This is a genomic window from Duganella sp. Root1480D1 (genome assembly GCF_001427305.1).
GTDB lineage: Bacteria > Pseudomonadota > Gammaproteobacteria > Burkholderiales > Burkholderiaceae_D > Rugamonas.
Genome location: NZ_LMFZ01000001.1, coordinates 613355 through 669815 on the forward strand (window position 1 = coordinate 613355; position 56461 = coordinate 669815).

Sequence of the window (56461 nt, forward strand, 5' to 3'; positions counted from 1 at the left end):
CGTACTTGAGTACATCAGCGCCCACGGCGGCTCGCTGCAATTGCTGCCGGCCGGCACCGGCGCCCACTTCCGGATCGAACTTCCCTATGAATATTAAAGCCCTGCCTTTGCTGCCGATCGTGCTGCTACCGCTGCTGTTGGCCGCCTGCGCGCAACGAGAGCCCATCACGCCAGCGCTGCCGCCCCTGCCGCCGCCGCCCGCACCCGCACCCCTGACCCTGCTGTTCGCGCCGCAGGACGAGGTGGCGCCGCTGCTGGCCTACCACCAGTCGCTGCGCCGCATGACGCAAGGCGAGTTGCTGAAAGAACTGAGCGGCCTGACGCAGCAGCAGAAAACCCCGAAGGTGCTGGTGCAGTCGGCCATGGTGCTGTCGCTCACGCGCGGCAGCGGCGACCTGGCCAAGGCGCAGGCGCAATTCGACGTTGTCGCCACCGCGCCGGAGCCGGAAGCGCAAGGCTTGCGGCAACTGGCGCAACTGCTGTCCGCCCAATGCGCCGACACGCGCCGCCTGGTCGACGACGGCGACCGCCTGCGCGCGCAGTTAAAAGACAATCAGCGCAAAAACGAGCAATTGAATGAAACCCTGGAAGCGCTGAAAGAAATCGAGCGCGGCCTGCCTGCGAGAGCCAGTAAATGAATGCACCTATTTCCCCACGCCTGCTGCTGGTCGACGACGACGCCGACCTGCTGCGCCTGCTTTCGATGCGCCTGAGCGCCAACGGCTACCAGGTCACCGCAGTCGGCAGCGCCGAAGCCGCGCTGGCCAACCTGTCGATCGCCCTGCCCTCGCTGGTGATCAGCGACGTGCGCCTGCCCGAGCGCGACGGCATGTCCCTGTTCCAGCAGATCCGCAGCCAGCACCCCGCCCTGCCGGTCATCCTGCTCACCGCACACGGCACCATTCCCGACGCGGTGGAAGCCACCTCCCTCGGCGCCTACGCCTACCTGACCAAGCCCTTCGACGCCAAGGTGCTGCTGGACCGCATTGGCCAGGCCTTGAGCGTGGCCGCGCCGGACGCCGCGCCCGACGCCGGCAGCGGCACCTGGCGCGCCGACATCATCAGCCGCAGCCGCGCCATGGAAGAAGTGCTGCATGAAGCGCAATTGGTCGCCGCTTCGGACGCCAGTGTGTTGATACGCGGCGAAAGCGGCACCGGCAAGGAATTACTGGCGCGCGCCATCCACCGCGCCAGCCGCCGTGCTGCCGCGCCCTTCATCGCAGTCAATTGCGGCGCCATTCCCGAGCAATTGCTGGAGTCCGAACTGTTCGGCCATGTGAAAGGCGCCTTCACCGGCGCCATCGCCAGCCGCGAAGGCCTGCTGCAGGCGGCCGATGGCGGCACCCTGTTCCTCGACGAGATCGGCGACATGCCGCTGCTGTTGCAAGTAAAGCTGCTGCGCGTGCTGCAGGAGCGCGTGGTGCGCCAGGTCGGCTCCGACATCGGCCGCCCGGTCAATGTGCGCGTGCTGTCCGCCACCCACCGCGACCTGGAGGCGGCCATGCTGGAAGGCCAGTTCCGGGAAGACCTGTACTACCGCCTGAACGTCATCACCCTCACCCTGCCCTCGCTGGCGGAGCGGCGCGAAGACATCGGCCTGCTGGCCACCCGCTTCCTGCAGATGCTGGCCGACAAATACGGCAAGACCGTCAACGGCTTTGCTCCCGAAGCGTTGGAAGCGCTGTCGCGCGCATCGTGGCCCGGCAATGTGCGCCAGCTTTACAACGTGGTGGAACACGCCTGCGCCCTGGCCACCGCGCCGCTGGTGCCGCTATCGCTGGTGCAGCGCGCGCTGCGCGTGCCCTCGCTGGAAGTGCTCAGCTACACGGAAGCCAAGCAGCGCTTCGAGCGCAACTACCTGGTGCAGCTGCTCAAGCTCACCGACGGCAACGTGGCCGATGCGGCGCGCCTGGCTGAACGCAACCGCACCGAGTTCTATCGCCTGCTGCAAAAGCACGAATTGAACGCCGCCCAGTTCCGCAACGACCCTGTCGCCGAGGGGCGACAGGCATAAAGCCCGTCAAATCAAGGCCTTGCGCATCAGCGCCCGAACCCTGTCGCCGTGCGGCGACAAACTTGATGTTGCCGCACAGCTAAGTCATTGATTTCTCTACATGGCACGCGCCTTGCAATAGCCAAGACAACGCATCTGCGTTGACTGCCAACTTGAAAATGGAGAGATAGACCATGAAGGATTCCAAACTGATCGCAGGCCTGTTCGCCGCCGCAGCATTCGCCCTCGCCTCGCTGTCCGCCCATGCGCAGCAAGAAGGCGCCATGGCCGGTGCCGCTGTCGCCACCGCCGATTCCTCGCTGCTGGCAAAGGTCAAGGCCGCCCTCGCGGACCAGAAAGAGATCACGGTATCGGCCAACCAGGGCGTCGTGGTCCTGAGCGGCACCGTGCCGAACTCCGACGCCGGCACTAAAGCGATCCAGACGGCATCCGCCGTGGCGGGAGTGAAGGAAGTGAAGAGTGAGCTGACTGTCGCCGGCAAATAATGCCTTTGCTGCAGTAGTACCTCCCTTATCGGGCGACCCAGTGTCGCCCGCTTTTTTTCTGGGCTTCTGCCATCCGCAACAGCAGGCGGTGCCCAATCCTGTCGGTCCAGTTGAAGTTATTTTGCAGCACCACCACGGCGCTGCCGGTTTCGGCATCGATGCCGATGTAGGCGGTATACCCGGCCACCAGCCCGATCTGGTGGGCGATCCTGTGGCCATCGATTTCGTCGACGAACCAGGCGCTTGCCGCGGCTTCGGTCTTGCGTTCGTACTGGACTTTCAGCGTTTCGCGCAGGCCGGCGTCCAGTACGCCGTCACCGGTCGAAGCCAGGTGCGCATTCGCGTAAGCCAGCAGGTCGCGCGCGCTGGAATAAACCGCCGCCGAGCCGCTCATGATGTCGGTGAACTGCCAGTCGGGGACCAGGGTCCCGCGCCGGATGAATTTGGGCTGATCGCCCGCGTGACCCAGGGCGCGTTGTTCATAGCCGGGCAGTTTCTGCGGCACGTAGCCCGTGCTTTGCAGCCGCAGCGGATCAAGCACTTTCTCGTGCACCAGCGCGTCGACCTTCTTCCCGGTTTTCAGCTCCAGCACATAACCGAGCACGCCGTAGCCGATATTCGAATACTGCGGCACGCCGCCATTGTGCTTGGTGAAGGTCGACAGGTATTCCAGCAAATACGGCCGGTCGAAGTGACGGTAGAAGCTCTTGCCGGTGAACAGGTATTCGAGGAAATAGAGCAAGGTACGCTCGGTCATCGGCTGGCGCGGCAGGCCCGCGGTATGCGTTACCAGCTGGCGCAGCGTGATGCGCTTCGCGTCCGCGCTGAGCTGCACATCCGCAGGCAACAGGGTTTCAAGCGTATCGTCCCAATGCAGCGCGCCCTCTTGCACCAGCACCGACGTTGTCGCTGCCAGGAAGCCTTTGCTGAGCGAGCCAACGGCGAACAGGGTATCGCCATCGGGACGATGCCCGCCTTCCGGGTGCGTGGTCCCGAAGCCGAAGAACTGCTGTTGTCCATCGGGCGTGAGAACGCCCACCACCATGCCGGTGGTTTCTCCGGAGTCGATCATCGGCTGCGCCAGGCCAGCCACCTCGGCACCGATATCGCCGCTCAGCGCGAGATGCCGGGCGGCGCTGGAATCGGGGTCCAGCTGGGAGTCGGACAAGGTGCCGCATCCGGCCAGAAAGAATGCGATGCCGGCCAAACAAAGAATGCGAAACCAGTTCAATTTAAGCAATGATGTGTTCTAATTAGAAACAATTATATCAAAACTCGATGACGGCCCTGTTTTGACGGGGTAAAGAAAATGGCCCCAGCGGGGCCACTTGAGTTCCGATATCCGCGGATATCAGGCGAGATTTTCCAGGCGGATCTTGGTGACGTTGCCCACCACGCTGGTCAGCTTCTCGATTTTCTCGATGGCGGCGACCACGTATTTCTCCTGCGTCTGGTGCGTCAGCAGGATGATGTCGGTGTGGGTTTCGCCCTCTGCCGGCTCCTTCTGCATCATCGCGTCGATCGAGATGGTGGCGTCGGCCAGGATGCGGGTCAGTTCCGCCAGCACGCCCGGACGGTCGGCCACCGTCATGCGCAGGTAGTAGCTGGTGGTGATCTCGGACATCGGCAGGATCTTGATGTCGGTCATCGCGTTCGGCTGGAAGGCCAGGTGCGGCACGCGGTGCTCGGGATCGGCCGTCGCCAGGCGGGTGATGTCGACCAGGTCCGCAATCACGGCCGAAGCGGTCGGCTCGGGGCCGGCGCCTTTGCCGTAATACATGGTGGCGCCAATCGCGTCGCCCTGCACCAGCACCGCATTCATCGCCCCTTCCACATTGGCGATCAGGCGCTTGGCCGGGATCAGGGTCGGGTGCACGCGCAGTTCGATGCCTTCGCCGCCATTGACCTTGGCGCGGCGCGCGATGCCCAGCAGCTTGATGCGGTAGCCCAGTTGCTCGGCATACTTGATATCGATCGCCTGCAGCTTGGTGATGCCCTCGATGTGGGCCTTGTCGAACTGCACCGGAATGCCGAAGGCGATCGCGGACAGGATAGTGGCCTTGTGCGCTGCATCCACGCCTTCGATATCGAAGGTCGGATCGGCTTCGGCATATCCCAGGCGCTGCGCTTCCTTCAGCACGGTGGCGAAGTCCAGGCCCTTGTCGCGCATCTCGGACAGGATGAAGTTGGTGGTGCCGTTGATGATGCCGGCGATCCACTCGATACGGTTGGCGGTCAGGCCTTCACGCAGCGCCTTGATGATCGGGATGCCGCCCGCAACAGCCGCCTCGAAGGCCACCATCACGCCCTTGGCCTGGGCTGCGGCAAAAATCTCGGTGCCATGCATGGCCAGCAGCGCCTTGTTGGCGGTGACCACGTGCTTGCCATTGGCGATGGCCTGCATCACCAGTTCCTTGGCGGTGTCATAACCGCCAATCAGCTCCACGACGATATCGATTTCCGGATCGTTGACGATCGCAAACGGGTCTGCCACTACTTTGCACTGGCCCTCGGTGCGCTCTTTTGCGCGCTCCAGGTTGCGGGCCGATACGGCCACGATCTCGATGCCGCGTCCGGCGCGGCGGCGGATCTCTTCCTGGTTGCGTCGCAATACGCTGAACGTGCCGGCGCCTACATTGCCGACGCCCAGCAAACCTACTTTAATCGATTTCATCTTTCAAATCCCCTGGTTTTTGTTAGCTGTGCCCGTGCCGCTTTCGATAGCCTTCCATGAAGCGCGCGATACGGCCGAATGCATCTTCCATGTCATCCGAATTCGGCAGGAACACCACACGGAAGTGGTCCGGGCTATGCCAGTTGAAGCCCGTGCCCTGCACGATAAGAACTTTGGTTTCTTCCAGCAGTTCGTAGGCGAATTGCTGGTCGTCCGCGATCGGGTAGATCTTCGGATCGAGGCGGGGGAACATATACAGTGCAGCTTTTGGCTTGACCACGCTGACGCCCGGAATCTCGGACAGCAGCTTGTATGCCAGGTCGCGTTGCTTGAGCAGGCGCCCGCCGGGCGCCACCAGGTCGTTGATGCTCTGGTAGCCGCCGAGCGCAGTCTGGATCGCAAACTGCCCCGGCGCGTTGGCGCAAAGGCGCATCGAAGCCAGCATGTTCAGGCCCCAGATGTAATCCTTCGCATATTTCTTGTTTTCGCCCGACAGCACCATCCAGCCGGCGCGGTAGCCGCAGGAGCGGTAGCTCTTGGACAGGCCGTTGAAGGTCACGCAGAACACGTCGTCGCACAGCGCGGCAATCGAGGTGTGGGTAACGCCGTCGTACAGCACCTTGTCGTAGATTTCGTCGGCGTAGATGATCAGCTGGTGCTGGCGCGCCAGTTCGATAATCTGCAGCAGCACTTGGTCAGGGTATAGCGCGCCGGTCGGGTTGTTCGGGTTGATGACCACGATCGCCTTGGTGTTGGGCGTGATCTTCCTGCGCATGTCGTCGATGTCCGGGAACCAGTCCTGCTGCTCGTCGCAGACATAATGCACCGGCTTGCCGCCGGACAGGCTGACCGCGGCGGTCCACAGCGGATAATCCGGCGCCGGCACCAGTACTTCGTCGCCGTTGTTCAGCAGCGCGTTCATGGACATCACGATCAGTTCCGAAGCGCCATTGCCCAGGTAGATGTCGTCCATGGTGACGTTGGCAACCTTCTTCTGCTGGGTATAGTGCATCACCGCCTTGCGCGGCGCGAACAGGCCCTTGGAATCGGTATAACCGGCCGCATTCGGCAGGTTGACGATCATGTCGTGGACAATTTCGTCAGGCGGATCGAAGCCGAACGGCTGCATATTGCCGATGTTCAGCTTGATGATCTTGTGGCCCTCTTCTTCCATCAGTCGGGCCTTCTCCGGCACAGGGCCGCGGATCTCGTAACAAATCTCGTTAAGCTTGTTGGATTTCTGAACCGGACGCAAAATCAATCCCTTAGGTATAAATGCTGCATTGCGAAAAGACCCATTCTGCCGAATTAAATTGGTTTAATCAACCATCGATATGCGCAAAACGTTACAATAAGATCTCTATTGTATTTAAATATAGCGCTTAGTACGTTTTCCTTATGAAGCTCCATTCCTCTACCACTGGCCAATACCAGACCGTTTCCGGCTACTTCGAAGGTGGCGTCGAGATCAATGGCAAACCTTTCGACTACAGCCTGCTGGTGCTGCCGGAAAGCGCCCCGCGCCCCTGGCCAGTGGCAAAGTTCGAAGAACTGACAGTCGAACATTTCGAACAACTGCTGGCCGAACAGCCGGATGTGGTCATCCTCGGCACCGGCGAGCGCCAACGTTTCGTCCATCCGCGCCTGGCCGCGCCGCTGACGGGCAAGCAGATCGGCGTTGAATGCATGGACACCAATGCCGCCTGCCGCACCTACAACATCCTGATGGGCGAAGGCCGCAAAGCCCTGCTGGCATTGATCATTGAAAAATAGCACTTTGCCCCCAACTAAACGCGCATGAGCCAAACCATCCCCGACTTCAGCGCCGCCATGACCAGCGGCCAGACCTTCCAGCTTGCGGGCCGCCCCGCCAAATCGACGGTGCTGTTCTTCTACCCCAAGGACAACACTCCGGGCTGCACCACCGAGAACATGGCCTTCCGCGACCTGCACGAGCAGTTCACCGCCGCTGGTGCTGAAATTTATGGCATCAGCCGCGACTCGCTGCGCTCGCACGAGAACTTCAAGGCGAAACTGGGCCTGCCGTTCGAACTGATCTCCGATCCGGACGAAGCGGTGTGCCTGGCCTTCAATGTCATGAAGATGAAAAAAATGTACGGTAAAGATGTACGCGGCGTTGAACGCAGCACGTTTGTGATTGACGCAAAAGGCCGATTGGTGAAAGAATGGAGAGGCGTGAAAGTACCAGGTCACGTCGATGAAGTGCTGGAATTCGTGGCAAACCTGGGCTGATGGCAAGGCCCTCGCTGCGAATGTGTTAGCTCAACGGGAGCTTTACATTTGAACGTGTCAGCCAGATTTTGAGTCGAGTAAGTCCTTCCACCCACTGTCCCCGGTGGCTTGCCCACCGGCTTTCGGGCGACGCAGACGCCCGCCAGGCATCCTTTAGTTTTTCCGATTCACCCCACAGTACGTCCATGCCGGGCTTTCGCCCTCGCGTGGGCGCATCTTTTTTAGATTGAGATCCTGATGCCACTGCCAAAACTGCCTAGCAAGCCAGCGACCCTGCTGCTGGCTAAAGACTACCCGAAGGCTAGCGGAGCAAATCCGGTTCCCTTCCCTACTGAAGAAAAGGCAGCACCCGCGCCGAAGAAAGCGGCGCCCAAGACTGCTGCCAAAGCAGTGAAAGAACCAGTTGCCAAAAAGACCGCAGCCAAGAAGACGCCTGCACTGAAGGCCGTCAAGCTGCCGGACGACGTGCCGGCGCCACCGCGCACCAAGGCCGCGCCGCAAGCCCGCGCCAAGGTCACACCGATCAAGGCCGACGCACCGCACCCGGCCAAGCACAAGGCCCACGAAGTGGTGCTCAAGTCCGCCATCAGCCGCAAGGCCGACGTCTTGGGCAACGCCAAGCTGTTCGTGCTCGACACCAATGTGCTGATGCACGACCCGTCGTCGTTGTTCCGCTTTGAGGAACACGATGTCTTCCTGCCGATGATGACGCTGGAAGAATTGGACAACCACAAGAAGGGCATGACCGAAGTCGCCCGCAATGCGCGCCAGGTATCGCGTACCCTCGATGCCCTGATCAGCAACACCGACGACGACGATATGGAAACCGGCATCCCGCTGAACAAGCTGGGTAACAAGGATGCCAAGGGCCACCTGTACTTCCAGACCAAGGTGCAGGTAGCCGACCTGCCGGAAGGCCTGCCGCAAGGCAAGGCCGACAACCAGATCCTGGCCGTGGTGCGTTCGCTGGAAGCGGAGCAGCCTGGCCGCGCCGTGGTACTGGTGTCGAAAGACATCAATATGCGCATCAAGGCGCGCGCCCTGGGCCTGCCGGCGGAAGACTACTTCAACGACCATGTGCTGGAAGACACCGACCTGCTGTACTCGGGCATCGTCCAGCTGCCGGACGACTTCTGGAACAAGCATGGCAAGGACATGGAGTCCTGGCAGGAGAACAAGCACGGCCAGTCAAGTACCTTCTACCGCGTGACCGGCCCCTTAATCCCTTCCCTGCTGGTGAACCAGTTCGTGTTCCTGGAGCCGAACAACGGCGAGTCGCCGTTCTACGCGCAAGTGAAGCAGATCAACGGCAAGACCGCCGTGCTGCAAACCCTGCGCGACTACTCGCACAACAAGAACAGCGTGTGGGGCGTGACTGCCCGCAACCGCGAGCAGAACTTCGCGCTGAACCTGTTGATGAACCCTGAGTGCGACTTTATCACCCTGCTGGGCCAGGCCGGTACCGGCAAGACCCTGCTTGCGCTGGCCGCCGGCCTGGCGCAGGTGCTGGAGACCAAGCTGTATAACGAGATCATCGTCACCCGCGTCACGGTGCCGGTGGGCGAAGATATCGGCTTCCTGCCGGGTACCGAGGAAGAGAAGATGGGGCCTTGGATGGGCGCCTTCGACGACAACCTGGAAGTGCTGAACAAGTCCGACGGCGAAGGCGGCGAATGGGGCCGTGCGGCGACGCAGGACCTGATCCGCTCGCGCATCAAGATCAAGTCGCTGAACTTCATGCGCGGCCGCACCTTCGTCAACAAGTTCCTCATCATCGACGAAGCGCAGAACCTGACGCCGAAACAGATGAAGACCCTGGTGACGCGCGCCGGCCCTGGCACCAAGATCCTGTGCCTGGGTAATATCGCGCAGATCGACACGCCTTACCTGACCGAAGGCTCGTCCGGCCTGACCTACGTGGTCGACCGCTTCAAGGGCTGGGCGCACAGCGGCCACGTAACACTGGCACGCGGCGAACGTTCCCGCCTGGCGGACCACGCCAGCGACGTGTTGTGATTACATACCGATCAGCAGCCTCAAGCCCCGCCTCGTGCGGGGCTTTTTTTTGTTGGCGGCCGCCAGCTGCCGATCATGCCCGGCGTGCTATCGGGTGGTCGGGATTCAGTTGCAGCAAGTCCCACAGGTTGCCATACAGGTCAGCGAACACGGCAACCATGCCGTAGTCCTGCTGCTTGGGTTCGCGCACGATCCGCACGCCTTTCGCTTTCAGGCGCTCGAAGTCGCGCCAGAAATCATCCGTGTTCAGGAACAGGAACACCCTGCCGCCGGCCTGGTTGCCGACAAAGGCGTCCTGCTCCGGCCTGGAGGCGCGCGCCAGCAGGATTGTGGTGCCGCTGCCGCCTGGCGGCGCCACCACCACCCAGCGCTTGTCCTGCTCCGGCTGGTAGCTGTCATCCAGCAGTTCAAAGCCAAGCGTGTCGACGTAGAAATCGATCGCCTCGTCATAGTCGCGCACGACCAGGGCAATATGGACGATGGTTTGTTTCATGTCAGGCTCGCCTTTCTACGAAATCCTGCACCGCGTGAAAAATCCTGCCAACATCTGCCGCGTACAGGCGCGATGCGTTCCAGCAGTTGTATTCGATGATGCGGATCCCGTCCGGGGTCTCCGCCAGGTCCATCGTGAACACGGCGTGGGGATGGTACATCTGTGCGAATTCGTTTGCAGCAGCGAGAATCGCGCCGGGAATATTCGCATTGAAGTTCGCCTTTCCCGCAAAGCGGTACATCGAACCCGTCACGACCTCGCCCTGCACCACGAAAAAGCGATACTCCGCGATGATCGCCTTGCACGAAGCGACGACAGCCGTTTCATCGTGCCAGTTGCGGGCCTGCGGCTGCCTGGCGATGAACGCTTCAATCGTCTCGCCGGCGGCCAGAATCCCCGCATCAAAAGCTTTTTCGTCCTTGCTTGGCTTGATGAACTTGTCGCGCTCGAATGCCAGCGTCAAATTGCCCGCGATCGGATACATCGTTGCATCGCTGTTCAACAACGGCAGGCCTAGCCCGGCGTAGTAAGCCTGGTCGAATTTCTGCTCATCGTAAAAGACCCCTTTCCGGAGTTGCTCCAGGTATCGCGCTCCGTGCCTCGCCTGGTCGGCGGAAACCTGCCCTGCCAACTCGGCAAGGTCCGTGGCAGCTTTCAACAGGGTGTGCAGCCGGGTGCCGCCGCGCACGATGAACTTTTCATCCGGATCCGCCAGGATATGTTCAAGATTCAGGACCTTGGCCGACGACGGCAGGATGCCGAAACCTGCATAGGCAAATCCGAACCGTTCCAGGGCCGCGATCGCATCCTCCCGGTTTGCCATCGAAAAGCCCTCTTTCTGCACCAGCCATTTGATCTTGCCGATCATTGCTTGCGGACCCTTCGCCAAACCTTGCGCAGCACCAGGCCAAGTAGGAACAGGATCAGTGCCCATGGCAGGAGGTAGGCTGTGCCGGTGATTGCAGTGGCGATGCCTTCCGACAGGTTGCTGCCGAAGTCGCCCAGCGAGCGTTTGACCGGCGACCAGAAGCCGCGTTGGGTGCGGGGCTGGATCGAGATGTTCAGCAGGTCCATATTGACCCGCTCCATCAGGCGCGCTTCGACGCCGGTTGCGGATTCCAGTTCGCTTTGCACCGTCGCCAGTTCCTGCGACAGCTTGATCAGGGCTTCAGCGTTATTGCCAGCCTTGCTCTCCAGCGCCAGCAGCTTCTCACGATAGGAGCGCAGCATGTCGAGGCGCTTGGCATTGTCGCGGATCGGGCCTTCGAGATCTTCCGCGGACGTGTTACGGGACGCCAGCTCACCACCCGTTGCGGCCAGCGAGATCAGCGCTTCGATGCCTGGGCGCTTGACCCGGACGCGGATATGGGCACTCGATTCACGGCCGCCTTCCACTCCCGATGCCAACAAGGTGCACTGGTTCGCCACGTCGGCCTGGCACGCTGCGACCAGCTTGTCGAGAAGCGGCTTGACGCCGCCTTCCGGCGAATCGACGGTGACCGAATGTTCATAGGCCAGATATTTGCCGCGTTGCGCGTTGGCTTCCTGCGCTCCCGGTTCTGCCATGCGCGCCTCAGCCACCGCCGCTGCCGATCCTGGCTGCGGGGCATACTTGGCGGAACAGCCCTGCAGCAAAAGCAGCGCCAGCACGCTTGACTTTACAATGGTGGGAAGGATTAAAGTACGTTTACCCATATGACGAAAGGAACTCCAAATGTATGAACTGACTGTAGAAAACATGACTTGCGGCCATTGCGTCTCTGCGGTAACCCAAGCCGTGCACGCCGTTGACCCGGCAGCCTTTGTCGAGGTAGACCTGAAGGGCCGGCACGTCAAGGTCAACTCGACTGCTGCGCTGGAGCCGATCAAGGCTGCCATCGTGGACGCCGGCTACCCGGTCACTCGCGCGTCGGCCTGAGCCGCACGCCCTGCTCCAGTTCCGGGTAATGCCGGAACACGTCGTCCTCGTTATTGGCGAGGCGGCGCTTTGAAGCCAGGTAGGCGGCGATCCTTGGACGTGCCGCCACGCGGCCTGCCATCCGCTGCAGGCCGGGCCAGCGGCCTTCGTAGGCGGCCATTGCTTTCGGGAAGCCATAGCGCAAGCCATCCAGCAGCTGGAACAGCGAGAGGTCGACATAGGTGAGCCGCGAACCGACGGTCCAGCCGCCGCGCGACTGGTTGGCCCGCAGCACGCTCTCGAAATAGTCCAGGTATTTCGGAATGCGTTCGGTCGCGAAGTCGCGCGCCCGCGCCTTCGATTCACGCGCCTGCTCCTCGTAGTACATATTGACCGAAATCGGATGGTGCGTGTCATGTGCTTCGCCGACGATGTCGGCAATGGTCAATTGCAGCTGGTTGCACCACAACCGCCCCGCTTCAGAACGCGGCGCCAGCTTATGCCTGGCGCCAAGGAACATCAGGATATTGGCGGTCTGCCCGATCATCAGTTCGCCGGCCTGCAGAATTGGCGGGGCGAACGACGCGCGCGGGTCGCTGCCGCCGGCGATCAGCTCGGTCATCGCTTTCAAGCCGCCCTTGCCGCGCGCCACATCAACGTAAGGCACATCTGCCTCCTCGAGCGCCAGCCGCACGAATTCTCCCCGGCCCTGAATCGTCGGCCAGTAGTAAAGCTTGTAAGGCTCCATCATTGCACCTCCTGTGCCAGCAGCCAGTCCTCGACAGCGCGCACTTCTTCGCGCGGATTGTCGCCCTCCGGCCGTACAACATAAAAATCGAATCCGCCGAGCACCGGGCCAACCGGCGCTTCCAGCAGTCCCATGCCGATCTCTTCGCGCACCAGCGGCAAGGCGGTCAGCACCACGCCCTGCCCTGCAATTGCCGCCTGCACCGCATGCGACTCTTCCGAAAAACGAGCGCCGGTGGTGACATCGAGCGCCACGCCTGCCGCCTTCGCCCATTTTTCCCAGGTCAACGCACCCTTGAAGCCGCGCTGCCAGTCAAAATGGATCAGCGGATGCCGCGCCACGTCGCTCGCCTTGCGCAGCTTCAGGCGCGGACTTGCGACCGGCGCAAAGCCAGCCTGCATCAGCCGTTGTGCGTGCAGGCCTGCGAAGTTGCCGCCACCGCCACGCACTGCCAGGTCCGCCGCACCACCGGCCAGGTCGACCGGCTGGTTGCTGGCCTGGAGATTGAGGGCAATGCCGGGATGGGCGGCGTTGAAGGACGCCAGCCGCGGCACCAGCCAGCGCGCGGCGAAGGACGGTGTGGTGGACAAGGTGACTGTGCGGCGCTGCTCGCGCCGCAGCCGTTCGACGCCGGCAGCGATGGCATCGAGGCCGTTGCCGGTTGCCTGCAGCAGGATGCGGCCTTCCGGGGTCAGCTCGACGGCGCGGGTCTTGCGCAGGAATAGCGGCACTTCCAGCGCCTCCTCCAGCGCACGCACCTGATGGCTGATCGAGGTGGCGCTGACCGACAGCTCCTCGGCTGCGCGCTTGAAGCTTTGCAACCGCGCGGCTGCTTCGAAGCTGCGCAGGGCGGACAGGGATGGGAGGCGGCGTTTCATGTTGTTGACTATACATGAATTCAGTTCATCCATCCGCTGAGAATTGATCGTTTGTCAGAGCCTGCCGGTGCGCGCACAGTATGGCCATTGCAACCAGACGGAGAAACCCATGACCACCACTATCCTGCAGATTGATTCGAGCGCCCGGCCGGGGCGCTCCGGCGCGCAGCCGCATGGCTCGCATACGCGCCGCCTGACTGCACGCTTCATCGAGCGCTACCGGCAGCTCGATAGCGCAACAGAAGTCATCTATCGCGATGTTGGCGCGGAGCCGCCGTCGCCGGTGTCCGGCGCCTGGGTGCATGCCGCGTTTACCCCGCCTGCCGCGCGCGAGCCGTGGATGAAGGAAGCGTTGGCACAAAGCGATGCGCTGATCGATGAACTGCTGGCGGCCGATATCATCGTTGCCGGCGTGCCGATGTATAACTTTGGCCCGCCAGCGCAGTTCAAGGCCTGGCTGGATAACATCGTGCGTGTCGGGCGCACATTCGGCTTCGACCGTTCGCGCACCGGCGAGCCGTACTGGCCATTGCTGGCCGGCGCCGGCAAGCAGCTCGTGATCCTGTCCTCGCGCGGGGACTTCGGCTACGGCCCGGGCCAGCGCCTGGAAGGCATCAACCATGTCGAAGGCTCGGTGCGCAGCGTCTTCCGCTACCTCGGCGTGACCGAGGCCAGCGGCGCTGCCATCGAGTATGACGAATTCGGCGACGAGCGGCTGCTGCGCTCCATCGACGATGCCGAAAGCGCCACCGACCGCCTCGCGGAGGCCATCTCCGTCGCGCGCACCACGGCCGGCCGCCGCGCCGCCTGAGCGCCGGCAAGACTCGGGCAGCTTGGCTATAATGGCCTGATGCCCGAACTCCACACCATCTTACTGCTCGCCGCAGCAGGACTTTTCGCCGGCACGCAGAATGCGTTGGCCGGCGGCGGTTCCTTCATTACCTTCCCTGCCCTGCTGCTGGCCGGGCTCAATCCCGTTGCTGCGAACATGACTTCCACGGTCGCCATGTTCCCCAGCCAGGCCACTTCTGCGGTCGCCGGACGCAAGTTCGCTGAGGGCGTCAGCGGCCTGACTTTCCCGCAGCTTTTCACGATCAGCATTATTGGCGGCATTTTCGGCGCCATCCTGCTGTGGATTACGCCCCCGACTTTCTTCGCCAGGCTGGTGCCCTGGCTGGTGCTGTTCGCCACCACCATGTTCGCCTGGGGCGCCTTCCGCCGCCAGCCGATGCAGGCCGCTTCCAGCATGCCGAAGTGGATGCTGGCCGTGGTCCAGTCCTGCATTTCGATCTACGGCGGCTACTTCGGCGGCGGCATCGGCTTCCTGATGCTGGCCGCGCTGACCATCGCCGGCCAGCAAATCCGCGCCGCAACGGCCACCAAGAACATGCTGGCCATGGCGATGAACGCCTCCGCCACCCTGATCTTCGCTTTCTCCGGCATGATCAGCTGGGCCGCCGCCCTGGCCTTATGCGCGGGGGGGATTGCGGGTGGTCTTCTGGGTTCGTGGCTGATCTATCGCCTGCCCCCGCAACTGATGCGCATCTTTGTGGTGCTCGTGGGCGCAGTGCTCACCGTGTACATGTTCCTGCGCTGAGCCCAGCGATTGCAGGATCGGACAATCCGGACGGTCGTCGCCGTGGCAGGTTTTCGCCAGGCTGGCCAGCGTGTCGCGCATCTCGGTCAATTCCACGATGCGCTGGTTCAGCTCATCGACATGGCTCATCGCGATCGTCTTCACATCCGAACTGGCGCGGCCGGTATCCTGCCATAGCGACAACAGGTCGCCGATCTGCTCCAGCGAGAAGCCCAGGTTGCGGGCACGCTTGATGAAGCGCAGCGTGTGCAGGTCGTTCTCGCCGTAGATGCGATAGCCGCTGTCGGTGCGCGCGGTTTCGCGCACCAGGCCAATGCTTTCGTAGTAGCGGATCATTTTGGCGCTGACGCCGGATGCGGCAGCGGCTTGTCCGATATTCATTGCTTTACTCCTTCGAAGGCTGCCAGCGGCGCAGCAGCAAGGCGTTGCTGATCACGCTGACCGAACTGAACGCCATCGCAGCGCCTGCCAGCAGAGGATTCAGCATGCCCAGCGCCGCCAGCGGAATCCCTGCCACATTGTAGATGAAGGCCCAGAACAGGTTCTGGCGGATCTTGCTGAAGGTGCGGTGCGAGATGTCGATCGCATCGGCCACCAGCAGCGGCTCGCCGCGCATCAGCGTGATGCCCGCTGCATTCATCGCCACGTCGGTGCCGGTGGCCATGGCAATGCCCACATGCGCCGCCGCCAGCGCCGGCGCATCGTTGATGCCATCGCCGACCATGGCGACGCGCTTGCCCTCGGCCTTCAGCCTGGCGATGACGGTGGTCTTATCCGCCGGCAGCAGGTTGGCCTCCACGCTGCCGATACCCAGTGCCTGCGCCACCGCTTGCGCGCTGCCCTGGTTGTCGCCGGTCAGCATGACGGTGGCGATGCCGCGGGCGTGCAGGCGTTCGACCGCAGCGCGGGCATGCTGCTTGGGCTGGTCGGCGAAGGCCAGCAAGCCAAGCGACTGCATGCTGCCGGCGTCGGCCAGCCAGGAAATCGTGTGGCCGGAGGCTTCCAGTTCAGAGGCGCATTGCTGCAGGGGCGCCAGGGCCACGCCACGCTCCGCCATCAGGCGCCCGCTGCCCAGCAACAGTTGCAGGCCATCGACCGTCGCCGCCAGGCCACGGCCTGCCAGCGTCGTCACGGCACTCGCGGCCAGCGGCACCGATGCGCCAGCCGCCGCGACGCCGGCGGCGGCTTCCGCATCCAGCACCGCCCGGGCCAGCGAGTGCTCGCTGCCGCGCTGGATGGCTGCCGCAAGTTGCAGCGCGCGCGCGGCCGGCACACCGTGCGGCAGCAATTGCGCCAGCACCGGCTTGCCTTGCGTGAGCGTGCCCGTTTTGTCGAACACCACCGTATCGACCTGGCGCGCCATTTCCAGCGCTTCGGCATCCTTGATCAAGATCCCGTGCCGCGCCGCGACACCGGTGCCAGCCATGATCGCAGCGGGCGTGGCAAGGCCCAGCGCACATGGGCAGGCAATTACCATCACGACCACTGCATTGATCACTGCCTGTTCCACGTCGCCGCTCGCCAGCCACCAGCCGGCAAGCGTCAGCGCCGCAATCACCAGCACCACCGGCACAAACACGGCCGCCACGTTATCGACCAGCTTCTGCACCGGCGCCTTGGCCGACTGCGCGTCTTCCACCAGGCGGATGATGCGCGACAGCATGGTCTCGGCCCCGGTGGCGCTGGTGCGCACCAGCAGCAAGCCTTCGCCATTGATCGCACCACCGGTCACGCGATCGCCCACATGCTTGGCAACCGGCAGGCTCTCGCCGGTGATCAGCGACTCGTCGACGTGGCTGGCGCCATCCACCACTTCGCCATCCACGGCCACCCGTTCGCCGGCGCGGACCACCACGATGTCGCCCACCTGCACCTGGTCGATCGGCAGGTCGGCATCCGGCTCGCCCTCGCGCCGTACACGTGCAGTCACTGGCCGCAAATCCTGCAGCGCGCGGATGGCGGAAGCAGTCTGCCGCTTGGCGCGCGCCTCCAGCCATTTGCCCAGCAAGACCAAGGTCAGCACCACCGCCGATGCCTCGAAATACAGGTGCGCCATGCCTTGCGACGGCGCCAGCGCCAGGTAGACGCTCAAGCCATACGCTGCCGAAGTGCCCAGCGCCACCAGCAAATCCATATTGCCGGCGCGCGCTTTCAGCGCCTTCCAGCCGGCACGATAGAAACGCGCCCCGAACACGAACTGCACCGGCGTCGCCAGCAGCCATTGCAGCCACGCCGGCATCATCAGGTGCACGCCGAACCACTCGGCCACCATCGGCACCACCAGCGGCAGCGACAACGCGGCGGACAGGATTACGGCCAGCCCTTCGGGAATGCGCGGCGCGGAGTCGGCTGCCGGCGCTGCCAGCTCGCTGGCGGCATAGCCCGCCTTGCCGATCGCCTGCTGCAGGGCGGCAAAGGCCACCGGCGCATCGGAATCGACCCTTGCAGTCTCGGTGGCCAGGTTGACGGCGGCATGTGCCACACCCGGCACGGTCGCCAACGCCTTTTCGACGCGGCGCACGCAGGATGCGCAACTCATGCCTTCAATACGGACGGTTTGCTGGAACTGACTCATGGGATACTCCTCGCCTATGCTCTGGCGGCCAGTATCAAGTATCCCATGATGGGAAGGTCAAGCGCTTTTTTACCTGACTTCGCAGTCGACCGCCTTTGGTGAGCGGGCATCGGCCGTTGGCTTGCCGCCTTGCGCCGGGGTGTTGAAGACAGGCGGCGGGGCAAATTGCATGCCTGGGTTCTGCGGCAATACGATAGGTGGCATTGTCGTTCCCGGCGTAAAACCGAACTGGCCGGCATTGAAGGAAAGGCTGCCGCCTCCATTGCTGAGATGGATCATGCCGTCCAGGACCTGCACGTAGAGGCCCGGCGCGCGCACGGCTCCGGCCGCCGGCAACTTGCTGGCAGGCCCCACGATTTCAGCCACAAACAGGGTCCCGCGGATGCCAATGGTGGCCGCCGGCGTCTTCAGCTCGAACTTTTCCCTGCTGCGCTTGCCCAGCAGGCCCGACACCGCGCGCAAGCCGCCCTTGACCAGGTTGAACTGGGCCCGGTCCGCCTCCTGCTTGCCGCTGTCAAAGCTGAAATTCTCAATGGTCAGCGTGCTGCCGGGCCGCAGGGTGATTTCGCTATTATCGATAAAGCGCACCAGGGCATAGGTAGTTTTCTCGGTCACCAGCGTATCGCCATTCTCGACCTCGGACTTGACGGACAGGACTTTCGCCGTGCCGTCGGCCTTGCGCGCCATCAGCGGCCCGCTCAACTGGACCACCGTGCCCGCCACCGGGGCCGCCAGCGCCAGCGCGGCAGTCAGCCACAGCAGCGCCAGCACCAGGCCACGGCCGGCCAGCTTAGTTGCAGTACATTTTTGCAGGGGCTTCATGCTGTTTCGCTCCGCTGGATTTTTCCTGGGATAGTTTGTCGCTCTTGTCGTCTTTCTTCGCCTTGTCTTTGCCTTCGTCCGGTGAGCTGGCCACGGACGCCTGGCCAGCCGTGTCGCCGCTGCTGGTGTTGTTGATCAGCTGGATGGTCTGGTTGACGGCGGCCTGCACCGGATTGCTGGGCTGCGCTTCCGTTGGCGGCAGCACCAGTTGGCAGCCTGGCAAGGTCGGATCCAGCTGGCACTGGTCGATCGAAGTTGGCGGCGTGGTCGGCGGATTCACGATTTCACCATTGACGCCAATACTGCCGCCGGGCGCCTGCACGCTGCCCGCAGCGTAGCTGACCTGGGATCCCGCCAGCAGGCTGACATTGCCCTGGCTGCTTTTCACCAGCGCGCCGCTGGCGATCAGCAAATTGTCGCCGCCGCTGCCGCTGTTGCCCGCTTCCAGCGAGATGTTACCCGAGGTGGACAACACACTGCCGTAAATGCTGAGCGGGCTGTGCGCGCTCAGGCGGATATCGCCGCTATCGCTGTTCACCAGAGCGCCGGGAGCCAGCGTGGTGGCGCCGTAATTATCGAGCGCGATCGCACCGCCATTGCCCGGGGCCAGCTTCAGCTGCAGCACCGTGAGCGGCGCCGGCACCCCGGCATTGTTGCTGATGACGATAGGCGCGCTGCCGCTGGTCGCCGTGCTTTCGGCATCCAGCTCGGACACGAAGGTCTGCAGCGCCGCCGCAGCGCTGCCGATATTCGCGCCCGCGCGCGCCACCAGCTTGTTGGCCTTGATGGCCGCGCCGTCGGTCGCCAGCGCGCCATCCGAGCGCAGCGTGACGGTGCCCGCAACCTGGATGCCGTTGAGATCGTAGCCGCTGCCCGTGGCGGAATTTCCCCCTTGCAGCCGCACCACGGAAAGCGCCTGGCCGCTGCGAAAATCGAGGTTGCCGGAGCCGACCGCGGCCGCGATATGCGCCACCTGGTTGCCGCTGTGGTCCAGCTGCACATTGCCGCCGGCATCAATGCCCAGCTCCTGCACCTTCAGCGCCGCGGCCGCATTGGCGGCATCTTGCGTGATGCCAGCGGTAGTGAGCAGGCCCAGCCGCGTGGTCAGCGGGTTCAGGTTGGCCGCGCCGCCGATGTGGATGGCTCCCGCGCCAAAGCTGGTACTGGTGCCAGTATCGGTACTGCCCGCATTCGTGCCGGGTTTGGTGCCGGGCGTGGGTTCGCCGCTGCCGTCATCGCGGTTGCCGATGCCGACCGTTGCGGCGGCAATCCTGTTCAACTGGGTCAACGACAGGCAAGCCGTGCCGCAGGCGGCGCCGATCGTGATGCTATGCCCGGCCGTGGCCGGTGTCAGCGAGGCCAGCTTGGCCGTCACGTCGGCTGTGAAGTCCATGGCGTCCGCATTCAGGTGCACGATATCGGCTTGCAGCGGCGCCGCCACCTGCAGCAGGCCCGCGCGCGCTTCCAGTTCCAGCTCCCGGCCCGGCATGTTGAGCGCGCCTGCCACCTTCATGCCGTTGGCGGCCGTGATGAACAGGCGCGGCGTGGCCAGCGTCGCCAGGCCGCTGCCGCCCAGGTAGGTGGTGGGCGTGCCGGTCGGGCCACTGCCGCCAAGCTCGATGGAGCCCGCGCTGTCGATTCCGATCATGTCCGCCACCATGCCGGTGCCGGCCGCTCCGCTCAGGACCACGGAGCCGCCGCGCAACTTGATGCTTTGCGCGCTGACCAGGGCATTGTTGCTCAGCGTGCCGCCCGCCTCGGCCCCCAGGCCGGCAGCAGCGGGCAGCTTCAGCGTTCCGAGCAGGTCCACCTTGCCGCCCGTCTGCAACACCAGCGAAGCGAGCGCGGCAGAACCGCTGAGGTCCAACTGGTCCGCCGTGATATTGCCGGCACTGGACACGGGATTGCCGCTGGGGTCGAACACGAAGCCGCCAATCACCAGGTTCGGCGCTGCCAGGCGGCCCAGGTCGGCATTACCCAGCACCAGTCCGCCGCTCTCGCTGGTCGGCGTACCGCCTACCCGGATGGCGGCCCCGCCTATGCTGGATACGCGAATGCTGTGCTCGGCACTTGCCTGGCCCGCCAGGCTCATCGCATTGGCCTCCAGGCCGATATCGACGCCGCTGAGTTGGGAACCGATTTCACTGACCAGGCTGCCGCTTGTGGCACGTAGCAGCATGGGACCGCCGCTGACCGAGGCGGTCGGTGCCAGCCGCAGCGAAGTGCCTTCCAGCTGGAGCGGTTTGCCATTGCCGTTGACCGGGCCGTTGACCACCAGCTCGTTAGCCCGCACATGCAGGTTGCCGAAACCGGCGCTATTGGGGGCATCGGACTGGCTCAGCGCCAGCACCTCGAGCGTGCCGCTATCGACATAGTTCAGCTCGCCCACGCCTTGGGCCCGCAGGCTACCCACCAGATTGCCGCCGCTGGCCAGGTTGACCTGGCCGCTGCCATCCAGCGTCAGGCTGGCCGCGCGCAACGGCATGTCGGGGGCCTGGTTCAGGCTGCTCGCCTTCAAGGTCACGTTGCCGGGCGTTTGCACGCCACCCAAGCCGTTGCCAAAAGTCAGGTTCAGGTTGCCGATATTGCTGAAACTGATATCGCCGGAAGCCGAGGCTGCCAGCCCCATCACCTGGTTGGGGCCGTTCAGCGCCACCGAGCCGGCATTAATCAGCAACACCGGCGCGGTGATCGAACCGCTGCCACTGACGGCGCCGCCGGTCTGCAGGTAAAGTCCGGACCTCGGCTTCAGCGCCCCGTTCAACGCGATAGCGCTGCTGGCGAGGGTCAACATCGCGTTGCCGGCATTGCTGGCTGACAGGTCCAGCATGCCTTCCACGCTGAGCACTCCGCCATGCTGGGAGAAGCCGATGTTCAGGTTTTGCGTGGCGATGGAGGCAAGCTCCGTGCCATCCAGGCTCAGCACCCCGGGCGTGCCGTCGCCCACCTGGCCCAGCTTGATGGCGGTGCTGGCGCTATACGGGTTGAGCGATACGCTGTTGGCGGCCTGCAGCTGGGCGCCACTGCCGATTCGCATGCTGTCGGCCTTCCAGCGCATTTCCTGTCCCGCCAGCAGGACGCCCGCGCCCACCTCGATTTCTGCTCCGCTCAGCTCGATGATGCCGATGCCGGTCTCGATGCCGGCCGTCAGTTTCACCGCCCCGCTGCCGGTCGCGGCACCGGATGCCGGATCATTGGCTTGCAGCCGCAGCATGCCGCCATTGGTGGCCAGCTTGCCCTTGACCATGATGTGGTTGCCGGCCTGGGCCAGCAAGCCCACGCCCGGCGCGGCGATGGCGACCGGGTCGGCAAAGGTGATGTCGTGCCGCGCCTGCAAGGTGACATCGGCGCTTGCACCGTTGAGCAGCGCGGTGGCGATTTCCGTGACGCCGGTGCTAGGCCCGGAGAAGAAGGTGGCGACATCGTACAGGGTGGCCGGCACGGTCGGCGCCAGCTTCACTTCGATATCGAAGGGGTCGAGCAGCCACTGGCCGCGCCTGCCCCGCGGCGCGTCCGCATCGACGCGCAAGCCGCCCAGTTCCAACCGCTGCGCCGACGTTTCCACCTGGCCGCCGTCGCCACCCAGCGCCCCGCCGCGCGCCGAAATACTGCCCTGCACGCTGGCCATCTCGTCGGCCCAGACGATCACCTTGCCGCCCTTGCCGCTGCTGCCGGCATCGGCCGCCAGCACCACGTCCTTGCCGACATATACCTGGCGCGCATTGGGCAGCTGCGGGTTGGCGCCGCGGTAGTCGCCGCCCACCAGCACGCTGCCGCCGCCCTCTTCGCCGCTGGCGTCGACCCGCGCATCGCCAATCAGGCCGACCTGCGGCCCCAGCACGGCGACCTCGCCGCCACCGCGCGCCGTGGTGCGGCTGCCGCCTTCCAGCATGCTGCGGCCGCTGGCGCGCAACAGCACCTGGCCTTGCGCACCGCGCACCGCGCTGTCGGCACTGGCAGTGCCGCGCTGCTTGACCAGCGCGCCGAAGATGCCGATGCGCCCGCCCTGCGCCACCACCTGCCCCAGGTTCAGGGCCTGGTCGTCTGGCGCCGACACGACGACGTGCAGGGCTGGGTTGGCGCCATCCACCAATTGCACGCTATGGCCGGCCGCCAGCATCACGGCGCCGCCGGGCGCATGGATGATGCCGCTGTTCTCCACCTGCGGTGCGACCAGGTAGACCAGGCCGCCTTGCCCAGTGTTGAGCTGTCCCTGGTGCGCCACCTTGCCGGCGCCGCTTGCGCCGCTGAAATGCAGGCGCCCAGCCAGGAAGTCGGCGTCGGACAACGCCAGGCTGGACGCCACCAGGCCCTGTACGTCGATGCGCGCGCCCTGCCCGAACAGCACGCCGTTCGGGTTAAGCAGGTAGACCTGGCCATTCGACTGCAAGCTGCCCAGGATGCGGCTGGGATCCTGCCCGGTGATCCGGTTCAGCACCTTGCTGCTGGCGCCCTGTTGGACGAAACGCGTGACTTCGTCGGCGCCGACCGAAAAGCTGCGCCAATTGATGATGGTGTTGGGCGTATTGGCCACGGTGAAGACATTACCCTGCTGGCTGAAACTGGCCTGGCCGGCCGCCACCTGGGGCGCCACGGGATTGGCCTGCGCGCCGCCGAAGCAGGCCGCGATCGCCAGGCCAAGCAGCTTGCGCTGCAATTTGCTGTGCTTGCTGTAGTCCATGTCGGTGTCCTTAATAGGCAAGGCCGAGCCGCAGGTGCACTCTGCCGCTGCCGTCGCGCCCGGTCGGGCCGCCTTGTACCACGTGCCCGTAATCGAGTTGCAGGTTGGCCTGGCTGCCCAGCAATAGCCGTACACCCAGGCCGATACTCGCTACGCTGGCAGTCCGCAGTTCACCCGGCAGCGCATCGTTGCGCCGCACATGGGCCCGGTCATGGAAGGCCAGCAGGCGGCATTGCCAGCGTTCGCCGCATAGCGATGGCGTGTACAGCTCCAGGTTGAGGCCCGCCCCTTTATCGTTGGCAAGTTCACGCTCGGGCAAGCCACGCACCGAGGCGCCGCCGCCAACGCCGAACTGCTCGCCCGGCACCAGCGCGTCCGGGGTGTACTGGAGGTTGGCGATGGCGCGCCATTGCCAGTCGCCGGGCAGAAGCCGGCTGATGCTGGCGCCTGCGCGCAGGATGGTGTAATCGTCGGGCGCCCCGGCGCGCGCGCGGCTGAAGTCGTCCTGGCCGCCGCGCTTGCCACCTGGCAGGTTGCGCAGCAGCGTCAGTGACAGTCCGCTGTCGCCGCGCGGCGAGCTCCAGCTCCCCAGGTAGCCCAAGCTCAGCGGGCGCACGGTGACATCGTTGCCCAGCTCCTGTCCCAGCAGCTGCACGCTGTTGCGGAACGCCTTCGATTCGGCGCCGAACAGCAGCTTCCCTTCATAGCCGGGATGTCGCTCCAGATAATGGCTGTAGCGCGCCCCGAATACCGTGCCCTGGCCACTGACCGCCACGCTGAAGGCGCCCACCGCCACTGTGCCGGAATCGATGTTCGAGTAACTGGCGTAAAAGTCGAGCGTGTCGCCCAGCGTGTAGAGCGGTATGTGGTAGCCCAGGCCGTACACTTTGACCCGCCCCGGCTCTTCGGCCGAAGTGGTGTACTGCAGGCTGGCCAGATGATCCAGGCCAAACAGGTTGGCGTGCTGCAGCCCGAAGCCGATATGGGTGCGCCCGGTCTGCCCGGTGCCGCTGTTATCGGCATTGAGCATGGCTTTCCACTGCCGTTCATCGGCCACCTCCAGTAGCGCGTCGACCTCGTCCTCGCGGCCCCCGCTTTGCAGCTTCATGGTGACCTGGCGTGCGGGATGCTCATTGGCCAGCTTCAGCGCTGCCGAAATGTCTTCCAGGTTGGGCACCTCGCCAGCGCGCAGCTGCGGCAAGGCACGCCGTACATTGGCTTCGTCCACATGGCGTTGGCCACGCACCTGGACCAGCCCGATGCGGGTCTGCACCACCTCCAGCCGCACCGCACCGCTCGCCAGTTCCTGTTCCGGCAGCGTGACGGCCACCAGGCGGTAGCCGGCCGCCTGGTAGGCCGCCGTCAGCGCTTCCAGCGCCTGCTGCACGTCACCGAAGTCGCGTCCACGGCCCGTATAGGGTGCCAGCACCCGCGCCACCTGCTCCGGCGGCAGCAAGGTATTGCCCCGCACCTCGTAGCGCTCGACGTCGAAGCGCACGATGCCGGGATCGGGCACGGAGTCGGTGGCCGCCTGGGCCGCAGCGACCAGTGTGGCAGCAGAAAGAAACGCAAGGCTTCGTTGGATTTTTTTCATATCAGGAGCAGGAAATGGACAGCAGCCGCGGCCGAGCGCACAGGCGCATCGTTCGAGACTTGCAATTGCCAAGTGTGTTCGGGAGACGCGGGAGGGTGACGCTTCGTGGCCGGGGGATCGATTGTGGCCAGTTCACCATGCATAGCCATAACGCAGCGTCAGCCGACTGCGCGCGTCATCCGGCATGATGTCCGAACGTACCACGCGGCCAAGGTCAAGCTGCATGCTGGAGTTCTTGTCGATCTTCATGCGCACCCCGATGCCGGCGCTGCCCACATTGCGGGTACGCAGCTGGCCATTTGAGGCACGGTTGTAGCGCAGGGCATTGCGGTCGTAAAACAGCAGCGCACGGCAATGGCGGCCGGCGCCTAGGCAGATATCTGGGGAATACAGTTCGACGTTGCTGCCCAGGCCGCCGTCGCGCAGCGCATCGCGGTTGGCCATCAGGCGCAAGGCGGTCGACGCGGCCGGTGCCAGGCTGTCCTGCAGCGAAATCTCGCCGGCGGTGTATTGGGTATTGACGCTGGCGCGTACCATCCAGTCACGCGGCAGGGTCTGCGTCAGCGTCGCCGCCAGGCGCGTGGTCGGCGTGGTACCGGGCAGGCCGGGCAGGCCCGACTGCGGATAGGCGGTGGCGGAAAAATCGAAGGAAGGCGAGCTTCGGTCGCGATCACGGTCGCGTTCGTGGCTGGGCGGCGCTGCAAGCGCACCGGTGCAGGCTGCAAGGGCCAGGATCGGCACAAGGCTAGGCTTCATGATCGTTCTCCCGGCATGCAATTGCCTGGCAAAGAAGCAACTCTTATTACCCTCAGTTTAGGACATAAATGCCCCAACCACAGCTTCATTCTACGCCTGCGCAGGAGCGCGCACCGTTGAGTGTTGCTTATTTGCTGTCGAAATTTGTGACCCCGTCCCAGTCCGGTCCGGGCGGCTGTTCGCGATAGCGGGCGATGCGTTCCAGGTAAAGCGCATACAGCGTATTTTGCGGCGTTGCAGCAGCCAACGGCGCCAGCAATGCCTGCGCTGCCTGCCACTGCTGCGCACGCACCAGGGCCAGCGCCTGCTGCCATTGCTGCAGCTCGGCCAGTCGGCCCGCGTCCAGTTCCCCTTGCCGCCCCAGCGGTTCGAAAATGGCTACCGGCTCCAGCTTGCCCTTGACCCGCACCAGGTCCAGCTCGCGCCAGGCAAATGCGGGCGCCGCCGCCCGCGTCGCGGCCCCCGCCACGATGCCCGCTCCGTACACCTTGGTGATGCCCTCCAGCCTGGAAGCCAGGTTCACCGCGTCGCCCATCACCGTATAGGCGCGACGGATGCGCGAGCCCATGTCGCCCACGTGCATCGGGCCGCTATTGATGCCGATGCCGATGCGCAGCGCAGGCCAGCCACGCTGTTCAAATTCCCGGCTCAGGCGCGCTGCCGTGGCTTGCATCGCCAGCGCCGTCGCCACTGCCCGCTCGGCATGGTCGCTGCAGGACACCGGCGCCCCCCAGAACGCCATCACGGCGTCGCCGATGTATTTGTCCAGGGTGCCGCGGTGGCGGTCGCGGATTTCCTCCGACATGGCAGTCAGGTAGCGGTTGATGAATTCGCGCAGCTCCTGCGGCGACAGGCCCTCGGCAATGGTGGTGAAGCCGCGCACGTCGACAAACATCACGCTCAGCTCGCGGCTCGCGCCTTCCATGCTGTATTGGGCCGGATTTTCCGCCATCTCCGCCACCAGTTCCGGCGCCACGTATTCGCCGAAGCGCGACACCAGGGCGCGCCCGCGCCGCACCTCGAAGAAATAGCCCCAAGCCAGGTTCAGCACGAACAGCGCAATCCCCAGCAGCAGCAAGGTGGCCAGGTTCAGCACCGCGTCATAGCGGCGGTACAACAGGAAGTTCAAGGCCACCGTGCCGGCCAGCGCCGCCAGCGACAGCAGGATGCCCCAGGCCGGCGCCAGTACCGGCAGCGCCAGCGCCAGCATGCCGCCCAGCACCAGCGCCTGCAGCACCTCGATCTGCGTCGCCACGTCGGGCCGCTGCTTGAAGCTGTCGTCCAGGATCGATTTGATCAGGTTGGCGTGGATTTCCACCCCGGGATATTCGGCGTTGACCGGGGTGGCGCGCAAGTCGTTCAGGCCCGGGGCGCTGGTGCCGACCAGCACGATGGTGCCGGCCAGCAGCTCGGCTTTGGCGCGCCCTGCCAGCACGTCCGCCGCCGGCACGTAGCGGAAGGCGCCGCCGGCCGGACCGCCGCGTCCGCGGAACTGCACGGTATTGGTCAAGCCTTCACCGACCGGGATACGCAGCTTTCCCGCGTTGTGGAACAGCGCAATGGCATCCAGCCCGCCGGCCTGGCGCTCTGCCGCGCTCAGGGTATCGACACTGCCCTGCCACAGCGGCGCGATGGCTCGCCCGCCCAGCGCCGCCGATACCGTGGCCAGCGCCAAAGTCGGGTAATAGCCGTCGCCGATGCGCTGCAGCAGGGCCGAAGAACGCACCAGGCCATCGCTGTCGACCAGTGCAGTGAAGATGCCGGCGCCGGCCGCCGCCGCCTGCAAGGGCGCGATATTGGCTTCATAGCCTTGCGCCGTATAGGCATCCAGCGTGCGCCCGTTCAGGCTCTCGACCGTGAAAGCGGGTGCCGGCAGCACGCCCTTGCGCTGGCTGCCCGACAGGCTGTACCCCAGCACCACCGGCTGGCCGCGCATGGCAGCGGCCAGCCGGCCGTCGTAATCGAGCTGCGGCTGCAGCCCGGCCAGCGCGCGGGCCAGTCCCGGCACCTGGCGCAATTCCCCCTGCGCCAATTGTTCCAGCACACCGTAGCCGGAGCTGGTATCGGGCTCGGGGAAGGAAATGTCGAAGCCCACCGCCGCGACCTGGTAAGGACCGGTCAGTTGTTCGACCAGGCGCGCCAGCTTGTCGCGGCTCCAGGGGAAGCGCCCCACTTCCGCCAGGCTGCGCTCGTCGATGTCGACGATGACGATGCGCGGGTCGAGTTCAGGCGCTTCGAGCCGCATACGCAATCCGGCGAAAAAGCTGTCCATGCGCGCCACCGATTCGGACGGCAGCAACTGCACCAGTTGCAGCACCGCCAGCGCCGTGAGCGAAAGCCCCAGCAGCCAGCGCGCGCCGTAGCGTTGCAGCAGGCGGCGCATCAGGGCGTGTACCCGGGGATGCGCGACTCGTCGATCGCGTCAACCTGGCGCGGGTCCATGTATTGCCGTGCGAATTCCAGATAGACCTTGCGGCGGATGAAAATGTCGAACAGGTCGGGATCGATATGCCCGTTCAGGCTGAACTTGCCCAGGATGTCGAGCGATTCGGACAGCATCTTGCCCTTTTTGTAGGGCCGGTCGCGCGCCGTCAGGGCCTCGAAGATGTCGGCGACTGCCATCACGCGCGCCGGCACCGACATCTGCTCGCGCACCAGGCCACGCGGGTAGCCCTTGCCATCCATGCGCTCGTGGTGGCCGCCGGCGTATTCCGGCACATGCTGCAGGTGCTGCGGCCAGGGCAGCGATTCGAGCATGCGCACCGTGACCACGATATGGTTGTTGATCACCTTGCGCTCGGCCTCGGTCAGGGTGCCGAAGCGGATGGTCAGGTTTTCCACCTCTTCTTCGCTGAGCAGGGGTTGCTCCTGCCCGTCCGGCGCACGCCAGCGCCGCTGAGCGATCCGGCGTACCCGCTGCTGCGCTTCGGGCGCCATGCCCTCGCCGCCGATATTGGCCTGGCGCAGGAAGTCTCGCTCGGCGCGCAAGTCCTCCAGCTCCGCCGCCAGCGCCGCCTGCAGCGCCGGCCCGTCGCCGCCAGCGAGCTCGGCCCGCAAGGCGCGCAGCTCGGCGTCGCGCAGCAGCACTTCATAGCGCGTGTCAAGCAAGCCGATCCGGTCATAGATGGTCTGCAGCTTGGTGGCCTTGTCCACCACGTGCACCGGCGTGGTAATCTTGCCGCAATCGTGCAGCAGCCCGGCCAGCCACAGCTGCTTGCGCTCGCCCTCCGACAGGCGGAATCCGGCCAGCGGCCCACTGTCGGCCGCATGTGCCGCATCGGCCAGCATCATGGTCAGCACCGGCACCAGCTGGCAATGCCGGCCGGTATAGGGCGATTTCTCGTCGATGCCGATGTTGATCAGGTTGACCAGCGCTTCCAGCAGTTGTTCAAGCTGGGCCACCAACTGCTGCTTGGTCAGCGCCACCGCGGCCTGCGCCGCCAGCGCCTCGATGAAGCGCTGGTCGGTGGCGCTGAACACGCCCTCGGCATTGCCCGCATTGACCAGCTGCAGCACCCCCAATAACTGGCCTTCGTGGTCGCGCATCGGCACCGTCAGGATGGAACGCGTGCGGTAGCCAAAGCGCTGGTCGAATTGGCGCATGCCGGAGAAATTGAACTCGCTGGCCTGGTAGACATCGTCGATGTTCACGGCGCGGCCATGGTTGGCAGCATAAGCCGCGACCGAATCGAGCTTGGGCACGCCGGCCGCGTCCACCAGCGGCACCGGCGCGATGTCAATGGCGGCGCCGCTGCTGCCGCCCAGGTGCAAGCCCAGCGTATCGTTGACGGTGATATGGAACAGGAGGTTGGCGCGCGCGGCATCGGGGCGGTAAAGCGTGCCGCCGTCGGCATGGGTCAGGTGCTTGGCCGCCTGCAGGATGCGCTCGAGCAGCACCCCGGTATCCTGCCCATCGCCCAGGGCGACGCTCAGTTCGGTGAGCTGTTCCAGCCGCGCCGCAAGCTGGGTCGGGGTCAAGTCTTCCATGCTTGAAGTGTATCCCTGCCGCGCCGGCGCACACAAGAATCTGCCTGTAGCGGGCAAAAAACGCTATTATCACTCTTGCCAATTCGACCAACTTTTTAACAGGCAATCAACATAAAACCACGAAAGGCCTTCAATGAAATTCAAGTTCTGGGGGGTGCGCGGCTCCATCCCCTCCCCGGGGCCGCGTACCGTGCGCTACGGCGGCAATACCACTTGCATTGAAGTACGCAGCGACGACGGCACCCTGATCGTGCTGGATGCCGGCACCGGCCTGTTCCCGCTGGCGCAAGCTTTGCTGGCAGCCCCCCAGCGTCCCGTCGAAGCCAACCTGTTTATCAGCCACAGCCACTGGGACCATATTCACGGCCTGCCCTTCTTCTCGCCCTTGTTTGTGAAAGGCAGCCGGGTGCGCGTGCATGGCGCCGGCGATCCCGCCACCGGCAAGGGCATCGAGCATGTGATGGGCGTGCAACTCCAATACAGCTATTTCCCGGTCGGCGAAGCGCAGATGGATGCCACCATCGAATACCGGACGCTGGCGCTGGACGAAGCGGTCGATATCGGCGATGCCCGCGTGCGCCATGTGCTGATGAACCATCCGGTTACCGACCTTGGCTATCGCATCGACTGCGACGGCAAGTCGCTGTTCTTCACCGGCGACCACGAGCCGCCCGTCGATGCCGCGCACGTTGCCGCCATCGACGCCCTGGTGCAGGGTGTCGATGTCCTGGTCGCCGACTGCTCCTACACGCGCGAGGAATACCCGGCCAAAGTTGGCTGGGGCCACGGCACTTTCGACAGCGCACTGGCGCTGGCACTGCGCTGCGGGGTGCGCAGCCTGTACTGCACCCACCATGAACCGACCCGCAGCGACGATGAGCTGGAAGCGGTGTTCGCCGAAGTGATGGCGCGCCACGCCGGCCAGCTGGGCGGCCTGCAAGTGTTCCTCGCCTACGAGGGACTGGAAGTCAACCTATGAGCACAGCATGAGCGAATACGATCAACAGCCCGCCTCCGGCGCCGAGACGGAGCGCCGACTGGCCTTCTTCCGCAAGTTGCAGGCCGTCACCACCAAGATCCACGCCACCAGCAACCTGGACGAGATCATGCTCGACCTGGGCATGGAGTTCTGCGACCTGTTCGAATGCGACCGCTTCACGCTGTATGCGATGGACCACGAGAAGAACTACATCGTGTCGAAGGTCAAGACGGGCATGACCAGCTTCCGCGACCTGAAGCTGGCGCTCAATCCTTCCAGCATTGCCGGCTATGTGGCCATGACGCGCCAGACCCTGAATATCCGCGACGTCTACGATGCTGGCGAGCTGCGCGCCATTTCGCCCGAGCTGCATTTCCAGCAGGGCGTGGACCAGCGCACCGGCTACCGCACGCGCCAGATGCTGGTGGCGCCGCTGGTGTCGCTGGCGCACGACCGCCTGCTGGGCGTGGTCCAGTTCATCAACACGCGCGACGGCGAGCCGTTCTCTTCGATCGCGCTGGAAGGCGTGCGCCAGTTGGGCGACACGCTCGCCGTGGCCTTCAGCCAGCGGCTGAAACCGACACCGCTGCCGCGTACCCGCTACGATGCGCTGGTGGCCGACAGCGTGCTGTCGCCGCAGGAACTGGAGCAGGCCCTGCGCACCGCACGCGAAAAGGAAACCGATGTCGAAACGGTGCTGGTGCAGGACTTCCACGTCAAGCCCGCCGTGCTCGGCGCCGCCCTGGCCAAGTACTACACCATTCCTTACGAGCCGGCGCGCCCGGACCGCGTGCGCCCGGCCGACCTGCTGAAAAAACTGCCGCTTCAATACCTGGAGGAATCGGGCTGGGTACCGCTGGAGGAAAACCGCGACGGCCTGCTGGTGCTGACCATCGATCCCGACCGCGTCACGCAGACGCACATCGTCAACCAGGTATTCCCGCGCATGCACGTCAACTACCGCGTCACCACCCGCGCCGAATTTGCCCAGACCCTGGCGCAGTTCTTCGGTGCCGGCGGATCGGCCAGCGTGGATGAACTGCTGTCGGGCATGGGCACCGATGATGAGGATGCCGGTGATGCGCCGCAGGAAGTGTCGGAGGCGGTGGAAAACGAACTGGTCAAGCTGCTCAACAAGATCATCATCGACGCTCACCGCCAGGGCGTGTCGGACATCCACATCGAACCCTTGCCGGGCAAAGGCAAGACCGGCATCCGCTTCCGCAAGGACGGCGTGCTGGTGCCCTATATCGAAGTGCCTGCCGCCTTCCGCGCCGCGATGGTGGCGCGCATCAAGATCATGTGCGACCTCGATATCTCCGAACGCCGCAAGCCGCAGGACGGCAAGATCAAATTCAAGAAGTATGGCCCGCTCGACATCGAACTGCGCGTCGCGACCATCCCATCCGCCGGCGGCGTGGAGGATGTGGTGATGCGCATCCTGGCCGCCGGSGAGCCGATTCCCCTCGACAAGCTGGGCGTGCTGCCGGCCAACCTGGACCGCTTGCGCGCCACCGTGGAAAAGCCGTATGGCCTGTTCTTTGTCTGCGGCCCCACCGGCTCGGGCAAGACCACCACCCTGCACTCGGTACTGCATTACCTGAACACGCCGGAAACCAAGATCTGGACTGCCGAAGACCCGGTGGAGATCACGCAGAAAGGCTTGCGCCAGGTGCAGGTGAACCGCAAAGCAGGGCTGGAGTTTGCCACCGTGATGCGGGCTTTCCTGCGCGCCGACCCCGACATCATCATGGTCGGCGAGATGCGCGACAAGGAAACCGTCAGCATGGGCATCGAAGCTTCGCTGACCGGCCATCTGGTGTTTTCCACCTTGCACACCAACAGCGCGCCGGAATCGGTGGTGCGCCTGCTGGACATGGGCATGGACCCGTTCAATTTCGCCGATGCCCTGCTCGGCATCCTGGCGCAGCGCCTGGCCAAGCGCCTGTGCGGCAACTGCAAGCAGTCCTATCACCCGGGCGAAGCGGAACTTGAGCTGCTGCTGTCGGAATATTGCGAAGAGCTGCAAAACACCAGCTCGTTCCAGAGCGACGCCCTGTCCGCCCGCCAGCAAGTGCTGACCGGCTGGCGCGAGCGCTACGCCGATGCCGAGGGGCGCTTCACCTTGTACCGGCCGCTCGGTTGCGATCAGTGCAACAAGGGCTATCGCGGCCGCGTCGGCCTGCACGAGCTGATGATCGGCACCGACCGCGTCAAGAAGCTGCTGCAGGAGCATGCCCGGGTGGCCCAGTTGCTGGCCGCCGCGCTGGAGGACGGCATGCTGACGCTGAAAATGGACGGGATCGAAAAGATCCTGCTCGGGATTACCGACATCAAGGCCGTGCGCCAGGTGTGCATCAAATGATTTCCCATACATTCCTCGGCATTGGCGACTTCGATCGCGCCTATCGTTTTCACGCCGCGGTGATGGCTGCCCTTGGGCACGCACTGCGTTTCTGCGATGCCGGCAAGCCCTGGGCCGCCTGGCAGCCGGCCGGCGGCGGCCGTCCCCTCTTCATTATTGGCCGCCCGTACAGCGGCGAGGCCGCCCATCCGGGCAACGGGCCGATGATCGCCTTGCTGGCACCGTCGCGCGCGGCCGTCGATGCGGCGCACGCCGCAGCGCTGGCGAACGGCGGAAGCTGCGAAGGCGCGCCCGGCCTGCGCCCGCACTATCACCCCAACTACTACGGCGCTTACTTCCGCGACCCGGACGGCAACAAGATCGGCGTCTGCTGTCACGACCCGGCTTAAAGGATCTTCTCGAAACAGGCCGCAGCGGGGTTGCCTGCATAGCGGCCGAAATTCTCGATGCGCTGGTAGCCATGCGCCAGGTAGAACTGCACGGCGCGCGTGTTCACCAGCCGCGTTTCCAGCCGCAGCGCGCGGAAGCCGATCAGCCGTGCTTCCGCTTCCAGCCACGCCAGCACGGCACTGCCGATGCCCTTGCTGCCAGGACGTGCGTACATGCGCTTGATCTCCGCCGCGCTGTCACCCAAGGGCCGCAGCGCGCCGCATCCCAGCGCCCTGCCTTGCCCGTCGCGCGCCACGGCAAAGCGGCCTGCCTCGCCACGCGCATCGGCGGCGCTGAACGCGCTGCGGCCACTGTCCCCGGTCAGCGCCTGCAGCGTGCCGTCCAGCTCGGCCATCAACGCGACCGAATCCGGCTCGCCCGGATCGGCCGCCGCCACGCGCGGCAGCAACTTGTACATGAAGGTGGCGGCGCCCAGGCGGCCATCCGGCATGGTGGCGAATTGCGGGATTTCGCCGCAGCGTTCATAGCCCAGTTTCAGGTACATGCGTTCGGCCGGTTCGCCGCTGCAGGTGTCGAGCACCAGCAACGTGCGCCCCTGCAATCGCGCCACGGCCTCGGCATGCAGGATCAGCGCCTGCGCCAGTCCTTGGCGGCGTGCACGCGGGTGCACCAGCATTTTCGACAATTCGGCGCGATGGCGGCCGTTCGGCATGCACGCCAACACCAGCTGCAGGGTGCCGTCTATGCGGCCATCTTCGCCGCGCACGATGAACAGGCGGCGCTCGCCGCGTTCCACCGCACCATGCAAGCCTAGCCAGAACGCATGCGCCTCCTCGTGCGGGCATGGTAGTTCGAAGCCGACACTGGCGCCGGCCAGCACGCAGGCACGCAACACCTCAGCCAATTGGCCGGCATGCGCCAGCAGCCCGGCGCCATCCAGTTCTTCTATGGTTCGCATATCGCTATCAGGTAATGGGCCTGCTCCGGGCCGGGACAGGAAAAGCGCGTCGCACCGTACAGGTGGAAACGCAGGCAATCGCCCGGCTGCAGCCGGTGCGTAGTACCGTCGACGGTGTAATCGAGCACCCCGGACAGCATCCACATATGCTGTTCCAGGCCGCGCACCGGCGCTTGCGCATAATCGATCACGGCGCCTGGCGGCAGCTGCCCTTCGATCATCTCCGCCTTGAAGCCGCGCCCCGGCGGCGACACCATGCGCCGCACGAATCCCGTTGCCGGATCGTGCCACTCGGCCTGCTCGCCGCGGCGGATCAACTGTACCGGCGCCTGCTCTACCTCGGCGATCAGGCGCGACATCGGCATGCCGTAGACCGAGCAAAGCTTGCCCAGCATCTCCGCCGTCGGGCTGGTTTCGCCGCGCTCCAGGCGCGACAAGGTGGCGCGGCTGATGCCGCTTTGCGTCGCCAGTTCTTCCAGCGACAGCCCACGCTCTTCGCGCAAGGACGCTAGCCGCCGCACCAGGCGGCCTTCAAATGAATTTCCCATATGAGAGAATATATCTCACTTATGAGACGAGCACAAGAAAAAAAACCCGGCCGCAGCCGGGTTCTTCGCAGGCGCTTGCGCCCTTACATGATGTGCTTGCCGACCCACCATGCCACCGCCGCGACAAACGCGGAAGCAGGAATGGTGAAGATCCACGCCCACACGATATTGCCTGCCACGCCCCAACGCACGGCCGACATTTTCTGCGCCGAGCCGACGCCGACGATTGCGCCGGTGATGGTATGGGTGGTCGAGACTGGAACGCCCCAGAAGGACGCCATCAGCAGGGTGATCGCGCCGCCGGTTTCGGCGCAGAAGCCGCCCACCGGTTTCAGCTTGGTGATCTTCTGGCCCATGGTCTTGACGATGCGCCAGCCGCCGAACAGGGTACCGAACGAGATCGCGCCGTAGCAGGCCACGATGACCCAGACCGGCGGCGCCGAATCGCCGGCAGCCACGTGGCCGGAAGCGATCAGCAGCATCCAGATGATGCCCATGGTCTTCTGTGCGTCGTTGCCGCCGTGGCCCAGCGAGTAGCCGGCTGCGGACAGCAGCTGCAGGCGGCGGAACCAGCCGTCGACCTTGCGCGGCGTCGACTTCACGAAGACCCACGACACGATCAGCATGATCAGCGAGCCAAGCACAAAGCCCAGCAGCGGCGCCACGACAATGAACACCACGGTCTTGATCAGGCCGCCGGAAATCAGCGCGCCGGTACCGGACTTGGCCACCGCGGCGCCCACCAGGCCGCCGATCAGGGCGTGCGAGGACGAGGACGGAATGCCGTAGTACCAGGTGATCACGTTCCAGACAATCGCCCCTATCAGGGCTCCGAAGATCACATAGTGGTCGATCACCGAAGGCTCAATGGTGCCCTTGCCGATGGTGGTCGCCACCTTCAGGCCGACCACGAAGATCGCGACGAAGTTGAAGAAGGCGGCCATCATCACGGCGGTCTGCGGTTTCAGCACGCCGGTGGACACCACCGTGGCGATCGCATTGGCGGCATCGTGGAAGCCGTTCATGAAGTCGAACACCAGTGCGAGGAAGACAAGTGCCCCCAGCGCCCAGATGCTAATTTCGAGGTTGCTCATGAAATGATCTTTTTAATTATGCGTTTTCAACGATGATGCCTTCGATGATGTTGGCAACATCCTCGCAGCGGTCGGTAACGGTTTCCAGGATCTCGTAGATCGCCTTCATCTTGATCAGGTTGCGCACGTCCGGTTCGTCGCGGAACAGCTTGGACATGGCGGCGCGCATCACGTGGTCGGCGTCCGATTCCAGGCGGTCGATCTCTTCGCAGATGCTGACGATCTTGGATGCGTTGTCCATGTTCGACAGCAGGGCCACGGCGTCCTTCACCTTTTCGCAGCAAGCGAGCACCAGTTCGGCCAGGCGCTTGGCTTCCGGGGTCACGGAGTGCAGGTCGTACAGCGACACGGTCTGGGCAGCATCTTCCATCAGGTCCAGGATGTCATCCATGCGGGTGATCAGCTTGTGGATGTCATCGCGGTCGAGCGGGGTGATGAAGGTCTTGTGCAGCAGGTCTACCGCCTGGTAGGTGATCTTGTCAGCCTGTTTTTCGATGCTTTCGATGGCGTGGACACGGTTTTCCAGGTCGTCGAAATTAGCCATCAGGCCCAGCATCTCTTTGGCGCCCTTCACGCAAAGTTCGGCATGCTGGTTAAACATGTCAAAGAATTTGCCCTCCGAGGGCATCAAGCGTCCAAACATTTTTGTTCTCCGTTGGTTGATTCGTTGGTACTGCAGCATAGCCACCCAGCGTGGCCAGCCTGGTAATCAGTCGCCTTGGTAGATCGACAGGTTACCGGTGTAATTGCCAAACTTGGTGTACGCACCGATCCAGGTCAGGCGGATCGCCCCGATTGGACCGTTACGCTGCTTGCCGATAATGATCTCGGCGGTGCCTTTATCCGGCGAGTCGGGGTTATAGACTTCGTCGCGATACAGGAAAATGATCACGTCCGCGTCCTGCTCGATAGCGCCGGATTCGCGCAGGTCGGACATGACGGGACGTTTATTGGGACGTTGTTCCAGCGATCGGTTCAGCTGGGAAAGTGCAATGACGGGGCAATGCAGCTCTTTGGCCAGGCCCTTCAGGGAACGCGAAATCTCGGAGATCTCGGCCGAGCGGTTGTCGCCCGGCTGGCTGCCCTGCATCAGCTGCAGGTAGTCGACCACGATCAGGCCCAGCTTCCCGCATTGGCGGGCCAGGCGGCGCGCACGGGCGCGCATCTCGATCGGGTTCAGTGCCGGGGTCTCGTCGATGTAGACCTGGGCTTCATTCATTTTCTGGATGGCGTGCGTCAGGCGCGGCCAATCCTCGTCGATCAGTTTGCCGGTACGCAGGCGATGCTGGTCCAGCAGGCCGACCGAGCCCAGCATACGCATGGCCAGCTGCACGCCGCCCATCTCCATCGAGAACACGGCAACCGGCAGGCCGGCCTCCACCGCCACGTTTTCGGCGATGTTCATGGAAAATGCGGTCTTGCCCATTGACGGCCTGCCGGCCACAACCACCATGTCGCCTGGCTGCAAGCCGGAGGTCATCTTGTCCAGGTCGGTCCAGCCGGTCGGCACGCCGGTGATTTCAGAGCCGGAATCGCGCGAATACAGTTCGTCGATACGCTCCACCACCTGGGTCAGCAGCGGTTGCACCGGCAGCCAGCCGGCGGCGCCGCGCGAACCCGCTTCTGCGATGGCGAAGATCTTCGCTTCCGCCTCGTCCAGGATCTGCTTCACGTCCTTGCCTTGCGGGCTGAAGGCGTTGCCCGACACTTCGTCGGCCACGGTGATCAGCTTGCGCAGCACGCCCCGGTCACGCACGATTTCCGCATAACGGCGGATATTCGCGGCCGATGGGGTGTTCTGCGCCATGGCGTTCAGGTAGGCCATGCCGCCCACCTCTTCCGCCTTGCCTAGCATGCTGAGCGCTTCGAACACGGTCACCACGTCGGCCGGCTTGCCCGAGTTGATCAGGCGGACCATCTGTTCGAAGATGATGCGGTGGTCGTAGCGGTAGAAGTCTTCCGCATTCATGAAGTCCGCAATACGGTCCCACGCCGCGTTGTCACGCAACAAACCACCGATGACAGATTGCTCTGCCTCGATCGAGTGCGGCGGGATGCGGAGGGAATCGACTTGTGGGTCGGACTGGGGTGCGGCGTTCATGGCGCGCATTATACCTGCTTCGGCAAGCCGGGAATAATCCCTGAAAATAAAAAAAGCCGGGCGAACCCGGCTTTTTTGCTGTATTTACGACGCTGATTAAGCAGCTTCGCCAACCACAGCCACGGTCACTTCTGCCACCACGTCGGTGTGCAGGGCAACGGCCACTGGGAACTCGCCGGTGGTCTTCAGCGGACCGGTTGGCAGGCGCACAGCAGACTTTTCCACTGCGAAGCCAGCTTTGGTCAGGGCTTCAGCGATGTCGAAGTTGGTCACGGAACCGAACAGGCGGCCGTCAACGCCGGCTTTCTGCGATACGGTCACGGTCATGCCGTTCAGCTTTTCGCCTTGGGCTTGAGCGGCAGCCAGCTTGGCGGCAGCAGCTTTTTCCAGTTCAGCGCGCTTGGCTTCGAATTCAGCAACAGCAGCAGCGGTAGCGCGGCGTGCCAGTTTCTGAGGGATCAGGAAATTACGGGCGTAGCCGTCTTTCACTTTCACCACGTCGCCCAGGTTGCCGACGTTAACAACTTTTTCCAGCAGGATGATTTGCATATTAATTCTCCAGGATCTCTGATCTGATCGCTAATTAAGCGTGGTGCAGATCGGTGTATGGCAGCAGGGCCAGGTAGCGGGCGCGCTTGATCGCGGTGTCAACTTGACGCTGGTAGTGCGCCTTGGTGCCGGTCAGGCGTGCTGGCATGATCTTGCCGTTTTCCTGGATGAAATCTTTCAGGGTGTCTACGTCTTTGTAGTCCACTTGCTCAACGCCAGCGGCGGTGAAGCGGCAGAACTTCTTGCGCTTGAACAGAGGGTTTTGTTGCTTGCGCTTTTCTTTCAGCTTGAGCTTGTTTTTGTCGAACTTTTTACCGAATGCCATTTTAGGCTCCTGTATTTAAATGTGCGCTGCTTCGGCAGCACGAAAATCAATGATGTGAAACACCAGGGTTCTGCTATTGCGGTTCTTCTTGGCCAGGAAACCGGTGAACTCGTACAAGCCTCCGAGGGGCGCCTGACTGAATCGTTTTGACAACTCGCCTGCCGCAACGGCAGGGATCTCAAACTCGGTCAGTCGGGCAATGCCTGCCTCTGTCTGCTGCGAACTGTGCTGCAAGCTTGCATTCACAATCGGCAGGCCGGCCGGGGTGTAACGAATTTCATCCCGTTCGGCAATCAGGGCGGTAACCCGGAGCTGGTTGTACAGACCGTCTCCTGTCAGGAATTAGGCCGCTGCAGGAGCCGCTGCTGGAGCTTCGGCGCGATGGCTCTTGGCCGCGTCTTCACGCTGGACCGACTTCATCATCGGGGAAGGAGCGGTTTCCGCTTTCTTCATCTTGACGGTCAGGTGACGCAGCACGGCATCATTGAATTTGAACGCAGTTTCCAGTTCGACCAGAGTTTCGTTGTCGCACTCGATGTTCATGCAGATGTAGTGTGCCTTGGCCAGTTTCTGGATCGAGTAAGCCATTTGACGGCGGCCCCAATCTTCAACACGGTGCACGTTACCGCCGCGCGAGGTCACGCTGGTCTTGTAACGTTCGATCATCGCGGGCACTTGCTCGCTCTGGTCCGGATGGACGATAAATACGATTTCGTAGTGACGCATTAATAACTCCCTTAAGGACTGTGAATATAGCCCACCCCGGCGTCAAGACGGGTGTGGGAAGAGGTAAGCCCGCAAGCATAGCAGACTTTGCATGCCGGCTCAAGGTTTACTGATGGCGCGCAAGGCTCCCCCGCTGTGACGCTGGCATGCTGGGGCATGGACCGTCGCGACCTTGCATGGAGGCTCTTGCTGAAGCACCACTTGCGGGAGGTGCTCGCCCGCCTGTTTCCTGATGTCCATGGCGACATCGCTTGGCCAAAAGGCTGTTACCTGCCCGATAACAGCCTCCCGCCCGTCACTGCCGATAGCCATACCGGCGAACGTGAAGTGGATTTCATTGCAATCGTCGCACTCAGGTGCGAGCCCCAGGCCTGCCTCCATGTGGAGGTCCAATGTACTCGCCAGGCTGGATTTGCTGACCGCATGGCGCTCTACCATGCGCGGCTGCGCGATCGATTTGGCATGCCAGTTATCAGCCTTGCAATCCTTGGCGACTCCAGCCCGGGTTGGCGCCCGCACTCCTCGTCAGACCTGCACGGTGGTTATGGCACGACTTTCCAATTCAGGACCGCCAAATTGCTCGATCTCCGCTCACACCTGGAACAGCTTATTGCCAGCCGGAACCCAGTGGACCTGGTGCTGGCGGCGCATTTGCTTGGCGTGGCCACGCGCCGCCACACCGAATTGCGCTACCCGGCAAAACTTCGCCTGCTGCAATCCTTACACACTCATCACTGCACGGGCCGGGAACTTAATGAACTTCGGACGATCATAGACTGCTTAATGCCGCTACCCGAAGCATGGCAAAGGAGAATGGCGATGGATATCGAACAATTTGTATTGGACCACGAGAAAGAGGACAAGAACAGCCTGAACTACCTGATCCCGGAGCTGATCCTCCAGCGATGCAAAAGGCAGGCCGCGGCTGAGGGCGCAGCTATGGGTGAAGCAAGGGGACAGGCAATTGGCGAGGCGCGAGGTGAAGCGCGGGGTGAGGCGCGGGGCGAAGCACGAGGCGAAGCCCGAGGGCGGCGACAGACACTTGAGCTCCAGCTTGAAGTCCAGTTTGGCAAGCTTTCTCCCAAGCTGCTGCGCACACTGGAGCGAGCGAATGCAAGGCAACTGGAGCGCCTGGCCATCGCACTACTCGATGCCGGATCGCTGGAGGGAGCATTAAGCGCCGCCGGCCTGCACCGCAGATGAATTGGCTGAGGCACCCTGCCGGCTACCTGCCGAACGCAAGATTCCAACCAAAAACCCCAGGCCTGCAGCGAACCAGATCAGGGAAGCAATGACATCAAAGGTCCAGAAGCGGTCGGGAAACTTGTACAAATAAGGCAACACCAGCAAGCCACGCAGGAGGCAGATGGCTGCCACAGTCCCTTGCACCATTTGCGCACAAGGCAGCCAGCGCAGCAAACCTGCCCCCGCCAGCGCGTAAGCCGCGCAGACGACCATCAGCAACCCGATCATCACGGCCCCGGCTGGAGCGAGCAATCCGCCAGCCTGCGCCGACGCCACCACTTTGGGCGGCGCCTGCAGGAAGGCATACCATTCCGGCCCCAGCAAGGGAGCTGCGAAATGGATTACGGCACCAAAAAGCGATATTCCCGCCGCCAGCAAGAAAGCAAACCGTCCCATCCTGCCCTCCAATGGTTGTCGAATCGATATTAAGCCGAATATTTTCTGTAGATGCAACAAATTTACTTGCAATTCCTTTCATACTGTACAAAAATACAGACTGTCTAAATCCACAGTCCACTATGGCGCCATGATCAAGCTCACAGCACGACAAGAACAGATCCTCGACCTGATCAAGGATGCGATCGAAAACACCGGTTTCCCCCCGACCCGCGCTGAAATCGCAGCGGAACTTGGCTTCAAATCCGCCAATGCAGCCGAAGAGCACCTGAAAGCGCTCCAGCGCAAGGGCGCAATTGAGATCACTGCCGGCACTTCGCGCGGCATCCGCCTGACCGGCAATTTCGGCGGCCCGGCAACCGGCACCGCAAAACCGGGCCCTGCCCCGCGCGCCAAAGTCGAATTCGACGACATGCCGGCCGTGCCGGCGGGCATGCTGATGACCTTGCCGCTGATCGGCCGCGTCGCCGCCGGCTCGCCGATCCTGGCGCAGGAAAACCTGGAAACGACTTTCAGCGTCGACCCCAAGCTGTTCTCGGCCAAGCCCGACTTCCTGCTGAAAGTGCGCGGCGAATCGATGCGCGACATCGGCATCATGGACGGCGACCTGCTGGCCGTGAAAAAGACCGACAGCGCGCGCAACGGACAAGTCGTTGTGGCCCGCATCGGCAACGATGTCACGGTCAAGACCTACCGCAAGACCGGCAGCAAGATCGAACTGCTGCCGGAAAACCCGGACTTCAAGATCATCACCGTCAATCCTGAAGACGACTTCGCGCTGGAAGGCCTGGCCGTCGGCCTGATGCGGACCTGGCACTGATGTTCAAGCTGTATGGCTGCGCCTCATCCGGCCGCACTTTCAAAGTGCGGCTGATCCTGGCGCAACTCACCCAAGGTGCCGTGCCGTTTTAGCCGGCCTGCTCCGCGATTCCTGCAGCCTGTCGCAACCGGCTGCCACGGCAAGCATCATCCGAGTTATCCTTCTTGCATCGAAAACAAGATGGAGACAATATGCATGTCCGCCGTATCAGCTCGATCGTATGCGCCTTCGCACTGTCCATTCAGGCCGCATATGCCGCCGCGCCGCAACAGCAGTTCGTCAATATGGGCGACCTGCCGCTTGAAAACAAAGCCACCATCAGCGATTGTTCGATCGGCTACCGCACCTTCGGCACCCTGAATGCCGACAAATCCAACGTCATCCTGTTCACCACCTGGCACACCGGCACCAGCCGCGATGCGGCAGGCATGCTGCAAAGCGGCGCCCTGTTCGATCCGGCGCCGTGGTACGTGGTCGTGGTCGATGCCCTGGGCAATGGCGTATCCTGTTCGCCGTCCAACAGCAAGGCCCAGCCCGGCCCCGCCTTCCCGCAATTTTCGGTCCGCGACATGGTCGCCAGCCAGCACAAGCTGCTGACGGAAAAACTGGGGATCAAGCATGTGCACGCCGTCATGGGCTATTCGATGGGCGGCATGCAGGCCTTCCAATGGGCCGTGAGCTACCCGGGCTTCATGGACGTTGCGATCCCGATCGCCGGCACGCCGCGCCTGACTTCCTCCGACATGCTGTTCCTGCGCATTGTCGAGAAGTCGGTGCTCGACGAGCCGGCCTATGCGGGCGGCCGCTATGCCAGGAATCCGCCGCTGCCAATGTATAACCTGCTGTTCGCCATGAACTTCGACAGCCCGGCACATCGCAGCGCAAGGACCGCACCGAAGGACTTCGAAAAATTCTTCCGCGAGAGCCAGGCTTCCGATCCTGACGGCACGGATGCCAACAACTCCCTGTGGCAGATCCGCGCCGTACTGGGCCACGATATCGCCCAAGGCGGCAAGCTGGAGGAAACGGCACCCCGTATCAAGGCCCGCCTGGTGCCGATCAACGCGGCGCAAGACCACCTGGTCAATCCCGGGCCAGCGATCGCCTTTGCCAAGCTGCGCAAGGAAGAAGCGACAGTGCTCGACACCGATTGCGGACACGCCGCCCTGCGCTGCGCCATGCCGGCCATGAAGGCAGTTGTGGAAAAAGCGCTACGCTAAGCCTGCAGCCTGTGCCGCCAATCCTGCAGTTCGTCGCAGCCACGCTCCCCGGGTGGCTGCGCTAACTTACAGTCACAAAAAACACACCACTACCGGGGAGATCAGATGTTCAAGCCTTTATGCGTCGCAGCCGCGATGCTGGCAGCGCAATCCGCGTTTGCCTTCGACAACCAGACCAACCACTACCGCCTCAGCATCGACAAGGATGCCAACCGTGCCCACGTCGAAGCCGACGTGTGGGTCGAGGGCCGCGACCTGGTGCTGTTCAATTGCATGCCCATTCCGCAATTGAAGAACGGCCAGGCCGATCTGATCGACAAGCTGGCCGTGCGCGACATGGCCGGCAACCCCGTCGCGCTCACCGACAAAGGCGAAGGCGAATACGAAGTGGATGGCGACCGCCGCTTGCACCTCTCCTACGATATCCGCCTGGAGCACGACAAATACGAATGGCCGGGCGGGAACGAAGAAGTGTCGTATCACACCGACGAAGGCCTGATGTCGGTCGGCTACCCGCTGTTCATCGTGCCGGGCGTGAAGATGCTTGGCCAGACCGAAGTCGCCTTCGAGTTGCCACAGGGCTGGAAAGCCAATACGCCGTGGCGCAGCGGCGGCAAGCCAGGCACCTTCGTCGTCGATACGCGGCGCGAACTGGTGAACAACGCCTTCTTCTTCGGCACCGCCCGCGCCGAGACCTTCAAGGCCGGCGGCGTGGAAATGACGCTGGTGATGGGCAAGCAATACTGGAAGCGCCGCGACGCCTTCGTCTCCATGATCGGCAAACAGATGAGCAGCTACCAGAAGCTGTACGGCCGCGGCCCGGTTGCCGAGCGCTTCCTGATCGTGATCAACCAGGGCGATACCGGCGATGGCGGCGCGTTTGCCGGCTCCTTCAGCCAGTACCTGAAGGACGATGGCAGCGAAGTCTCGCGCCCGATCTGGGGCAAGGTAATGTCGCACGAACTGGCCCACTTCTGGGATGGCCACTCCCTGGTGCCGAAGAACGAGAGCGAAGAATGGTTCAAGGAAGGCGTCAACGACTACGTCACCGTGATCACCATGGCGCGCAACCAGCTGATGGAACGCAGCATGCTGATCCAGCAGCTGGAAAATCTCGCACGAGGCCAGAACGTCGCGCGCAATGTGCAGGGCCTGACCGTGACAGTGCGTGAAGCGGTGAAGGACAAGCACCGCAACTGGCTGCTGGTCTACGGCGGCGGCACGATTGCCGGCCTGGCGATGGATGTCGAACTGCGCAAGGCCAGCAAAGGCAAGGTCAGCCTGGACACGCTGCTGAACGAGATGTACAAGGAATTTGGCCATCAGGGCAAGCAATACGACCAGGCCGACATTGTCCGCATCGGCAAGGCGATCAGCGGCGTCGATCTCGACCCGCTGTTGAACAATATTGTCGCCACCAGCAAGGCGCCCGATCTTGGCCCGCTGTTCAAGGACATCGGCCTGCGCCTCGAGCAATTCGGCATGCTCGAAACCTACCTGCTGCGCGACCCTGCCGCCACGCCGGAACAGAAAGCCCGCTTCAGCGCCATCTTCGGCATCCCGTATTAATGGACGAGGCCGTGTCACACCTTGGGGTCACACCCCAAAGAGGACACGGCCTCATCCATTGCACTGCTGGGCCCGTGTCACACTTGGGGTGTGACCCCATGGTGTGACACGAACTGGGCGGTATCAGCCCAGCGCGTTCTTGAAGTCGGCGATCAGGTCGTCGGTGTCTTCGATGCCGACTGACACACGGATCAGGGAATCGGCAATGCCCATCGAGGCGCGGCGCTCCGGCCCCATCTCGTAGAAGATGGTGTGCGAGACGGGGATCACCAGAGTGCGCGTGTCGCCCAGGTTGGAGGTTGGAATCGCCAGCTTCAGCTTGTTCAGGTAGTCGAAGCAATCGATACCGTCTTTCAGCTCAAAGCTCAACAGCGAACCGAAGTCCTTGAACAGTTCCGCTGCGATGCCGTGCTGCGGGTGCGATTTCAGCCCCGGGTAGTAGACGGCTGCCACGCGCTCGTCGGCTTCCAGCATTTCCGCCAGGGCGCGGGCGTTGGCACAGGTGCGCTCCATGCGCAGCGCCAGCGTCTCGGCGCCCACGGCGATCGTGTGCGCTGCCTCCGGCGCCAGCGACGCGCCGAAATCGCGCAGCGCCTTGGCGCGGATCTGCACCAGGCCCCACTGCAGCGCAGGATTCTTCTTGTAGTTCTCGAAGATGTTCGGGAACCTGCTCCAGTCGTAGGCGCCGGTATCGGTCAGCGCGCCGCCCAGCGCATTGCCATGGCCGCCAATCGACTTGGTCAGCGCATTCACCACCAGGCCCGCACCCACGTCCTTCGGGCGGAACAGGCAGGGCGACGTCATCGTGTTATCCACGATGTACAGGATGCCGCGCTCTGCGCACAGCTCACCGATGCGTTTCAGGTCGGCGATCTGGGTGCGCGGGTTGGCGATGGTTTCCACGAACACCACGCGGGTTTCAGGCTTGAGCGCTGCAGCCACATTGGCTGCGTCGGTGGCGTCGACAAAGTCCACGCCCACCCCCTGCCCCGCCACGGTTTGCCACAGCGAGTTGGTATTCCCGAACAGGAACGACGACGACACGACATGATCGCCGGCACGCAGCAGCGCCTGGAACACGGCGCCAATCGCGCCCATGCCCGTGGCGAAACAGATCGTGCCCACGCCCTGCTCCATCTTGCTGACCTTGTCCTCCAGCGCGGCAACCGTCGGGTTGCCCTGGCGGCCGTAGCGGAAGCCCGGCTCCTTGCCCTGGAACACCGACGCCAATTGGCGGGCGTCGGCGTAGCCGAAAGTCACCGAAGTGTGGATCGGCTTATGCAGCGAGCCGTGCTCGATGCCTTTCTGGCGGTCGTTGTGCAGGATGGTGGTCGTGAAGCCGTAGTTCTTCATCAGGATTCCGTCGTAGCAGTATTCAGGTTCAGTTGAGTGCGTGCTGCGTCTTCGGCAACCTTGGCCTTGGTCGGGTTGTGGCGCGCCTGTTCGATGCGGTCCAGGTACTCGGCCGACACGTCGCCGGTGATGTACTTGCCATCGAAGCAGGAGGCTTCGAATTCGGTCAGCGCAGGATTGACGTCGGCGATGGATTTCTTCAGGTCTTCCAGGTCCTGGTAGACCAGCGCGTCGGCAGTGATTTCCTTGCAGATCTCTTCCAGCGTGCGGCCGTGGGCGATCAGCTCGTCGCGGGTCGGCATGTCGATGCCGTACACGTTCGGGTACAGCACTGGGGGTGCGGCGGAGGCGAAGATCACTTTCTTGGCGCCGGCTTCGCGTGCCATCTGCACGATCTCGCGCGACGTGGTGCCGCGCACGATGGAGTCATCCACCAGCAGCACAACCTTGTCCTTGAACTCGTCGCCGATGGCGTTCAGCTTCTGGCGCACCGACTTCTTGCGCATGGCCTGGCCCGGCATGATGAAGGTACGGCCGATGTAGCGGTTCTTGATGAAGCCTTCGCGGTAGTCCACGCCCAGGCGCATCGCCAGCTGGATTGCGGCAGGACGCGAGGAGTCAGGGATCGGCATCACGACATCCACGCCTTCGGCCAGGCCTTCGCGCTTGATCTTGTCGGCCAGGTACTCGCCCATTTTCAGGCGGGTGTTGTACACGGAGGCGCCGTCGATCACCGAGTCGGGACGTGCCAGGTACACGTATTCGAACACGCATGGATTCAGCTTGGGGGCAGCGGCGCAGATCTGCGCGTGCAGGTTGTTGTCGTTGTCGATGAAGATCGCTTCGCCAGGCAGCACGTCGCGCACGAAGCGGAAGCCCATGCCTTCCAGGGCCACGGATTCGGAGGCGATCATGTACTCCTTGCCATCGGCGGTTTCGTTCTCACCCAGGCACAGTGGACGGATGCCGTTCGGGTCGCGGAAAGCCAGCATGCCGCTGCCTGCGATCTGCGCCACCGCGGCATAGCCGCCGCGCACGCGCTTGATCAGCACAGTCACCGCCTGGAAGATATTGGCCGGGGTCAGGTGAACGTCGGTGGAGGCCTTCTGGATCTCGTGCGCCAGCACGTTCAACAGCACTTCCGAGTCGGAGTCGGTGTTGATGTGGCGGCGGTCATTCTTGAACATCTCGTCCTTGAGTTGTTCCCAGTTGGTCAGGTTGCCGTTGTGCGCCAGGGTGATGCCGAACGGCGCATTGACGTAGAACGGCTGCGCTTCTTCCTCGCTGGAGGAACCGGCAGTCGGGTAGCGGCAGTGGCCAATACCGGAACTGCCATTCAGCGAACGCATATTACGGGTGCGGAACACGTCGCGCACCAGGCCATTGGCCTTGTGCATGGAGAACGTGTTGCTTTGATTGGTTGCGATGCCTGCTGCGTCCTGGCCGCGATGCTGCAACAGAAGCAGCGCGTCATACAGCATCTGGTTGACTGGTTGGTGGGATACGACGCCGACGATGCCACACATGGTGTGCTCCTAAACTAGGTACTGCGGATTTAAAGAATTCTAAAAATGGACATGCTCCGCCATCGCGGCGGGCAGGAATGGTTTCACGGTACGCACGCCGGATTCCGCCATGGGGCTCAACAGCGCGTTCTGCCAGAAATCCTGCTTCGGCATCGAAGTCATCCCACACAATATGACGCCGGCCAGCACAATCACAATGCCCCGGCCGAACCCGAACAGGGCTCCCAGGCCGCGATCGGCGAACGACAGGCCGCCCGCTTCGATCAGCGCGTTGATCGCCATGGTCAGCAAGGCCATGAGGATGAGCACTCCGATAAACAATGCAATGAAGGCAACGATCAGGCGCACCACGGCGCCCGGCAGGGATTCCGGCAGCATGGCGGCCAGCCATGGACCGTAAGCGTTGGCGACCACGAAGGCGATGACCCAGCCGGCCAGCGACAATACCTCCTTGACCAGGCCGCGCATGGTACTGATGACGATAGATGCGATCAGCACGAAAATAACCAGGTAATCGAAAATCGTCACGTCAGCGCAGCCTCAAATCGTCAGTCAGGCCGGGGTAAGGCTGCCGCTCAGCCCCAGTTTGCCCAACTTGGCTTTGACCTTTTCGGCTTCTTCCTTGTTCGGGAAGGGGCCGACTCGCACGCTGGTCAGTTCGCCGTTGGCTGTGTTGACCTTTTGCGCATAGGATTTGATGCCGGCTTCGCCCAGCTTGCGCTGCAGCTCGTCCACTTTTTCTTTCGCGGCGAAGGCGCCGACCTTGATCACATACTTGGTCGAAGGCGCTGCTTCGGCAGGCTTGCCTTCCAGGATGGCCATGGCGCGCGCATCGTCGGCAGGGGCAGGCCTGGCTTCCGGCTTGGGCTCGGGTTTCTTTGGTTCCGGCTTCGGTTCGGGATGCTTCACCTCGGCCTTGGCGACTTTCGGCTCGGTCGCTTTCGGTTCGGCCGCTTTTGGCGGCTTCGCAGTTTCGATCACGGCCGGCTTGGTCGGCACGTGGACAATTTCTTCACCTTTATCCAGCGAGGCACCTGCCGCCGCGACCGGGGCTACGGTGCGCGCGGATGGCGCGGCCGGCTGCTCCAGCGCAGGCGCCGGTGCCACGGCTGGACCGCCATTCAGCGGCTCGCCCGGCTTGTCCTTGGACGGCATATTGATGGCGATATCGGACACCGAGGATTTCGGCTCGGAATCGAGCAGCATCGGCAGGCCGATGGCAACGGCCAGCGCCAGCGCGATGGCGCCTACCAGGCGGCGGCGGGCGCGCTTTTTCTCCGGCAGTACGGGATCGGGGGTATTCTTGCTGCTGTTGCGGCGCGGCGCCGCGTCGGCGCCAGCACTGGATGCGCGCTTGGAACGGGCCTTTTCGTCGAGAGCCCTGTCGTCCTGCGCGCGATAATAGCCGCTGTCTTCACCAGCACCATCTTGCTTGTCTTTGCCAAATTTCGATAACAAGCCCATGCGGAATTTTCTCAGTGGAGTGAGGATTTTTTCGCCGCCATGACGCCGGCGACGGTCAGGAATGATCCAAAGACCACAATTCTATCATTCTCGCCCGCCCTGCTCATCGCATTTGCGAATGCCTGGCCTGGGTCATCGAAAATATTGACGGTTTTTTCGCCCATTTTTGCTTCAATTAGCTGCACTTTGGCGGCCAGCTCGGAAGCGGTGGCTGCGCGCGGCGATGGCAAATTGGCAAGGCACCAATGGTCGACGCACGACGCCATGGCCTTGATCACGCCATCGATATCCTTGTCGTGCATGGAACCGAATACCGCGAAGGTGTACGGGCTGAATCCCATATTGCCGACGTTTTGCGCCAGCGCGGCCGCAGCGTGCGGATTGTGCGCCACGTCGTAGATCACGGTCGGGCGGCCCGGCAGCACCTGGAAGCGGCCCGGCAGCTCCACCATCACCAGGCCGGTACGCACTTCCTGCGCGCCGACCGGCAATTCCATTTTCAGCGCTTCCAGCGCCGCCAGCGCCGCGCAGGCGTTCAGCAACTGGTTGGCGCCGCGCAGGCCAGGATAAGCCAGCGAGTTGCGGCGCTGCGAACGGCCACCGTAATTCCACTGCTGCTTGTCGCCCGCATAATTGAAATCGCGGCCCATCAGCCACAGGTCGGCGCCGATTTCCATGGCATGGTCGATCAGCGACTGCGGCGGCACGGGATCGCTGCAAATGGCTGCTTTGCCGGTGCGGAAAATGCCGGCCTTTTCGAAGCCGATCTGCTCGCGCGTGCCGCCCAGGTAATCGACGTGGTCGATATCGACGCTGGTCACGATCGACACGTCGGCGTCGATCACATTGACCGCATCCAGGCGGCCGCCCAGTCCCACCTCGAGGATGACTACGTCCAGCGGCGCTTGCGACATCAGGTGCATGATCGCCAGCGTGGTGAATTCAAAATAAGTCAGCGAAATATCGCCGCGCGCCCGCTCCACGAAATTGAAGCTCTCCACCAGCTGCTCGTCGCTAGCCATGTCGCCGTTCAAGCGTGCACGCTCGTTGAAGTGCAGGAAGTGCGGCTTGATGTACAGGCCGACGCGATAGCCGCCCTGCAGCAGGATCGACTCCAGCATGGCGCAGGTCGAGCCCTTGCCATTGGTGCCGGCTACCATGATGACCGGGCACTTGAAGCCCAGCGCCATGCGTTCCTTGACCGCGCGCACGCGCTCCAGGCCCATGTTGATAACGGTTTCGGCATGGCGCGACTCGATCAGCGCAAGCCATTCGGGGAGGGTATTCGGGAGATTGGACATTATCGCCAGGGAGGGATGTTTGGGCGCGCAGCGCAGGAGGCTGCGCGCGCCGGGTAAAACTTGAAACTTAGGCCAGTACTTCGGCGGCCTGGTTCTGCATCAGCGCCAGCAGGCGTGCGATTTCCTCGCGCATCTGGCGGCGGTCGACGATCATGTCGATCGCGCCCTTGGTCAGCAGGAACTCGGAACGCTGGAAGCCTTCCGGCAGCTTTTCACGCACGGTGTTTTCGATCACGCGCGGACCGGCAAAGCCGATCAGTGCCTTCGGTTCGGCCATCACCACGTCGCCCATGAAGGCGAACGATGCAGACACGCCCCCCATGGTCGGGTCGGTCAGTACGGAGATGAATGGCAGCTTCTTCTCGGCCAGCTTGGTCAGCATGGCCGTGGTTTTCGCCATCTGCATCAGCGACAGCAGGCCTTCCTGCATGCGTGCGCCGCCGGTGGCGGTCACGCAGATGAAGGGCACTTTCTGTTCCAGCGCCACCTGGGCCGCGCGGGCGAAACGTTCGCCAACCACGGAACCCATGGAGCCGCCCATGAATTCGAATTCGAAGCACGCCACGACAACCGGCAGGCTCATGATCGAGCCGCCCATCGCGATCAGGGCATCGGTTTCGCCGGTGGCTTCCATCGCCTGCTTCAGGCGATCAGGGTATTTCTTGCTGTCTTTGAACTTCAACGTGTCGACCGGCAGGGTCTCCTGGCCGATTTCGTAACGGCCGCCGGCGTCCAGCAGTGCATCCAGGCGCTCGCGGGCGCGGATACGCATGTGGTGGTCGCACTTGGGGCAGACGTGCAGATTCGACTCGAGGTCGGTACGGTACAGCACAGCCTCGCAGGATGGGCATTTCACCCACAGGCCTTCAGGCATTGTCTTGCGAGCGGCAGCGTCCGAGCGCTGGATGCGCGGTGGCAGCAATTTTTCCAACCAGCTCATAAATTTCTCCTCTTGCACTAACTTAGGCCGGAAGTGTAGCCGGTTCTGCCTGTCCTGTCGAACAAAACAGGCAGAACATTGCTTTCAATTCAACGAATTATCGCATCGAGATCAACTTACGAAAACGAACGATCGAGCTTTTTCAAATAACATTTCAACCTCCTTGAGTTTCAAAATCACTTATGGAAGCGCGTAAAGCCAAATGTGAAGGGCCTCAAATCCAATCCCCTTTTTCAAGCTTCCGAACCCGGTCGATTGCGTTCATGCCGCTGTTGAGCTACGCTATTATCATTCAAATATAAACCCACTCCTAAATGATTCGATTTCTCACCAAAAGTAACAAGAACAACATTGTTCTGTTTGTTCACGGGCTCTGCGGCGGAGAAGAGACCTGGAAAAATGAGGACGGTAGGTGTTTTCAAGAGCTCCTGCTTTGCCACGCAGACGTCGCTAATCACTTTGACATTGCAACGTTTGACTATTTCACATCTTTCTTCGATACACCCTCTAATGTGGTAAACACGATTGGATGGTTGAAATCCCTCTTCAAGCATTCCTCGAACAAGAATAAAAAAAATGTCAATGTGGAAGAAATCTCTGAACTTCTCCGAACACAAATCCGATTTAAGTTGAACGAATACGATAACGTAATTATTGTGGCGCACAGTATGGGCGGCTTAATCTCAAAAAATTGCATAATCAAAGACATAACTGACCATGGCCATTCAAAGATTAAGTTACTGATATCATTAGCCGTTCCGCATCTGGGTTCTGACGGCGCCACTTACGGAAAACTAATCAGTAGCAATATACAGCTTGTGGACTTAGCGCCTTTGAGCGAATTGTGCCCAAGAATGAACGAAAAATGGATCAAATTAAGCATTAAGCCAGACATCAAATATTTCTACGGAACTTATGATGAAGTCGTTCCCAAGGTAAGTGCTGTCGGAGTCGATGCCTCCCCTAAAGATGTGATTGCGTGCGACGATTCCCATATATCGATATGTAAGCCCGAGTCCGAAGAAAGCACCTCCGTGATCGCTGTTCGAAAATTTTTGTCTGAATTCAGGGACGGCAGTGGTGAGTCGACTCTAGATCTGCAAAAATTGGAAAGCGAGAAGCAATTCGAAGATGAGTACTTTGTTATCAAATTGCTTGTTGCAGATGTCCACCATGCGACGGTAACTCATTCCAAAGAACACTTCCTTAACGCGGAGTATGCCAGGAAGCTATTCAGCAGTGCGGCTGACCAGAGAAAATTATCCGATCTTTATGCAAAAATTCGCTCCCTTTATCAAGATGCGTATGACAAGTATCTGCACAATGAAAGCATGACTTCCGGTCAATTAGTCAACTTAATACACGAAAAAATTGTCGGAGAGGACGATGGATACCTTCGCAGCGCACTCCCGCTAATTCACGGATTACATAAAAAGGGTATGCTTCATCAATTGGCAAATAACTTGAATGAGAAGATCTGGTGGGCCGAGGATCAGTCTATTGACACGCTGGAAAAGTTCAAAAAGTCTGTGCCCAAACAATGAACGACTTGCCATATGTTACGCCTGATCGTGATCTGAGCCTTAACTTGGCCCTTTCAGTGCTTGTAATAAAGCACTTGGGAAGATCGGCACGAGGGATACCCTTAATTAACGAAGAACGATTAGGAATCTACCTCTACCTATTGAAGAATCCACTGATTCTTTGTCGGGCGCTGGCGAAGCACGGTCGTATTACGCCTTCGTTACGTGAAGATGAAAGCCTATCCATTAACAGTATTTCAGTAAATGTGGATTCACTATTTGATAGGCACTGGACCAAAAGTTTAATCAAGAATCTATTAGCGAGAAATCTGATATCGATAGACTATCGAAAAAAGGATGGATTTATGCTTTCGTTAACAGCGAACGGCGACCATGTCGTTGAAAAGCTCAGCAGCGAATACTTTCAACGAATAAAATACCTGTTAAGCTTCCTTGAGCAGTCCAAGAGCGACACCACGTCGGCACTTCAAAAGCAACTCAACTCAACATTCAGCTCTTAAAAATGACTAGGCCAAGCATAATAGTATCTCGCCTTATTCTCGTCGGTCACAGAAAAGAATATGTCACTCAATTTAATCGGGGTGTTAATATCATCTACGGCGACTCAGCCACAGGCAAGTCAAGCATTTTGGAGCTTATAAATTACGGGTTCGGATCGAAGAAGTTCATATATGACGTTGAAATTGAAACCTCCGTCAAATATCTCGCTCTTGAAGTAAGCTTGAATGCGAAGACATATGTTATAAAGCGCGACATCTTTCTCCCAAACAAGCTTGTGGAGGTTTACCCCGCCAAATATGAGGAAATGAACTCAGTTCATCCGAAGATATTAGCACCGAACTACGATTCTACCGCCCGAGCCGATGGGTATCTTTCTGACTTTCTCCTAGGAGCACTTGAGCTTCCAATTCTGAAAGTGAAAGAATCACCCTCAAAGATTGATTCTGAAATGGTCCGGCTTAGCTTCCGTGACCTATTTAAGTTCAATTATCTCAAGCAGGATGACGTAGGAAGCAAAGGCCTTCTTGGAAATGGGAACTGGGCATTAGCAAATAAGAACAAACAAACCTTCAGATACATTTTCAACCTTCTTGATTCAAATATTGCAGCACTAGACGAAGAACTGGCTCGAATTTCCGCGGCAAAGCGTCGAGTCGAACAAAAATTTAGTGCTGTATCTGAGTTCTTACGAGAAACCCAATTCGAATCATCAATTGAGCTATCGGACTCGCGTGACGAGCTCAATCGCCAAGAAGGCACATTAAAAGAACATCTAATTGCACTCAATAAGCGCGTCACCTCTAGCAGCGAAGTTTATCAATACCTCAAGTCCAAGTTAGTGGAGATTTCCGCGGAGATCAAAGACAAACGGGGTCGCGTTAACGAGAATTTTCTTGCGGTCGAACGTTACACGCGACTGAGAAATGATTATCAAGTGGATGCCACAAAACTAAAGGGGATTTTGGAGGCAAAAAGTCTCATTGGAGAGGCGTCAGCTAGAAGATTTCCTTGCCCTATTTGCGAAAACGAAGTGCGGCTTGATGAAATCAATCCCGCATATCAGCTTGATGAAAGTCACAAGGCAAATCATGAGTCCCTGGCTATTTCCCGCCGCATTAAAGAGATCGAAGAATTGATACAACAGGAGCGCAACAAGCGATCCTTACTCGAAGTAGAGGTTCAACAACTTAACTTAGATGAGGAAAAAGCAAGGCGTCTACTGGACACCGAAACCTCTTCCATTGTTACTCCGTATTTGGCTGAACGAGATGGAATTGCTAGCGAGCTGGCTACAGTAAGGCAAAAACTCCGACAGATCGATGATTCCATGAAAATCAGGAATCAACATAAAATTCTAGACGAGGAATCTCAGGCACTTTCCGCTCAGGTAATTGATCTTGAAAAAACTTTGAGAGAGCTTAAGAAAACGGCGCCTTCGCTCGACGCCGTCCTTTCAGATTTAGGCGACTCACTTGGTAGTTATCTGAGGGCGGTCAATATTAAAGACCCTCGGGATATTTCGATTTCCAGGTCTAGTTTTCTGCCCGTATTAAGAAATCGAGATTATGGAGATATTACTTCAGGCGGCCTTCGCACAATTCTTTCAATTGGACACCTAGTAATATTGCTTGAACATGCCATCCACAAGAAGCTGAACATCGCACCGTTTTTAATGATTGATACTGTAGGGAAATACCTTGGGAAAACGCAGTCTCAATATAATGAAACCGATAGTGCCGAGGATACTAAGGAAGGTGTTGCGGACCCAATCAAGTATAAAAACATGTATACTTGCATGCTAGATTTGGCGGAACGCGCTGAGCTGCTTGGCGTTCCTTGTCAGATTATACTGGTAGATAATGATGTACCTGAAGAAGTGCAACAAGATTACGCTGGGTTCATCATCGCGCATTTCAGCAGTCGTGGAGAAAGCGGTTTGCCGTTCGGGCTAATTGATGACGCGCATCTTTACAGATGACGAGAGGACCGGAAATACATGCCCCACGCTGGGGCATGTCGACACTTTTCATTTTCAGTCTAACCTTTATCTAAAGCGTGGCGGATGCCGGAAACGAACGATCGCACTGATTTTGCAGCATTTTCTGCACCTGCCGTCTCGATTTCCTGGATGATGCGACTGCCAATCACCACGGCATCGGCCACGCCTGCCACCGCGCGGGCGGTTTCCCCGTCGCGGATGCCGAAACCTACGCCCAGCGGCAGCTGGATATGCTTGCGGATCATGTCCAGCCGGCGCGCCACATCTTCGGTATCGATATGGCCGGCGCCAGTGACGCCTTTCAGCGATACATAGTAGGTGAAGCCGCTGCCGACGCGCGCCACTTGCTGCACCCGCTCCTCGGTCGAGGTGGGGGCCAGCAGGAAGATCAGATCCTGCCCTGCCGCCCGCATCTTGGCCGCGAATTGCTCGCATTCTTCAGGCGGATAATCGACCACGATGGCGCCGTCGGCGCCGGCCGCGCGGCTGGCGTCGATGTAGGCGTCGGCGCCGAGGCGCTCGATCGGGTTGGCGTAGCCCATCAGGACCACTGGCGTGGTGCTGTTGGTCTTGCGGAATTCGCGCACGAAGTCGAAGCAGTCGCGGATACCGACGCCGTTGGCGAGTGCGCGCTCGCAGGCGCGCTGGATCACGGGGCCTTCCGCCATCGGGTCGGAGAATGGAATGCCTAGCTCGAGGATGTCGGCGCCGCCTTCCACCAGGGCGTGCATCAATTCCACGGTTTTGCCGGGCTCGGGGTCGCCTGCAGTGATGAAGGTGACCAGGGCTTTCTTGTTTTGCGCTTTCAGGGCGGCGAAGGTTTGTGCGATGCGAGTCATTTTGCTTTCCTTTTTAAACCGGTAAAGCAGTGTCAGACCCGCAGGGTCTGACACTGGTACGCGGCGGTCGAGGGCCGGGTGTCTGACCCTGAGGGTCAGACACCGGGTTACCGGTTTTAGAACTGCAACCCAGCGCGCTGCGCCACGGTATGCATATCCTTGTCCCCACGGCCCGACAGGTTCGCCAGGATGATCTTGTCCTTCGGCAGGGTCGCCGCCAGCTTGGCCGCATACGCCAG

53 protein-coding genes and 1 pseudogene (2 of these 54 cut by a window edge) are annotated in these 56461 nt (G+C 62.0%); 20 read left to right on the forward strand and 34 right to left on the reverse strand.

What is annotated here, in order from left to right:
* From ASD58_RS03105 to ASD58_RS03120, 4 genes are all read left to right on the forward strand, one after another.
* Positions 1-97, forward strand: the end of a protein-coding gene (locus ASD58_RS03105; protein WP_057259612.1) for a HAMP domain-containing sensor histidine kinase. 1325 nt of this gene lie to the left of the window's left edge; the window shows 97 of its 1422 coding nt (coding positions 1326-1422); the start codon falls outside the window, past its left edge; it ends in the stop codon at positions 95-97.
* Positions 87-638, forward strand: a complete 552-nt coding sequence (locus ASD58_RS03110; protein WP_082565177.1) for a hypothetical protein — start codon at positions 87-89, stop codon at positions 636-638. Before ASD58_RS03105 ends, ASD58_RS03110 begins: the two co-directional genes overlap by 11 nt.
* Positions 635-2014 (forward strand): sigma 54-interacting transcriptional regulator, encoded by a 1380-nt coding sequence (locus tag ASD58_RS03115; protein WP_057259613.1) that lies wholly within the window; start codon positions 635-637, stop codon positions 2012-2014. Before ASD58_RS03110 ends, ASD58_RS03115 begins: the two co-directional genes overlap by 4 nt.
* A 173-nt stretch (positions 2015-2187) precedes the next feature.
* Entirely contained in the window at positions 2188-2499 is a 312-nt protein-coding gene (locus tag ASD58_RS03120; protein WP_057259614.1) for a BON domain-containing protein, read from the forward strand.
* 25 nt (positions 2500-2524) lie between these two features.
* On the opposite strand, the gene ASD58_RS03125 is transcribed toward ASD58_RS03120, so the two are convergent.
* From ASD58_RS03125 to ASD58_RS03135, 3 genes are all read right to left on the reverse strand, one after another.
* Positions 2525-3667 carry a serine hydrolase gene (locus tag ASD58_RS03125; RefSeq protein ID WP_200951558.1) on the reverse strand — a complete coding sequence of 381 codons (1143 nt, stop codon included), beginning with the start codon at positions 3665-3667 and terminating at the stop codon, positions 2525-2527.
* Positions 3668-3850: 183 nt separating this feature from the next.
* Positions 3851-5173, reverse strand: coding sequence for a homoserine dehydrogenase (locus ASD58_RS03130; RefSeq protein WP_057259615.1), 1323 nt, complete (start codon positions 5171-5173; stop codon positions 3851-3853).
* A 22-nt stretch (positions 5174-5195) separates the two neighbouring features.
* Positions 5196-6428: a pyridoxal phosphate-dependent aminotransferase gene (locus ASD58_RS03135; protein WP_057259717.1), complete on the reverse strand. Its 1233-nt coding sequence runs from the start codon at positions 6426-6428 to the stop codon at positions 5196-5198.
* Between the two features lie 143 nt (positions 6429-6571).
* Between ASD58_RS03135 and ASD58_RS03140 the strand changes: the two genes are divergently transcribed.
* The 3 genes from ASD58_RS03140 (at position 6572) to ASD58_RS03150 (ending at position 9442) form a co-directional block, all read left to right on the forward strand.
* Positions 6572-6946 (forward strand): Mth938-like domain-containing protein, encoded by a 375-nt coding sequence (locus ASD58_RS03140; protein WP_057259616.1) that lies wholly within the window; start codon positions 6572-6574, stop codon positions 6944-6946.
* A gap of 24 nt (positions 6947-6970) precedes the next feature.
* Complete coding sequence (locus ASD58_RS03145) at positions 6971-7426, forward strand: peroxiredoxin (RefSeq protein WP_057259617.1); 456 nt, start codon at positions 6971-6973, stop codon at positions 7424-7426.
* A gap of 237 nt (positions 7427-7663) precedes the next feature.
* The gene (locus ASD58_RS03150) at positions 7664-9442 is read left to right on the forward strand and encodes a PhoH family protein (protein WP_057259618.1); all 1779 of its coding nucleotides are present in this window, start codon (positions 7664-7666) and stop codon (positions 9440-9442) included.
* A gap of 73 nt (positions 9443-9515) precedes the next feature.
* On the opposite strand, the gene ASD58_RS03155 is transcribed toward ASD58_RS03150, so the two are convergent.
* Genes ASD58_RS03155 through ASD58_RS03165 form a run of 3 tightly spaced genes read right to left on the reverse strand, consistent with a single transcriptional unit; the run spans position 9516 to position 11585 of the window.
* Complete coding sequence (locus tag ASD58_RS03155) at positions 9516-9935, reverse strand: VOC family protein (protein WP_057259619.1); 420 nt, start codon at positions 9933-9935, stop codon at positions 9516-9518.
* 1 nt (position 9936) lies between these two features.
* Positions 9937-10803 carry an ATP-grasp domain-containing protein gene (locus ASD58_RS03160; protein ID WP_057259620.1) on the reverse strand — a complete coding sequence of 289 codons (867 nt, stop codon included), beginning with the start codon at positions 10801-10803 and terminating at the stop codon, positions 9937-9939.
* Entirely contained in the window at positions 10800-11585 is a 786-nt protein-coding gene (locus ASD58_RS03165) for a DUF4349 domain-containing protein (RefSeq protein ID WP_229209875.1), read from the reverse strand. Before ASD58_RS03165 ends, ASD58_RS03160 begins: the two co-directional genes overlap by 4 nt.
* 64 nt (positions 11586-11649) lie before the next feature.
* Here ASD58_RS03165 and ASD58_RS03170 point away from each other — a divergent pair, with 64 nt between their 5' ends.
* On the forward strand, positions 11650-11853 hold the full coding sequence (locus ASD58_RS03170) for a heavy-metal-associated domain-containing protein (RefSeq protein ID WP_057259622.1): 204 nt from the start codon (positions 11650-11652) through the stop codon (positions 11851-11853).
* Here the strand turns inward: ASD58_RS03170 and ASD58_RS03175 are convergent.
* Positions 11834-12583, reverse strand: coding sequence for a glutathione S-transferase (locus ASD58_RS03175; protein WP_057259623.1), 750 nt, complete (start codon positions 12581-12583; stop codon positions 11834-11836). The genes ASD58_RS03170 and ASD58_RS03175 overlap by 20 nt on opposite strands.
* A complete protein-coding gene (locus ASD58_RS03180; RefSeq protein ID WP_156401127.1) occupies positions 12580-13458 on the reverse strand; it encodes a LysR substrate-binding domain-containing protein in 879 nt (292 codons plus the stop codon). Before ASD58_RS03180 ends, ASD58_RS03175 begins: the two co-directional genes overlap by 4 nt.
* A 109-nt stretch (positions 13459-13567) precedes the next feature.
* On the opposite strand from ASD58_RS03180, the gene ASD58_RS03185 reads away from it, so the two are divergent.
* Positions 13568-14269 carry an FMN-dependent NADH-azoreductase gene (locus ASD58_RS03185; protein WP_057259625.1) on the forward strand — a complete coding sequence of 234 codons (702 nt, stop codon included), beginning with the start codon at positions 13568-13570 and terminating at the stop codon, positions 14267-14269.
* Positions 14270-14308: 39 nt separating this feature from the next.
* Positions 14309-15055, forward strand: coding sequence for a sulfite exporter TauE/SafE family protein (locus ASD58_RS32060; protein ID WP_057259626.1), 747 nt, complete (start codon positions 14309-14311; stop codon positions 15053-15055).
* Here the strand turns inward: ASD58_RS32060 and cueR are convergent.
* The 8 genes and pseudogenes from cueR to ASD58_RS03230 form a co-directional block, all read right to left on the reverse strand.
* Positions 15053-15436, reverse strand: a pseudogene (cueR, locus tag ASD58_RS03195) (Cu(I)-responsive transcriptional regulator); the annotation flags it as partial. The gene ASD58_RS32060 and the pseudogene cueR sit on opposite strands and share 3 nt — an antisense overlap.
* Before the next feature lie 4 nt (positions 15437-15440).
* The gene (locus tag ASD58_RS03200) at positions 15441-17630 is read right to left on the reverse strand and encodes a cation-translocating P-type ATPase (protein WP_082565180.1); all 2190 of its coding nucleotides are present in this window, start codon (positions 17628-17630) and stop codon (positions 15441-15443) included.
* A 69-nt stretch (positions 17631-17699) separates the two neighbouring features.
* Positions 17700-18452: a FecR domain-containing protein gene (locus ASD58_RS03205; RefSeq protein WP_057259627.1), complete on the reverse strand. Its 753-nt coding sequence runs from the start codon at positions 18450-18452 to the stop codon at positions 17700-17702.
* A complete protein-coding gene (locus ASD58_RS03210) occupies positions 18421-23133 on the reverse strand; it encodes a filamentous hemagglutinin N-terminal domain-containing protein (RefSeq protein WP_057259628.1) in 4713 nt (1570 codons plus the stop codon). Before ASD58_RS03210 ends, ASD58_RS03205 begins: the two co-directional genes overlap by 32 nt.
* Positions 23134-23143: 10 nt before the next feature.
* Positions 23144-24727, reverse strand: a complete 1584-nt coding sequence (locus ASD58_RS03215) for a ShlB/FhaC/HecB family hemolysin secretion/activation protein (protein WP_057259629.1) — start codon at positions 24725-24727, stop codon at positions 23144-23146.
* A gap of 132 nt (positions 24728-24859) precedes the next feature.
* Positions 24860-25483, reverse strand: a complete 624-nt coding sequence (locus tag ASD58_RS03220; protein ID WP_057259630.1) for a hypothetical protein — start codon at positions 25481-25483, stop codon at positions 24860-24862.
* Positions 25484-25610: 127 nt separating this feature from the next.
* Entirely contained in the window at positions 25611-27866 is a 2256-nt protein-coding gene (locus ASD58_RS03225) for a CHASE2 domain-containing protein (RefSeq protein WP_200951559.1), read from the reverse strand.
* Positions 27866-29470 (reverse strand): HD family phosphohydrolase, encoded by a 1605-nt coding sequence (locus tag ASD58_RS03230; protein ID WP_057259632.1) that lies wholly within the window; start codon positions 29468-29470, stop codon positions 27866-27868. Before ASD58_RS03230 ends, ASD58_RS03225 begins: the two co-directional genes overlap by 1 nt.
* Positions 29471-29603: 133 nt before the next feature.
* On the opposite strand from ASD58_RS03230, the gene ASD58_RS03235 reads away from it, so the two are divergent.
* Genes ASD58_RS03235 through ASD58_RS03245 form a run of 3 tightly spaced genes read left to right on the forward strand, consistent with a single transcriptional unit; the run spans position 29604 to position 33203 of the window.
* Positions 29604-30449: an MBL fold metallo-hydrolase gene (locus ASD58_RS03235; RefSeq protein WP_057259633.1), complete on the forward strand. Its 846-nt coding sequence runs from the start codon at positions 29604-29606 to the stop codon at positions 30447-30449.
* Between the two features lie 7 nt (positions 30450-30456).
* Complete coding sequence (locus ASD58_RS03240) at positions 30457-32814, forward strand: GspE/PulE family protein (protein WP_057259634.1); 2358 nt, start codon at positions 30457-30459, stop codon at positions 32812-32814.
* A complete protein-coding gene (locus ASD58_RS03245) occupies positions 32811-33203 on the forward strand; it encodes a VOC family protein (RefSeq protein ID WP_057259635.1) in 393 nt (130 codons plus the stop codon). Before ASD58_RS03240 ends, ASD58_RS03245 begins: the two co-directional genes overlap by 4 nt.
* Here ASD58_RS03245 and ASD58_RS30340 read toward each other — a convergent pair.
* The 9 genes from ASD58_RS30340 to rpsF all read right to left on the reverse strand — a co-directional run bounded on the left by ASD58_RS30340 (position 33200) and on the right by rpsF (position 39505).
* Positions 33200-34162 (reverse strand): GNAT family N-acetyltransferase, encoded by a 963-nt coding sequence (locus ASD58_RS30340; protein WP_082565181.1) that lies wholly within the window; start codon positions 34160-34162, stop codon positions 33200-33202. The genes ASD58_RS03245 and ASD58_RS30340 overlap by 4 nt on opposite strands.
* Positions 34150-34710: a helix-turn-helix domain-containing protein gene (locus tag ASD58_RS03260; RefSeq protein WP_057259636.1), complete on the reverse strand. Its 561-nt coding sequence runs from the start codon at positions 34708-34710 to the stop codon at positions 34150-34152. The genes ASD58_RS30340 and ASD58_RS03260 overlap by 13 nt, the downstream gene beginning before the upstream one ends.
* A gap of 83 nt (positions 34711-34793) precedes the next feature.
* Complete coding sequence (locus ASD58_RS03265) at positions 34794-35804, reverse strand: inorganic phosphate transporter (RefSeq protein WP_057259637.1); 1011 nt, start codon at positions 35802-35804, stop codon at positions 34794-34796.
* Positions 35805-35820: 16 nt separating this feature from the next.
* Positions 35821-36447, reverse strand: coding sequence for a DUF47 domain-containing protein (locus ASD58_RS03270; protein ID WP_055931252.1), 627 nt, complete (start codon positions 36445-36447; stop codon positions 35821-35823).
* 66 nt (positions 36448-36513) lie between these two features.
* Entirely contained in the window at positions 36514-37905 is a 1392-nt protein-coding gene (locus tag ASD58_RS03275) for a replicative DNA helicase (RefSeq protein ID WP_057259720.1), read from the reverse strand.
* A gap of 96 nt (positions 37906-38001) precedes the next feature.
* The gene (rplI, locus tag ASD58_RS03280) at positions 38002-38454 is read right to left on the reverse strand and encodes a 50S ribosomal protein L9 (protein WP_055931250.1); all 453 of its coding nucleotides are present in this window, start codon (positions 38452-38454) and stop codon (positions 38002-38004) included.
* Between the two features lie 34 nt (positions 38455-38488).
* Complete coding sequence (rpsR, locus tag ASD58_RS03285; protein ID WP_057259638.1) at positions 38489-38779, reverse strand: 30S ribosomal protein S18; 291 nt, start codon at positions 38777-38779, stop codon at positions 38489-38491.
* 15 nt (positions 38780-38794) lie between these two features.
* Entirely contained in the window at positions 38795-39103 is a 309-nt protein-coding gene (gene priB, locus ASD58_RS03290) for a primosomal replication protein N (protein WP_057259639.1), read from the reverse strand.
* Positions 39104-39121: 18 nt separating this feature from the next.
* Complete coding sequence (gene rpsF / locus ASD58_RS03295; protein WP_057259640.1) at positions 39122-39505, reverse strand: 30S ribosomal protein S6; 384 nt, start codon at positions 39503-39505, stop codon at positions 39122-39124.
* A gap of 156 nt (positions 39506-39661) precedes the next feature.
* On the opposite strand from rpsF, the gene ASD58_RS31010 reads away from it, so the two are divergent.
* Complete coding sequence (locus tag ASD58_RS31010) at positions 39662-40708, forward strand: hypothetical protein (protein WP_156401128.1); 1047 nt, start codon at positions 39662-39664, stop codon at positions 40706-40708.
* Here the strand turns inward: ASD58_RS31010 and ASD58_RS03310 are convergent.
* A complete protein-coding gene (locus ASD58_RS03310; RefSeq protein ID WP_156401129.1) occupies positions 40679-41218 on the reverse strand; it encodes a hypothetical protein in 540 nt (179 codons plus the stop codon). The genes ASD58_RS31010 and ASD58_RS03310 overlap by 30 nt on opposite strands.
* Before the next feature lie 58 nt (positions 41219-41276).
* Between ASD58_RS03310 and lexA the strand changes: the two genes are divergently transcribed.
* From lexA to ASD58_RS03325, 3 genes are all read left to right on the forward strand, one after another.
* Positions 41277-41966: a transcriptional repressor LexA gene (gene lexA, locus ASD58_RS03315; RefSeq protein ID WP_057259644.1), complete on the forward strand. Its 690-nt coding sequence runs from the start codon at positions 41277-41279 to the stop codon at positions 41964-41966.
* Positions 41967-42157: 191 nt separating this feature from the next.
* A complete protein-coding gene (locus ASD58_RS03320; protein ID WP_057259645.1) occupies positions 42158-43186 on the forward strand; it encodes an alpha/beta fold hydrolase in 1029 nt (342 codons plus the stop codon).
* Between the two features lie 105 nt (positions 43187-43291).
* Complete coding sequence (locus tag ASD58_RS03325; protein WP_057259646.1) at positions 43292-44755, forward strand: hypothetical protein; 1464 nt, start codon at positions 43292-43294, stop codon at positions 44753-44755.
* Positions 44756-44878: 123 nt separating this feature from the next.
* On the opposite strand, the gene ASD58_RS03330 is transcribed toward ASD58_RS03325, so the two are convergent.
* From ASD58_RS03330 to accD, 6 genes are all read right to left on the reverse strand, one after another.
* The gene (locus ASD58_RS03330) at positions 44879-46108 is read right to left on the reverse strand and encodes a cystathionine gamma-synthase family protein (protein ID WP_057259647.1); all 1230 of its coding nucleotides are present in this window, start codon (positions 46106-46108) and stop codon (positions 44879-44881) included.
* Positions 46108-47634 (reverse strand): amidophosphoribosyltransferase, encoded by a 1527-nt coding sequence (gene purF / locus ASD58_RS03335; protein ID WP_057259648.1) that lies wholly within the window; start codon positions 47632-47634, stop codon positions 46108-46110. The genes ASD58_RS03330 and purF overlap by 1 nt, the downstream gene beginning before the upstream one ends.
* Before the next feature lie 39 nt (positions 47635-47673).
* Entirely contained in the window at positions 47674-48162 is a 489-nt protein-coding gene (locus ASD58_RS03340) for a CvpA family protein (RefSeq protein ID WP_057259649.1), read from the reverse strand.
* A gap of 24 nt (positions 48163-48186) precedes the next feature.
* Complete coding sequence (locus tag ASD58_RS03345) at positions 48187-49098, reverse strand: SPOR domain-containing protein (RefSeq protein ID WP_057259650.1); 912 nt, start codon at positions 49096-49098, stop codon at positions 48187-48189.
* Between the two features lie 11 nt (positions 49099-49109).
* Positions 49110-50399, reverse strand: coding sequence for a bifunctional tetrahydrofolate synthase/dihydrofolate synthase (gene folC, locus ASD58_RS03350; protein ID WP_057259651.1), 1290 nt, complete (start codon positions 50397-50399; stop codon positions 49110-49112).
* Between the two features lie 67 nt (positions 50400-50466).
* Positions 50467-51339: an acetyl-CoA carboxylase, carboxyltransferase subunit beta gene (accD, locus tag ASD58_RS03355; RefSeq protein ID WP_057259652.1), complete on the reverse strand. Its 873-nt coding sequence runs from the start codon at positions 51337-51339 to the stop codon at positions 50467-50469.
* A gap of 314 nt (positions 51340-51653) precedes the next feature.
* On the opposite strand from accD, the gene ASD58_RS03360 reads away from it, so the two are divergent.
* Genes ASD58_RS03360 through ASD58_RS03365 form a run of 3 tightly spaced genes read left to right on the forward strand, consistent with a single transcriptional unit; the run spans position 51654 to position 55362 of the window.
* Positions 51654-52883, forward strand: a complete 1230-nt coding sequence (locus tag ASD58_RS03360) for an ABC-three component system protein (RefSeq protein ID WP_057259653.1) — start codon at positions 51654-51656, stop codon at positions 52881-52883.
* On the forward strand, positions 52880-53383 hold the full coding sequence (locus tag ASD58_RS32720) for an ABC-three component system middle component 4 (protein WP_373994435.1): 504 nt from the start codon (positions 52880-52882) through the stop codon (positions 53381-53383). The genes ASD58_RS03360 and ASD58_RS32720 overlap by 4 nt, the downstream gene beginning before the upstream one ends.
* 2 nt (positions 53384-53385) lie before the next feature.
* Positions 53386-55362 (forward strand): ATP-binding protein, encoded by a 1977-nt coding sequence (locus tag ASD58_RS03365; protein ID WP_057259654.1) that lies wholly within the window; start codon positions 53386-53388, stop codon positions 55360-55362.
* A gap of 59 nt (positions 55363-55421) precedes the next feature.
* On the opposite strand, the gene trpA is transcribed toward ASD58_RS03365, so the two are convergent.
* Positions 55422-56222: a tryptophan synthase subunit alpha gene (gene trpA, locus ASD58_RS03370; RefSeq protein WP_057259655.1), complete on the reverse strand. Its 801-nt coding sequence runs from the start codon at positions 56220-56222 to the stop codon at positions 55422-55424.
* 116 nt (positions 56223-56338) lie between these two features.
* On the reverse strand, positions 56339-56461 hold the final stretch of the coding sequence (gene trpB, locus ASD58_RS03375; RefSeq protein WP_057259656.1) for a tryptophan synthase subunit beta. 1119 nt of this gene lie beyond the right edge of the window; only the last 123 of its 1242 coding nucleotides appear in the window; its start codon lies beyond the right edge, outside the window — the gene reads right to left on this strand; its stop codon occupies positions 56339-56341.

Excerpts from the sequence above, each read along its gene's own strand:
- rpsF (WP_057259640.1), bottom strand. The coding sequence starts at position 39,505 with ATGCGTCACTACGAAATCGTATTTATCGTCCATCCGGACCAGAGCGAG.
- ASD58_RS03325 (WP_057259646.1), top strand. The coding sequence starts at position 43,292 with ATGTTCAAGCCTTTATGCGTCGCAGCCGCGATGCTGGCAGCGCAATCC.
- ASD58_RS03220 (WP_057259630.1), bottom strand. The coding sequence starts at position 25,483 with ATGAAGCCTAGCCTTGTGCCGATCCTGGCCCTTGCAGCCTGCACCGGT.
- ASD58_RS03175 (WP_057259623.1), bottom strand. The coding sequence starts at position 12,583 with ATGATGGAGCCTTACAAGCTTTACTACTGGCCGACGATTCAGGGCCGG.
- ASD58_RS03360 (WP_057259653.1), top strand. The coding sequence starts at position 51,654 with ATGATTCGATTTCTCACCAAAAGTAACAAGAACAACATTGTTCTGTTT.
- ASD58_RS03320 (WP_057259645.1), top strand. The coding sequence starts at position 42,158 with ATGCATGTCCGCCGTATCAGCTCGATCGTATGCGCCTTCGCACTGTCC.
- rplI (WP_055931250.1), bottom strand. The coding sequence starts at position 38,454 with ATGCAAATCATCCTGCTGGAAAAAGTTGTTAACGTCGGCAACCTGGGC.
- ASD58_RS03130 (WP_057259615.1), bottom strand. The coding sequence starts at position 5,173 with ATGAAATCGATTAAAGTAGGTTTGCTGGGCGTCGGCAATGTAGGCGCC.
- ASD58_RS32060 (WP_057259626.1), top strand. The coding sequence starts at position 14,309 with ATGCCCGAACTCCACACCATCTTACTGCTCGCCGCAGCAGGACTTTTC.
- ASD58_RS03345 (WP_057259650.1), bottom strand. The coding sequence starts at position 49,098 with ATGGGCTTGTTATCGAAATTTGGCAAAGACAAGCAAGATGGTGCTGGT.
- ASD58_RS03150 (WP_057259618.1), top strand. The coding sequence starts at position 7,664 with ATGCCACTGCCAAAACTGCCTAGCAAGCCAGCGACCCTGCTGCTGGCT.
- purF (WP_057259648.1), bottom strand. The coding sequence starts at position 47,634 with ATGTGTGGCATCGTCGGCGTCGTATCCCACCAACCAGTCAACCAGATG.
- ASD58_RS03225 (WP_200951559.1), bottom strand. The coding sequence starts at position 27,866 with ATGCGCCGCCTGCTGCAACGCTACGGCGCGCGCTGGCTGCTGGGGCTT.
- ASD58_RS03330 (WP_057259647.1), bottom strand. The coding sequence starts at position 46,108 with ATGAAGAACTACGGCTTCACGACCACCATCCTGCACAACGACCGCCAG.
- ASD58_RS03235 (WP_057259633.1), top strand. The coding sequence starts at position 29,604 with ATGAAATTCAAGTTCTGGGGGGTGCGCGGCTCCATCCCCTCCCCGGGG.
- ASD58_RS03115 (WP_057259613.1), top strand. The coding sequence starts at position 635 with ATGAATGCACCTATTTCCCCACGCCTGCTGCTGGTCGACGACGACGCC.
- ASD58_RS32720 (WP_373994435.1), top strand. The coding sequence starts at position 52,880 with ATGAACGACTTGCCATATGTTACGCCTGATCGTGATCTGAGCCTTAAC.
- ASD58_RS03200 (WP_082565180.1), bottom strand. The coding sequence starts at position 17,630 with ATGAGTCAGTTCCAGCAAACCGTCCGTATTGAAGGCATGAGTTGCGCA.
- ASD58_RS03110 (WP_082565177.1), top strand. The coding sequence starts at position 87 with ATGAATATTAAAGCCCTGCCTTTGCTGCCGATCGTGCTGCTACCGCTG.
- ASD58_RS31010 (WP_156401128.1), top strand. The coding sequence starts at position 39,662 with ATGGACCGTCGCGACCTTGCATGGAGGCTCTTGCTGAAGCACCACTTG.
- ASD58_RS03120 (WP_057259614.1), top strand. The coding sequence starts at position 2,188 with ATGAAGGATTCCAAACTGATCGCAGGCCTGTTCGCCGCCGCAGCATTC.
- ASD58_RS30340 (WP_082565181.1), bottom strand. The coding sequence starts at position 34,162 with ATGCGAACCATAGAAGAACTGGATGGCGCCGGGCTGCTGGCGCATGCC.
- ASD58_RS03265 (WP_057259637.1), bottom strand. The coding sequence starts at position 35,804 with ATGAGCAACCTCGAAATTAGCATCTGGGCGCTGGGGGCACTTGTCTTC.
- ASD58_RS03245 (WP_057259635.1), top strand. The coding sequence starts at position 32,811 with ATGATTTCCCATACATTCCTCGGCATTGGCGACTTCGATCGCGCCTAT.
- ASD58_RS03185 (WP_057259625.1), top strand. The coding sequence starts at position 13,568 with ATGACCACCACTATCCTGCAGATTGATTCGAGCGCCCGGCCGGGGCGC.
- ASD58_RS03275 (WP_057259720.1), bottom strand. The coding sequence starts at position 37,905 with ATGAACGCCGCACCCCAGTCCGACCCACAAGTCGATTCCCTCCGCATC.
- ASD58_RS03210 (WP_057259628.1), bottom strand. The coding sequence starts at position 23,133 with ATGGACTACAGCAAGCACAGCAAATTGCAGCGCAAGCTGCTTGGCCTG.
- rpsR (WP_057259638.1), bottom strand. The coding sequence starts at position 38,779 with ATGGCATTCGGTAAAAAGTTCGACAAAAACAAGCTCAAGCTGAAAGAA.
- ASD58_RS03155 (WP_057259619.1), bottom strand. The coding sequence starts at position 9,935 with ATGAAACAAACCATCGTCCATATTGCCCTGGTCGTGCGCGACTATGAC.
- ASD58_RS03205 (WP_057259627.1), bottom strand. The coding sequence starts at position 18,452 with ATGAAGCCCCTGCAAAAATGTACTGCAACTAAGCTGGCCGGCCGTGGC.
- lexA (WP_057259644.1), top strand. The coding sequence starts at position 41,277 with ATGATCAAGCTCACAGCACGACAAGAACAGATCCTCGACCTGATCAAG.
- ASD58_RS03230 (WP_057259632.1), bottom strand. The coding sequence starts at position 29,470 with ATGGAAGACTTGACCCCGACCCAGCTTGCGGCGCGGCTGGAACAGCTC.
- ASD58_RS03260 (WP_057259636.1), bottom strand. The coding sequence starts at position 34,710 with ATGGGAAATTCATTTGAAGGCCGCCTGGTGCGGCGGCTAGCGTCCTTG.
- accD (WP_057259652.1), bottom strand. The coding sequence starts at position 51,339 with ATGAGCTGGTTGGAAAAATTGCTGCCACCGCGCATCCAGCGCTCGGAC.
- ASD58_RS03270 (WP_055931252.1), bottom strand. The coding sequence starts at position 36,447 with ATGTTTGGACGCTTGATGCCCTCGGAGGGCAAATTCTTTGACATGTTT.
- ASD58_RS03160 (WP_057259620.1), bottom strand. The coding sequence starts at position 10,803 with ATGATCGGCAAGATCAAATGGCTGGTGCAGAAAGAGGGCTTTTCGATG.
- trpA (WP_057259655.1), bottom strand. The coding sequence starts at position 56,222 with ATGACTCGCATCGCACAAACCTTCGCCGCCCTGAAAGCGCAAAACAAG.
- folC (WP_057259651.1), bottom strand. The coding sequence starts at position 50,399 with ATGTCCAATCTCCCGAATACCCTCCCCGAATGGCTTGCGCTGATCGAG.
- ASD58_RS03215 (WP_057259629.1), bottom strand. The coding sequence starts at position 24,727 with ATGAAAAAAATCCAACGAAGCCTTGCGTTTCTTTCTGCTGCCACACTG.
- ASD58_RS03180 (WP_156401127.1), bottom strand. The coding sequence starts at position 13,458 with ATGAAACGCCGCCTCCCATCCCTGTCCGCCCTGCGCAGCTTCGAAGCA.
- ASD58_RS03365 (WP_057259654.1), top strand. The coding sequence starts at position 53,386 with ATGACTAGGCCAAGCATAATAGTATCTCGCCTTATTCTCGTCGGTCAC.
- ASD58_RS03145 (WP_057259617.1), top strand. The coding sequence starts at position 6,971 with ATGAGCCAAACCATCCCCGACTTCAGCGCCGCCATGACCAGCGGCCAG.
- ASD58_RS03170 (WP_057259622.1), top strand. The coding sequence starts at position 11,650 with ATGTATGAACTGACTGTAGAAAACATGACTTGCGGCCATTGCGTCTCT.
- ASD58_RS03140 (WP_057259616.1), top strand. The coding sequence starts at position 6,572 with ATGAAGCTCCATTCCTCTACCACTGGCCAATACCAGACCGTTTCCGGC.